This is a genomic window from Bailinhaonella thermotolerans, from assembly GCF_003594875.1.
Classification (GTDB): Bacteria; Actinomycetota; Actinomycetes; order Streptosporangiales; family Streptosporangiaceae; genus Bailinhaonella; species Bailinhaonella thermotolerans.
Genome location: NZ_QZEY01000004.1, coordinates 279,703 through 337,373 on the forward strand (window position 1 = coordinate 279,703; position 57,671 = coordinate 337,373).

General features: G+C 74.3%; 45 protein-coding genes (2 of these 45 only partly in view). 29 read left to right on the plus strand and 16 right to left on the minus strand.

Annotated features, from left to right (window positions below):
* A protein-coding gene (locus D5H75_RS13815) for an RDD family protein (RefSeq protein WP_242454221.1) crosses the window boundary here: on the minus strand, positions 1 to 328 show its 5' portion. 26 nt of this gene lie to the left of the window's left edge; 328 of the gene's 354 nt are visible here — the first part of the coding sequence; the start codon lies at positions 326 to 328; its stop codon lies beyond the left edge, outside the window.
* 224 nt (positions 329 to 552) lie between these two features.
* Here D5H75_RS13815 and glnA point away from each other — a divergent pair, with 224 nt between their 5' ends.
* On the plus strand, positions 553 to 1,977 hold the full coding sequence (glnA, locus tag D5H75_RS13820; protein ID WP_119926837.1) for a type I glutamate--ammonia ligase: 1,425 nt from the start codon (positions 553 to 555) through the stop codon (positions 1,975 to 1,977).
* Between the two features lie 108 nt (positions 1,978 to 2,085).
* Here the strand turns inward: glnA and D5H75_RS13825 are convergent, their stop codons facing one another.
* The gene (locus tag D5H75_RS13825) at positions 2,086 to 2,805 is read right to left on the minus strand and encodes a 2OG-Fe(II) oxygenase (protein ID WP_202638125.1); all 720 of its coding nucleotides are present in this window, start codon (positions 2,803 to 2,805) and stop codon (positions 2,086 to 2,088) included.
* A gap of 71 nt (positions 2,806 to 2,876) precedes the next feature.
* Entirely contained in the window at positions 2,877 to 3,722 is an 846-nt protein-coding gene (locus D5H75_RS13830; protein ID WP_202638126.1) for a MarR family winged helix-turn-helix transcriptional regulator, read from the minus strand.
* A 147-nt stretch (positions 3,723 to 3,869) separates the two neighbouring features.
* Between D5H75_RS13830 and D5H75_RS13835 the strand changes: the two genes are divergently transcribed.
* On the plus strand, positions 3,870 to 4,511 hold the full coding sequence (locus tag D5H75_RS13835) for a hemerythrin domain-containing protein (RefSeq protein ID WP_119926838.1): 642 nt from the start codon (positions 3,870 to 3,872) through the stop codon (positions 4,509 to 4,511).
* A 203-nt stretch (positions 4,512 to 4,714) separates the two neighbouring features.
* On the opposite strand, the gene D5H75_RS13840 is transcribed toward D5H75_RS13835, so the two are convergent.
* Positions 4,715 to 5,344, minus strand: coding sequence for a hypothetical protein (locus D5H75_RS13840; RefSeq protein WP_119926839.1), 630 nt, complete (start codon positions 5,342 to 5,344; stop codon positions 4,715 to 4,717).
* A 121-nt stretch (positions 5,345 to 5,465) separates the two neighbouring features.
* Here D5H75_RS13840 and D5H75_RS13845 point away from each other — a divergent pair, with 121 nt between their 5' ends.
* Positions 5,466 to 6,050: a class I SAM-dependent methyltransferase gene (locus tag D5H75_RS13845; protein ID WP_119926840.1), complete on the plus strand. Its 585-nt coding sequence runs from the start codon at positions 5,466 to 5,468 to the stop codon at positions 6,048 to 6,050.
* 622 nt (positions 6,051 to 6,672) lie between these two features.
* Here D5H75_RS13845 and D5H75_RS13850 read toward each other — a convergent pair.
* A complete protein-coding gene (locus tag D5H75_RS13850) occupies positions 6,673 to 7,530 on the minus strand; it encodes an alpha/beta fold hydrolase (RefSeq protein WP_119926841.1) in 858 nt (285 codons plus the stop codon).
* A 159-nt stretch (positions 7,531 to 7,689) separates the two neighbouring features.
* On the opposite strand from D5H75_RS13850, the gene D5H75_RS13855 reads away from it, so the two are divergent.
* Entirely contained in the window at positions 7,690 to 8,253 is a 564-nt protein-coding gene (locus D5H75_RS13855) for an NADAR family protein (protein WP_119926842.1), read from the plus strand.
* Between the two features lie 862 nt (positions 8,254 to 9,115).
* Here D5H75_RS13855 and D5H75_RS13865 read toward each other — a convergent pair.
* On the minus strand, positions 9,116 to 9,553 hold the full coding sequence (locus D5H75_RS13865; RefSeq protein WP_479688591.1) for a winged helix-turn-helix transcriptional regulator: 438 nt from the start codon (positions 9,551 to 9,553) through the stop codon (positions 9,116 to 9,118).
* A 140-nt stretch (positions 9,554 to 9,693) separates the two neighbouring features.
* On the opposite strand from D5H75_RS13865, the gene D5H75_RS13870 reads away from it, so the two are divergent.
* From D5H75_RS13870 to D5H75_RS13915, 10 genes are all read left to right on the plus strand, one after another.
* Positions 9,694 to 10,566, plus strand: coding sequence for an aldo/keto reductase family oxidoreductase (locus D5H75_RS13870; protein WP_119926844.1), 873 nt, complete (start codon positions 9,694 to 9,696; stop codon positions 10,564 to 10,566).
* Between the two features lie 563 nt (positions 10,567 to 11,129).
* Entirely contained in the window at positions 11,130 to 12,329 is a 1,200-nt protein-coding gene (locus D5H75_RS13875) for an ROK family transcriptional regulator (protein WP_119926845.1), read from the plus strand.
* A gap of 316 nt (positions 12,330 to 12,645) precedes the next feature.
* Positions 12,646 to 13,596 carry a carbohydrate ABC transporter permease gene (locus D5H75_RS13880; protein WP_242454222.1) on the plus strand — a complete coding sequence of 317 codons (951 nt, stop codon included), beginning with the start codon at positions 12,646 to 12,648 and terminating at the stop codon, positions 13,594 to 13,596.
* Positions 13,589 to 14,395, plus strand: a complete 807-nt coding sequence (locus D5H75_RS13885) for a carbohydrate ABC transporter permease (protein WP_119926846.1) — start codon at positions 13,589 to 13,591, stop codon at positions 14,393 to 14,395. The genes D5H75_RS13880 and D5H75_RS13885 overlap by 8 nt, the downstream gene beginning before the upstream one ends.
* Positions 14,396 to 14,412: 17 nt before the next feature.
* Complete coding sequence (locus tag D5H75_RS13890) at positions 14,413 to 15,690, plus strand: ABC transporter substrate-binding protein (protein WP_119926847.1); 1,278 nt, start codon at positions 14,413 to 14,415, stop codon at positions 15,688 to 15,690.
* Positions 15,687 to 16,910, plus strand: coding sequence for a glycoside hydrolase family 15 protein (locus D5H75_RS13895; RefSeq protein WP_202638128.1), 1,224 nt, complete (start codon positions 15,687 to 15,689; stop codon positions 16,908 to 16,910). Before D5H75_RS13890 ends, D5H75_RS13895 begins: the two co-directional genes overlap by 4 nt.
* Positions 16,907 to 19,117, plus strand: coding sequence for a glycoside hydrolase family 31 protein (locus D5H75_RS13900; protein ID WP_119926848.1), 2,211 nt, complete (start codon positions 16,907 to 16,909; stop codon positions 19,115 to 19,117). Before D5H75_RS13895 ends, D5H75_RS13900 begins: the two co-directional genes overlap by 4 nt.
* An 18-nt stretch (positions 19,118 to 19,135) precedes the next feature.
* Positions 19,136 to 22,348, plus strand: a complete 3,213-nt coding sequence (locus D5H75_RS13905; RefSeq protein WP_119926849.1) for a TIM-barrel domain-containing protein — start codon at positions 19,136 to 19,138, stop codon at positions 22,346 to 22,348.
* Complete coding sequence (locus D5H75_RS13910) at positions 22,349 to 24,871, plus strand: TIM-barrel domain-containing protein (RefSeq protein WP_119926850.1); 2,523 nt, start codon at positions 22,349 to 22,351, stop codon at positions 24,869 to 24,871.
* A 117-nt stretch (positions 24,872 to 24,988) separates the two neighbouring features.
* Positions 24,989 to 25,579 (plus strand): response regulator transcription factor, encoded by a 591-nt coding sequence (locus tag D5H75_RS13915; RefSeq protein WP_119926851.1) that lies wholly within the window; start codon positions 24,989 to 24,991, stop codon positions 25,577 to 25,579.
* Positions 25,580 to 25,876: 297 nt separating this feature from the next.
* Here the strand turns inward: D5H75_RS13915 and D5H75_RS13920 are convergent, their stop codons facing one another.
* Genes D5H75_RS13920 through D5H75_RS13930 form a run of 3 tightly spaced genes read right to left on the minus strand, consistent with a single transcriptional unit; the run spans position 25,877 to position 28,469 of the window.
* A complete protein-coding gene (locus D5H75_RS13920; protein WP_119926852.1) occupies positions 25,877 to 26,077 on the minus strand; it encodes a hypothetical protein in 201 nt (66 codons plus the stop codon).
* A 45-nt stretch (positions 26,078 to 26,122) separates the two neighbouring features.
* Positions 26,123 to 27,937 (minus strand): ABC transporter ATP-binding protein, encoded by a 1,815-nt coding sequence (locus tag D5H75_RS13925; RefSeq protein ID WP_119926853.1) that lies wholly within the window; start codon positions 27,935 to 27,937, stop codon positions 26,123 to 26,125.
* Complete coding sequence (locus tag D5H75_RS13930; protein WP_119926854.1) at positions 27,927 to 28,469, minus strand: TlpA family protein disulfide reductase; 543 nt, start codon at positions 28,467 to 28,469, stop codon at positions 27,927 to 27,929. The genes D5H75_RS13925 and D5H75_RS13930 overlap by 11 nt, the downstream gene beginning before the upstream one ends.
* A 226-nt stretch (positions 28,470 to 28,695) precedes the next feature.
* Here D5H75_RS13930 and D5H75_RS13935 point away from each other — a divergent pair, with 226 nt between their 5' ends.
* Positions 28,696 to 30,246: a phospholipase D family protein gene (locus D5H75_RS13935; RefSeq protein ID WP_119926855.1), complete on the plus strand. Its 1,551-nt coding sequence runs from the start codon at positions 28,696 to 28,698 to the stop codon at positions 30,244 to 30,246.
* A 3-nt stretch (positions 30,247 to 30,249) separates the two neighbouring features.
* Here the strand turns inward: D5H75_RS13935 and D5H75_RS13940 are convergent, their stop codons facing one another.
* Positions 30,250 to 30,948, minus strand: a complete 699-nt coding sequence (locus D5H75_RS13940) for a DUF2786 domain-containing protein (RefSeq protein WP_147425144.1) — start codon at positions 30,946 to 30,948, stop codon at positions 30,250 to 30,252.
* A 243-nt stretch (positions 30,949 to 31,191) separates the two neighbouring features.
* Here D5H75_RS13940 and D5H75_RS13945 point away from each other — a divergent pair, with 243 nt between their 5' ends.
* From D5H75_RS13945 to D5H75_RS13980, 8 genes are all read left to right on the plus strand, one after another.
* On the plus strand, positions 31,192 to 34,134 hold the full coding sequence (locus tag D5H75_RS13945) for a tellurite resistance TerB family protein (protein WP_119926857.1): 2,943 nt from the start codon (positions 31,192 to 31,194) through the stop codon (positions 34,132 to 34,134).
* A complete protein-coding gene (locus D5H75_RS13950) occupies positions 34,131 to 35,441 on the plus strand; it encodes an ATP-binding protein (protein ID WP_119926858.1) in 1,311 nt (436 codons plus the stop codon). The genes D5H75_RS13945 and D5H75_RS13950 overlap by 4 nt, the downstream gene beginning before the upstream one ends.
* A 244-nt stretch (positions 35,442 to 35,685) precedes the next feature.
* Positions 35,686 to 38,031 (plus strand): DEAD/DEAH box helicase, encoded by a 2,346-nt coding sequence (locus D5H75_RS44075; RefSeq protein ID WP_277949937.1) that lies wholly within the window; start codon positions 35,686 to 35,688, stop codon positions 38,029 to 38,031.
* A gap of 863 nt (positions 38,032 to 38,894) precedes the next feature.
* Positions 38,895 to 42,269, plus strand: a complete 3,375-nt coding sequence (locus D5H75_RS13960; protein WP_242454223.1) for an AfsR/SARP family transcriptional regulator — start codon at positions 38,895 to 38,897, stop codon at positions 42,267 to 42,269.
* Between the two features lie 102 nt (positions 42,270 to 42,371).
* The gene (locus D5H75_RS13965; protein ID WP_119926861.1) at positions 42,372 to 43,016 is read left to right on the plus strand and encodes a class I SAM-dependent methyltransferase; all 645 of its coding nucleotides are present in this window, start codon (positions 42,372 to 42,374) and stop codon (positions 43,014 to 43,016) included.
* A 79-nt stretch (positions 43,017 to 43,095) separates the two neighbouring features.
* Complete coding sequence (locus tag D5H75_RS13970) at positions 43,096 to 44,253, plus strand: FAD-dependent monooxygenase (protein ID WP_119926862.1); 1,158 nt, start codon at positions 43,096 to 43,098, stop codon at positions 44,251 to 44,253.
* Between the two features lie 263 nt (positions 44,254 to 44,516).
* The gene (locus tag D5H75_RS13975; protein WP_119926863.1) at positions 44,517 to 45,614 is read left to right on the plus strand and encodes an LLM class flavin-dependent oxidoreductase; all 1,098 of its coding nucleotides are present in this window, start codon (positions 44,517 to 44,519) and stop codon (positions 45,612 to 45,614) included.
* Between the two features lies 1 nt (position 45,615).
* A complete protein-coding gene (locus tag D5H75_RS13980; protein ID WP_119926864.1) occupies positions 45,616 to 46,290 on the plus strand; it encodes an FMN reductase in 675 nt (224 codons plus the stop codon).
* A 160-nt stretch (positions 46,291 to 46,450) separates the two neighbouring features.
* On the opposite strand, the gene D5H75_RS13985 is transcribed toward D5H75_RS13980, so the two are convergent.
* The 5 genes from D5H75_RS13985 to D5H75_RS14005 all read right to left on the minus strand — a co-directional run bounded on the left by D5H75_RS13985 (position 46,451) and on the right by D5H75_RS14005 (position 49,928).
* Positions 46,451 to 47,224 (minus strand): glycoside hydrolase family 25 protein, encoded by a 774-nt coding sequence (locus tag D5H75_RS13985; RefSeq protein ID WP_202638129.1) that lies wholly within the window; start codon positions 47,222 to 47,224, stop codon positions 46,451 to 46,453.
* A 214-nt stretch (positions 47,225 to 47,438) separates the two neighbouring features.
* A complete protein-coding gene (gene dusB / locus D5H75_RS13990; RefSeq protein ID WP_119926866.1) occupies positions 47,439 to 48,560 on the minus strand; it encodes a tRNA dihydrouridine synthase DusB in 1,122 nt (373 codons plus the stop codon).
* 146 nt (positions 48,561 to 48,706) lie between these two features.
* Positions 48,707 to 49,030, minus strand: a complete 324-nt coding sequence (locus tag D5H75_RS13995) for a DMT family transporter (protein WP_119926867.1) — start codon at positions 49,028 to 49,030, stop codon at positions 48,707 to 48,709.
* Positions 49,027 to 49,386, minus strand: a complete 360-nt coding sequence (locus tag D5H75_RS14000) for a DMT family transporter (protein WP_119926868.1) — start codon at positions 49,384 to 49,386, stop codon at positions 49,027 to 49,029. Before D5H75_RS14000 ends, D5H75_RS13995 begins: the two co-directional genes overlap by 4 nt.
* Positions 49,383 to 49,928, minus strand: coding sequence for a TetR/AcrR family transcriptional regulator (locus D5H75_RS14005; protein WP_119926869.1), 546 nt, complete (start codon positions 49,926 to 49,928; stop codon positions 49,383 to 49,385). The genes D5H75_RS14000 and D5H75_RS14005 overlap by 4 nt, the downstream gene beginning before the upstream one ends.
* A 205-nt stretch (positions 49,929 to 50,133) precedes the next feature.
* Here D5H75_RS14005 and D5H75_RS14010 point away from each other — a divergent pair, with 205 nt between their 5' ends.
* The 4 genes from D5H75_RS14010 (at position 50,134) to D5H75_RS14025 (ending at position 54,293) form a co-directional block, all read left to right on the plus strand.
* A complete protein-coding gene (locus D5H75_RS14010) occupies positions 50,134 to 50,892 on the plus strand; it encodes an ABC transporter ATP-binding protein (protein WP_119926870.1) in 759 nt (252 codons plus the stop codon).
* 9 nt (positions 50,893 to 50,901) lie between these two features.
* Positions 50,902 to 51,663 carry an ABC transporter permease gene (locus tag D5H75_RS14015; protein WP_119926871.1) on the plus strand — a complete coding sequence of 254 codons (762 nt, stop codon included), beginning with the start codon at positions 50,902 to 50,904 and terminating at the stop codon, positions 51,661 to 51,663.
* A gap of 429 nt (positions 51,664 to 52,092) precedes the next feature.
* Positions 52,093 to 53,463 (plus strand): hypothetical protein, encoded by a 1,371-nt coding sequence (locus D5H75_RS14020; protein WP_119926872.1) that lies wholly within the window; start codon positions 52,093 to 52,095, stop codon positions 53,461 to 53,463.
* Positions 53,460 to 54,293, plus strand: a complete 834-nt coding sequence (locus tag D5H75_RS14025) for a transporter substrate-binding domain-containing protein (protein WP_119926873.1) — start codon at positions 53,460 to 53,462, stop codon at positions 54,291 to 54,293. The genes D5H75_RS14020 and D5H75_RS14025 overlap by 4 nt, the downstream gene beginning before the upstream one ends.
* Before the next feature lie 107 nt (positions 54,294 to 54,400).
* Here D5H75_RS14025 and D5H75_RS14030 read toward each other — a convergent pair whose 3' ends face one another.
* Positions 54,401 to 54,868: an adenylyltransferase/cytidyltransferase family protein gene (locus D5H75_RS14030; RefSeq protein WP_242454253.1), complete on the minus strand. Its 468-nt coding sequence runs from the start codon at positions 54,866 to 54,868 to the stop codon at positions 54,401 to 54,403.
* 322 nt (positions 54,869 to 55,190) lie between these two features.
* Here D5H75_RS14030 and D5H75_RS14035 point away from each other — a divergent pair, with 322 nt between their 5' ends.
* Positions 55,191 to 56,183, plus strand: coding sequence for an amidohydrolase family protein (locus D5H75_RS14035; protein ID WP_119926874.1), 993 nt, complete (start codon positions 55,191 to 55,193; stop codon positions 56,181 to 56,183).
* An 80-nt stretch (positions 56,184 to 56,263) separates the two neighbouring features.
* On the plus strand, positions 56,264 to 57,671 hold the 5' portion of the coding sequence (locus D5H75_RS41520) for a serine/threonine-protein kinase (RefSeq protein WP_202638130.1). Its footprint extends 80 nt past the window's final position; only the first 1,408 of its 1,488 coding nucleotides appear in the window; its start codon is at positions 56,264 to 56,266; its stop codon lies beyond the right edge, outside the window.

Genomic DNA, 57,671 nt, shown 5'->3' on the forward strand with positions numbered 1-57,671 from the left:
CGAGGCGGTCGTGGAGGCCGCGGAAGTCGTCGTCGCTCACCACCGCGGGGATGAACAGGCACAGCAGGGCAGTGCGGATCAGGGCGGCCAGCGGGGTCACCGGGCCGCCGCCGAGACCGGTCACGCGCAGGCCGAACAGGCGGTGCCCGAGGGTGGTGCCGAGGGTGGTCAGGAGGACGAGGTTCTCCAGCGCGAAGATGCCCAGGGTCAGCACGGACGTGGACTGGAACAGGCCGACCGCGATCGCCGTGCACGCCAGCCAGTCGACCAGGAGCGCGCCGAGGCGGCGGGCCGGACGCGCGATCGAACCGGGGCCGGTTTCCGGCATACCGAGCGCTTGACCTGGGTATCCATCGCTCTCAGACGGTTCGCCCGCCAGCCAGGTCTGCGTCACACGGGGTTTCTTGCTCACCCTGACACGGTATCCGAGGGGGTGGGCGGTCGCCGTACCACAGCACTGACCCGCTTTACACGCGCGAAACACACGAGACATGGGGCGGAAACGGCCGGCGCCTAGGTTCATGACTGAAGTCCGTGCCCCTGGGAGGTTGGATGTTCAAGAACGCCGACGACGTTCTGAAGTTCATCAGGGAAGAAGACGTGGAGTTCGTCGATGTCAGGTTCGTCGACCTGCCGGGGACCTCGCACCACTTCACGTTCCCGGCGCAGAACTTCGGCGAGAGCGTCTTCACCGAGGGCCTGATGTTCGACGGGTCCTCGATCCGCGGCTTCCAGGCGATCCACGAGTCGGACATGCTGCTGCTGCCCGACCCCTCGACCGCCGTGGTGGACCCGTTCCGCCAGCACAAGACGCTCAACATCAACTTCTTCGTGCACGACCCGCTGACGGGTGAGGCCTACAGCCGGGACCCGCGTAACGTGGCGAAGAAGGCCGAGGACTACCTGCGCGGCACCGGGGTGGCGGACACCGTCTACTTCGGGCCCGAGGCCGAGTTCTACATCTTCGACGACGTGCGCTTCGAGACGAAGGCGAACGCCGGCTACTACTACCTCGACTCGGTCGAGGGCGCGTGGAACTCCGGGCGGGAGGAGGAGGGCGGCAACCTCGGGAACAAGCCCCGCTACAAGGGCGGGTACTTCCCCGTGCCGCCGGTGGACCACTACACCGACCTGCGCTCGGAGATGGTCAAGCAGCTCATCGAGTGCGGCATCGACGTGGAGATGCAGCACCACGAGGTGGGCACGGCGGGCCAGGCGGAGATCGACTTCCGGTTCGGCACGCTGCTGAAGACGGCCGACAACCTGATGCTCTACAAGTACATCATCAAGAGCGTCGCCTATGAGTACGGCAAGACCGTGACCTTCATGCCGAAGCCGCTCTTCGGCGACAACGGCTCGGGCATGCACTGCCACCAGTCGCTGTGGAAGGACGGCGAGCCGCTGTTCTTCGACGAGGTCGGTTACGCCGGGCTCTCCGACACCGCCCGCCACTACATCGGCGGCCTGCTCAAGCACGCGTCGTCGCTGCTGGCGTTCACGAACCCGACGGTCAACTCCTACCACCGCCTCGTCCCCGGCTTCGAGGCGCCGGTCAACCTGGTCTACTCGCAGCGCAACCGCTCGGCCTGCGTCCGCATCCCGATCACCGGGTCGAACCCCAAGGCCAAGCGCATCGAGTTCCGGGTGCCCGACCCGTCCTGCAACCCCTACCTGGCGTTCTCGGCGATGCTCATGGCCGGCCTGGACGGCATCAAGAACAAGATCGAGCCGCCGGAGCCCGTGGACAAGGACCTCTACGAGCTCCCGCCCGAGGAGGCCCGCCAGGTCCCGCAGGTCCCCGGCTCGCTGGAGAAGGTCCTGGACGCCCTGGAGGCGGACCACGAGTACCTCCTCGAAGGCGGCGTCTTCACCCCCGACCTCATCGAGACCTGGATCTCCTACAAGCGTGAGAACGAGGTGGACCCCATCCGCCTCCGCCCCCACCCCCACGAGTTCGAGCTCTACTACGACGTGTGACCCGTACGGCGTGAGGCCGCCCCGGCCGCGCCGTACTCCGGAAGCGCCCCGCCCGCGCGGCGGGGCGTTCCGCTGTGCGGGCTGCGGGGCGTTCCGCTGCGCGGGGGCCTACGTCGCGTTGTGGAAGATGACGCCGAGGACGTGGCGCTCGCCGCCGGTCACGGTGCTCACGCCGTGGCGCATCGCCACGCGCTTGTAGCCCCGGGCCGAGGGGACCGGGCGGTGGCGCACGGGGAAGACGACGCCCTGGCCCAGCGTGGGGCGGGCGACGATGGGGCGGGACTGGGCCCGGGGCCGCTGCTCGACGAAGACGCTCTCGCCGCCGGTGAAGTCGGCGTCGGGGGTGCTGAGCATGACGGCGACCTGGATCGGGAAGGTCACCTCGCCGTACACGTCCTGGTGGAGGCAGTTGTGGCCGCCGGGGCCGTACCTCAGCAGGAGCGGGGTCGGGCGGTGCTGGCCGGCCTCGGCGCACTCGGCCAGGAGGCCGTCCAGGTCCTCGGGCCAGGCGCGCTCGCCCAGCCGGGCCGCCCATCGGTTGGCCAGGCGGGCCAGCGGGGGATAGAGGCGTTCGCGCAGGCCCTGGACGATCGGGACCAGGGGGTCGCGGAAGTACCGGTAGGTGCCCTCGCCGAAGGCGTGCCGCGACATCACGACGGTGCTGCGGAAGAGGTCGTCCCGGCCGAACATCGCGATGACCTCGGCGCATTCCTCCGGGGTGAGGAGCGGGGGCGTGAGCGCGACGCCGACGCGCTCCAGTTCCCCGTCGAGGTCCGCCCACGCGTCCGCCGGTCCGGTCGCCGCCGGGATCTCCAGTTGCCGTTCCACCTCGTGCCCCCTCGGGTCGGAGTTCGCCTGCGTCTCCTGTAACCCCGTACGGCTCCGCGCGGTTGCGCCCGTCAGGGGAGGAGTTTGGTGAGGAGGTCGCGCAGGTCGCGGACGGCGTCCGGGCCGAGGGAGTCCTCGATCTCGCGCTCGGTCGCCTCCATGGCCCGGTGGACCTGGGGGAGCCGGTCGCGGCCGAGGCCGGTGAGCCGGAGGGCGTAGCGGCGGCGGTCGTGCGGGTCCTGGCCGCGGGCGATCATGCCCGCCTGCACGACCTCGTCCACCAGGGACGCGGTCGTCGGCTCGGTCAGGCCGAGGCTGCGCGCGAGCCGCTGCTGCGGGCAGGGCTCGAGCCGTTCCAGCGCGAGGAGCAGCCCGAAGTGGCGCGTGCGCAGGCCGTACGGCGCGAGGATGTGGTCGCCCAGGCGGCGCAGGCGGTAGTGGGCCTGGGCGATGAGGTGCTCGGTGCTCGCGATCTCGCCGTCCTCGGCGACGAGCCTGGTGAGCAGCTCGGTCAGGCGGCGGCGCTCGTCCCCGGTGAGGGGGGCGGTGATGCGGGCGTCGCGGTCGGCGATCTCCGCGCGCATGTCCTCCAGGGCGGCGCGGCCGGCGTCGGTGAGCGAGAGCACGTGGGTGCGGCGGTTCTCCGGGTTGCGCGTGCGGGTGACGTATCCGGCCTTCTGGAGGCGGTCCAGCAGCTTGACCATGATCGTGCGGTTGATGCCGAGGCGGTGCGCGAGGTCCTGCTGGGAACGGGCGTCCTCGTCGGCGAGGGCGTCGAGGACGACGAAGTCGCGGGACGTGCCGTCGCCCATGGCGTCGGCCGTGACGGCGGTGAAGACGCGGCGCAGCAGATGGCCGAGGGAGGCGTGCGGCGGCCCCGCGTGGTCCTCCGCCACGGGCTGCCGCTGATCGGTCACAGGTCACACCTCCGGCGAGAGCTTACCAGCGCTGATAGAGCGGGACATTGATGGTCGCGCTGATGATAGTTGGGATGTTGACAGTTGTGTGGGTGAGGGTTAGCGTCGGGGCGTCGATGGCGGGAAATCGCTCGGAAGGGACCGGACATGGGCTTCAAGCTGGACATGACGATGATGTTCGTGATGCACGACGCGCTGCGGCGGGAGCTGGAGCGGATCGCGCGGATCACCGAGCGGGGCGGCGACGACCCTCGCTTGATCATGAAGTCGGCCGTGGGCTGGGAGATGTTCAAGCGGTACCTCCACGCCCACCACCGCGCCGAGGACGAGGCCCTGTGGCCGGTGATGACGGAGCTGGTCGCCGGCCGGCCGGACGACCTGGCGCTGCTGGAGGCGATGGAGGCCGAGCACGCGCGCATCGACCCGCTGCTGGAGGCGATCGACGCCGCCCTCGCCGACCGCGAGACGGGCCCCGCGCGGCTCGGGGCCCTGGTGGACGAACTGCGCGCCGGGCTCACCGGCCACCTCGTCCACGAGGAGACCGACGCCCTGCCCCTGATCGACGCCGTCCTCGGCGAGGAGCACTGGAAGGGCATGGCCGAGGCCCAGCGCCGCCGCGTCGGCGACGACGGCCCGCGCTACCTCCCCTGGCTCCTGGACGACCTCGACCCCCGCCGCGCCGAACTGGTCCTCGGCCTCATGCCCGCCCCGATCCGCGCCGCGTACGAGGACGAGCTGCGCCCCGCGTACGCCGCCCTCGACCTCTGGCCGAGCCGTACCGCCGCCTGACCACCGGAGCGCGGTGACGGCCGCGCGGATCTGCGGGCGGGACTGCCACCGGGTCCGCCCGCGCCGCCGGCGGCGATGGCCGGGCGGGCCTCGGCGCTCCGCGTCCGTCGCGGGCCGGGTACGGCGGGCCGGGTACGGCGGGCCTGGTACGGCGGCGCGGCGGATGCGGGCGGCGCGGCGGGTGCGGGCGGTGCGCGGGGCGGTCAGGCTCCCGGGGCGCGGGGGTGCGGGCCGGGCGGGGTGTGGCGGGGCGGCAGGCCGCCGATCGGGGCGACGTCGTGGCCGCGGTGGCAGCGCCAGACGGGGGCGCGCTCGTCGGCCGGGTGGAGGCCGAGGCCGTGGCGGGGGCAGACGGGCCAGACCTGATGGCTCTCCTCGATCACCACCTCCTGGACGGCGTCGGCCATCGGGAGGAGGGGACGGGGACCGGGCTCGACGGGGAGCCCCTGGTAGAAGCCGCGGAACTCGACACGCGGCGCGTCCGCCTCCGGATCCCAGTCCGGCAGCGTGAGGCGCACGGGGCCGTCGACGCCGGCCGCCCGCAGGTCGCGCCTCACGACGTCGAGGGCGTGTTCGAGGGCCGCCCACGATCCGGAGCCGAAGGCGACGCCGTCGAGGAGGGCCCGCCCCAGCCGGGCCAGGTCGCCCGGGGTCAGGTCCGCCGGGAGGCGTTCGAGGATCTCGCGTACGGCGGGGCCGTCGTGGCCGCGGTCGGCGAGGGCGCAGGCCAGGTCCACCAGCGCGTCCGCGTGCGGGTGGCCGTCGCGCAGGCCGATGTGCACGAGCGCGGCGGCCCGCCGTACGGGCTGGGGCAGCCGGTCGAACGAGTCCATGCGGCCAGCCTCGGGTGCGCCGCCGGGGCGGGGCAACCGGATTGATCCCGGCCGCCGGAGATCGTGCCGCTTGGGGGAAAACGTTCAACGCCGTCCGTTCGGGTGGATATGGTCGGGCCGTATGTCCTTCAACCACAACGACCACTACCACGGACTCCTGCTGCGGCACGTGCCCGCGGGGGCGCGGCGGGCGCTGGACGTGGGGTGCGGGACGGGGCGGTTCGCGCGGCGGCTGGCGGCGCGCGGGCTGGAGGTGGACGCCGTCGACGCGTCCGCCGAGGTCGTCGCGGCGGCCCGGAAGGACCCCGCCGGCGTCACGTTCGAGCAGGCCGACATCACCCGCCACGACCTCCCCCGGGGCAGGTACGACTACGTGTCCTGCCTCGCCTCGATCCACCACGTGCCCTTCGAGACGGTGACGCGCCTGCGGGACGCCCTCGCCCCCGGCGGCGTCCTGGCCATCCTCGGCTGTTACCGCGAGAGCACGCCCGCCGACTACGCCTGGGCCCTGGCCGCCGTCCCCGCCAACGCCGTCATCCGCCTGGCCCTGGCCGCGCGCGCGGACGACGGAGTGCCCGCCCCCGTCACCGCCCCCACCATGACCCTCCCCGAGATCCGCCGCGAGGGCGCCGCCCTCCTCCCCGGCGCGAAGATCCGCCGCCTCCTCTTCTTCCGCTACCTCCTCCTCCACCAGGCTCCCGCCTGACCCTCCGAGAACCCCGAAGCCGTCGGCGCCCCGAGAAACGACTCGCCACAGGGAACGGGCCCGAGACGAAATCGCAAGATCGCGGCATGGCTGAACGCCCCCGTGCTTCAAGCCCCGCCCCGGCCCCCACAGGCACCCGCCCTCCCTGATCGCCGAATCGCGCGGAGGACGGGATGGGATCGTTCGCAAGATCACGGCATAGAGGCACGCGCCTGGGAGGCGACAGACGTCCGGGCCAGGCCCCTGGAACACAGCGAGTGGGCGGGGGAGCCTGGCGCGGTCTCGGCCCGAGGTCGCGGGGATCCGGGGAGAGTGCGGGTGGGACCGGTCCGGAGGTTCTCGGCCGGGCGCGGGGAACGGGGAGCCAGGCGAGCCGGGGCTGCTTCGGCCCGAGGCGGACTGCCCGAAGGGGTCGGCGCGGACACCAGTGATTCCTGAGCCGGCCACCGCGCCAGCCGTACGGCCAGGCAAGGCGGCAAGGAAGGGCAAGGCGTCAGCCGTACGGCAAGCCGGGGTAAGCGGATGGGGGCGTCAGCCGTACGGCAGGCCGGGGCAAGCGGATGGGGGCGTCAGCCGGTACGGCAAGCCGGGGGCGAGCGGATGGGGAGGGTAGGCGCTGGGGTCAGGAGAGGGCGCGGTTGGGGGCGGTGTGGCGGAGGAGGGCGGGGATGGCTATGGGCCAGGAGGGCTCGGGCGGGGCCTCGTGGCCGGTGTGGGGGAGGGGGAGGAGCTCGGCGGAGGGGATCTCGCGGGCCATGGCCTCGCCGTGGGCGAAGGGGAACAGGGGGTCCTCGGTGCCGTGCATGACCAGGGTGGGGGCCTTGATCTCCGGGAGGTTCGCGCGGCCGGCGCCGCCGCCGGCGATCAGGTAGTGGTTGTTCCAGGACGCGGGGCTGGAGCTGCGGTCATAGGCGCGGGCGACGGTGCGGCGGACCAGCGCCTCGTCGTAGGGCTCGCCGGCGAACAGCCGCTGCGTCCCGGCGTAGTAGTCGATCACGGCCGCGCGGTCGGACCAGTCCGGCCCCGGATCATCGGAGGAGAGCAGGGCGCTCACGCGGGGAGCGGGTGGCGGCAGGTCGGGGTCTCCCGGACCGGGACTGGCGGACATCACCGTGAGCGACGCGACGCGCTCCGGCCGGGTGAGCGCGGCGATCAGCGCGATCCACGCGCCCATCGAGATGCCCGCGAAGTGGGCGCGCTCCAGCCCGAGCGCGTCCAGCACGCCCACGGCGTCCCCCGCCAGGTCGGCCATGGTGTACGGCGGAGCGCCCGGCGGGTAGGCGACGGACCGCCCGGTGTCGCGGTTGTCGTAGCGGATGACGAAGCGCGACTCGGTGGCGAGCCGCGCGCAGAAGGCGTCGTCCCACCAGTCCATGGACCCGGCCGCGCCCATGATCAGCAGGATCGCGGGGTAGTCCGCGCGCCCGAAGGTCTCAAGGCAGATCCGCACCCCGTTGGCCCGCACGATGCGCTCGACCATCGCCCCACCCCTCATCGACGTCCCGGCACCCCCCATCCTGACCCCGGTCCCCGACAATTCCACCCCGCTCGCGGAGAGCTTTCTCCTCCGTGGCAGGCCCTTCTTCCCCCGGCGAATAACCCGTCGCCTCCCGCCCGCCGTACACGGAAAAATGCTTCCATGTCGGAAAAGCCCCTGCCCCGCTCCGTCGAAGAGGCGATCGCGGCCGAGAGCGAGGGCCGGCGGATCCGTTTCCTGTTCTTCTGGGGGCACCGCCGGCCCGCGGGCGGGGGAGTGGGCGCGGGGTGCCTGAGCCAGTGGTGGGAGGCGGAGTTCGCCGAGGACGGGCACGTCTACCGTTCGGCCGAGCACTACATGATGGCTCACAAGGCCCTGCTCTTCGGCGACGAGGAGACCGCGGGGAGGATCCTCGCCGCCGCGCATCCCGGTGAGGCCAAGCGCCTGGGCCGCGAGGTCCGGGGCTTCGACGAGGACGAGTGGGCGCGCCGGCGCTTCGGCATCGTCGTACGCGGGAACATCGCCAAGTTCGGGGCCCACCCCGAACTGGCCGCCTACCTTCTCGCCACGCGCGATCGCGTGCTCGTCGAGGCCAGCCCGCGGGATCGGATCTGGGGCATCGGGCTGGCGGCCGGCGATCCGCGCGCGGCCTCGCCCTCGGCCTGGCGCGGGCTCAACCTGCTGGGCTTCGCCCTCATGTCCGCCCGGGACGCGCTCGCCGGGTGAGCGCCGGTGGGCGCCGGCGGGCGCCGGGGTGAGCAGCGACGAGCACCCGGTGCCACTGTTGCCGGCGCGGTGAGCGCGCTCGGTACGGCGCGTGCGGGGACGGGGTGGACGGGGTGGGCCGGGTGGTTGCGGTGGGCGCGGGGCGGGGCCGCCTCGCCGCGCGCACCGCGGCTCACGGGCGGGTGAAGTCCATGGTGCAGTTGGTGAGCCAGGTGGTTCCGCCGTCGCGGGAGACCGCCTGCTCCCAGCGCGGGGAGTCGCCGGTGACGCCGCTCCAGGCGAAGCGGACGCGGACCGCCTCGCCGGCGTACTCGTCGTCGCCGTGGAACTCACCCCGGTCGCCGTCGAAGCGGCCGGCGACCGGGGGGAACAGGGTTCCCGTGCGGCGGCCCGCCCAGGAGAGGGACCACTCGCGCGCTCGGGGGAGTAGAGGCGCGGGGTGAGCCCGGCGCGGTCGAGGGTCGTGAAGTCGATCTCGTCGAGTTCGCCCCGCCGCCGAGGTGCCGCGAGGCGCGGGCGAACCCGGGGCACTCCTCCCAGCCGCTCGTCCCGTCGAGGTAGTCGATGAGGCGGCGGTCGGCCACGTCCCAGTCGCCGGTGAAGAAGTCCAACTCGTTCATGGAGCGGGCGCTGTGCCTCCTCCACTGACACCTTCCGGCGGTGAATCCGCTCCCTCTTCCGCCCCCGCCCCAAAAGCCGGAGCCACCTCCCCTCCCCGCCATCCGTCGCCCGCCATCCGTTGTCCGCTGGACGCCGTCCGCCACTGCGTCCCTGATCCCCGTGGCGGCCCTCTTTCCCGGCTCTTCGCAGTTGAGGGTGTAGGCCGAGAATGTAGAGCTGTTGGACGGTTGGATGTGAGTCGTCAGGGGGTGCCGACCTCGTGGTTCTCGCGGTTCGCGAGGACCTCGGCCATGTGTGTCTGCGCCCAGCTTCTGAGCCCGCGGGTCAGGTGGTGGAGCGAGAGGCCGAGGTCGGTCAGCTCGTAGGAGACGGTGACAGGGACGGTTGGCGTCACGGTACGGGTGAGCAGACCATCGCGCTCCAGCGACCGTAGCGTCTGGGTCAGCATCTTCTGGCTGACCCCGGCCAGAAGGCGAGAGAGCTCGGAGTAACGCATCGCCTTCGGGGCGTCTGCGTGTGCCGCAGCGGGCCGGCCAGGGCTGGTGTCGCCGCCCAGCGCACACAGGATCAGGACGACCCACTTGTCCGAGATCCGGTCGAGCAGTTGCCGGCTGGGGCACCCTGCCAGGAACGCGTTGTACTCCACCTTGGCCTGGGCCCTCTTCTGGGCCGCCTTCATCGTCGTCACTGATCGCACCTCTCACCAACGGGTGGGTTACGCACTCCCAAGTGCCTACTTCCCGACAGGAAGTTTCTCTCCAATGCTGATGCAGGGAGGCGGCAGGCGCCACCCCCAAGTGCACGACGAAAGGCAACAAGATGAGCACACCCTCCCTCCCTCTTCCCGGCGGCACCTGGACTCTGGGTGACCTGACCGTCACCCGGTTCGGCTACGGCGCCATGCAACTGGCCGGCCCGGGGGTCATGGGGCCGCCCGCCGATCGCGAGGGTGCCCTGGCCGTGCTGCGTGAAGCGGTCGCCCTCGGTATCACGCACATCGACACCAGCGACGCCTACGGGCCGCGCGTCACCAACGAGTTGATCCGCGAGGCACTGCACCCCTATCCCGAGTCGCTGCACATCGTGACCAAGGTGGGCGCGACCCGCGACGGACAGGGCGGCTGGCCTCCGGCCCGGCGGCCCGAAGATCTGCGCCGCCAGGTCCACGACAACCTCAAGTCCCTCCGCCTCGACGTGCTCGACCTGGTCAACCTCCGACTCGGCAACGCCGAAGGTCCCCAGCCCGGCTCGCTCGCCGAGGCGTTCGGGACGCTCGTCGAACTCCAGCGGCAGGGCCTGATCCGCCACCTCGGGGTCAGCAACGCCACCGAGGAGCAGGTCACCGAGGCACAGAGCATCGCGCCGATCGTGTGCGTGCAGAACATGTACAACCTCGCCCACCGTCACGACGACAAGCTCATCGACCGGCTCGCCACCGACGGCGTCGCGTACGTGCCCTTCTTCCCCCTCGGGGGCTTCACCCCGCTTCAGTCCTCGGCGCTCTCGGCGGTCGCCGCTCGACTGGAGACGACACAGATGTCCGTCGCACTGGCCTGGCTGCTGCGGCGATCACCGAACATCCTGCTCATCCCCGGCACGTCATCGACGGCACACCTGCGCCAGAACATCGCCGGCGCGGGACTCTCCCTCTCTCATGAGGACTCGACCGAGCTGGACGACATCAGCCGCTGAATGCCCCCGAGCTGACCGCCTCGCAAGCCACGACCAAAGCCACCGGTCAAGTTCCGGCCCCGGTCGCCTTCGCGCGGCCGGGGCCGGAGCAGGACGATTCGCCCTCACCTGGATGACTTCAGATCATCAACCGTCAGGAACCTGTGTCACGCCGGCGCTGGAAACTCCCGTCCCGCGCGCCTGCCCTTTTCCCATTTTCACGGCCGGAGCCCCGTCGGGCGGACGAATTTCTGGTGTCCGCGCTCACCCCTGACGGGCACTCAGGGCGGACTGGAAGCGGCCCCGGCTCGCCGGGCTCCCCGTTCCCGGCGCCAGGCGAAAACCTCGGGACCGGTGCCACCGCCGGCCACGACGCCCCGCGATCCCCGCGCCCCGGCCCTCGCGGCGACCACACGTCTCCACCCGCCGGATGTGATCGACACCGGATGATCGCCGCGAGGGGATTCGTTTCGGCCGGGAGCGAGCGGGGTTTCGGTTTTCGGAGAGGAATTCTTCTATTGACGGCTCCCGGGGGCGGGCGTACGTTCGCGGGGAAAATTTAGTTCTGAAGAAAGTACGCCGCGATGGCTGTTTCCGGCACTGAGCGCGGGGACCTCACCCGCACCGCGATCCTGGCGCTGCTCGGGACCGTGGGGCCGCTCAGCCGTACGGAGATCGCGCGGCGGCTGGAGCTCAGCCCGGCCAGCGTCACGCAGGTGACCCGGGAGCTGATCGGGCACGGGATGCTGGAGGAGCTGGACTTCGCGCCGTCGCGGGGCGGCCGGCGGGCGCAGCGGCTCGGGCTGGTGGGGAGCGCGGGCCGGGCGCTGGGGGTCAAGGTCGCGGCGGACCACCTGGTGCTGGCGGACGTGCGGCTGGACGGCGCGGTGCTCGGCTCCTGGGAGCGGAAGTTCGACGCGACCGCCGCGAACGCGCTGGACGTGCTCGCCGAGGCGGTGGCCGAGGTGGCCGCGGAGGGGGACGCCGGGGTCCCGCTGCTCGGGATCGGCATCGGGGTGCCCGGGAGCGTGGACGACCTCGCCGTGGGAACGGTCCACGCGCCCGCGCTGGGGTGGCGGGCCATGCCCGTGGGCGAGTGGGTACGGCGGCGCGCCCGGCTGCCGGTGCTCGTGGAGAACGACGTGAACGCGCTGGCCGCGGCCGAGCGGTTGTACGGCAGGGGGCGTATACACCGCGACTTCCTCGTCCTCACGATCGGATGGGGGATAGGGGCCGCGATCGTCAGCGACGGCCGGGTCTACCGGGGAGCCCGCGGGGGAGCGGGGGAGTTCGGGCACTTCCCGGTGGATCCGGCCGGCCCGGTCTGCCACTGCGGCAACACCGGCTGCCTGGAGGCGCTCGTGGGCGCGGCGGGACTGGTCGCCGCGTCCCGGGCCCGGGGCCTGCCCGCCGACGAGATCGCCGAGCTGAGCCGGGCCGCCGCCGAGGGGAGCGCGCCCGCGCGGGCCGTCTTCGCCGAGGCGGGGCGCGCGCTGGGGCGGGCCGTCGCCGGGCTGGTCAACGTGGTGGACCCGGAGGCCGTCGTGGTGCTCGGGGAGGGCACCGCCGACTGGGAATGGTGGGACGCCGGGTTCGCCCCGGCCGTCCGGTCCTGCCTGCTGCCGGGCCTGCGCGACGTCCCGATCGAGGTCGAGGCCTGGGGCGACACGAGCTGGGCCCAGGGCGCGGCCGCGCTCGTGCTCGCCACCCCCTTCGACGAGGCCGGCGCCGCCGGCGAACAGGGCCGCCTCGTCCGCGCCCGCCTGATCGGCGGCTCCCCATGACCGCCCCGGCCCACGCCCCGGCCCCGGCCCACGGCCCCGTCTCGACTCACCAGCGCGTCCCGGCTCACCGCCGCGCCCCGGAGCCGGCGGCGCGCGGCCGGGCCACAGGACCTCGGGGGAATCGGGGGTACGGCGGCTGCCTGCGACGGCGGGGGCCGCAGGCGGACGCCGTACCCCTGACTCTCAGCACCAGCACAGCCCTCGCCGCCAGGACAGCCCTCGCCGCCAGGACGACCACGCCTCCCGCGGGTCGCGCGCGCCGGTCACGTGGTGATCCCTCAGGGCGCCGCGTGGCCGGTGCGGGAGGGGGCCGGTCGTGAGCGCGCCCCCCGACACCGTCGCCCCCGTGCGGCGGGCGGGGAGCGAACGGCCGGGAAGGCCCCGGCGGAGCCGGTCCGCCCGGTTGCGGTACGCCGGGATCGTCGCGTTCTTCCTCCTGCCGAGCGCGATCCCGCTGGCGCTCTTCACGCTCGTGCCGATGGCCGGGTCGCTGTGGGTGAGCCTGCACGAGTGGGACCTGATCACCCCGATGACCTGGGCCGGTCTCGGCAACTACGCCGAGCTTCTCGCCGACCCCGCCACCCGGGCGGCGTTCCTGCACACCGTGGCGTTCATCGCCGGATACCTGCCCCTGGTGTACGCCGGGGGGCTCGGCCTCGCCGTTCTCCTGAACCGGGCCATGCCCGCCCGGGACCTGTTCCGCGCGGTCTACTTCCTCCCGGTGATCACGAGCTGGGTGGTCGTGGCGCTCATGTGGAAGTGGCTGCTGAACCCGCGCAGCGGCGTCGTCAACTGGCTGCTCGGCGTGTTCGGGATCGAGGGCCCGGGGTGGTGGACGGACCCGGCCTGGGCGATGCCGTCGGTGATCCTGGCCTCGGCCTGGAAGGACCTCGGCTTCGTGATGGTGATCATGCTGGCCGGGCTCCAGGCGATCCCCCGGGAGTATCTGGACGCGGCCCGCGTGGACGGCGCGGGCGCGCTGGCCAGGTTCCGGTACGTCACGCTGCCGCTGCTGTCGCCGTCCACGTTCTTCGTGATCGTGATCTCGCTGATCAACGGTTTCCAGGTGTTCGACCAGGTGCACGTCATGACCGGCGGCGGCCCGGGCGGGGCCACGCAGGTCGTGGTCGAGCAGGTCTACGACCTGACGTTCAGGTACGGCCGCGCGGGCGACGCCTCGGCGCTGTCGTGGCTGCTGTTCGCGGTCGTCCTGGTGGTGACCCTGGCGCAGGTCAGGGCGCAGCGCAGGTGGGTGACCTATGGCTAGGGCGCTGCGCTGGATCCTGGTCGTGGCCGGGGCGCTGGTCATGGTGTTCCCGTTCGCGTGGGCCGTCGTCACCTCGCTCACGCCCGAGGGGGCGCTGTTCGGCACCCCGCCGGACCTCACGCCCGACGACGCGGACCTGGGCGCGTACGCGCGGCTGCTGGAGGCGCTGCCGTTCTGGCGCATCCTGCTGAACAGCGCCTGGATCGGGCTCGTCTCGACCCTGCTCCAGCTCGTGACCAGCGCGATGGCGGCGTACGCGTTCGCGCGGCTGCCGTTCCCCGGGCGCGGGGCGGTGTTCGCGGTCTACCTGGCGACGCTGATGGTGCCGATGCAGGTGCTCGTCGTCCCGCTGTTCATCGAGATGCGCGCGGTGGACCTGGTGGACACGTACTTCGCCGTGCTGGCCCCGGGCATCGCCTCGGCGTTCGGCGTGTTCCTGCTGCGGCAGGCCGTCGCGCAGGTCCCGCGCGAGCTGGACGAGGCGGCGGTGCTGGACGGGGCCGGACACGTCCGCGTGTTCGTCTCGATCGTGCTGCCGCTGATCAGGCCGGCCCTCGCCACGTTCGCGATCTTCGGGTTCATGGCGAGCTGGAACGCCTACCTGTGGCCGCTGGTGATCATCCGGTCGCCGGAGTTCATGACGCTGCCGCTCGGGCTGGCCTCGCTGCACGGCCAGTTCACCACCGAGTGGAACGTCGTCATGGCCGGGTCGGTGATCAGCGTGGTCCCGATCCTCGTCCTCTACGTCCTCGCCCAGAAACACGTGATCGCCAGCGTGGCGCAGTCGGGGCTCAAGTAGCCCGGAGCGGAGGAATCATGGCCAGGAACCTGCGGGCCGCGGTGGCGCTGCTGGCGGCCGCCGCCCTGCTGGCCGCCGGGTGCGCCAAGGGCTCGGCGACCCGCGACGACGCGGGCGGCGGGGGTGGCGGCAAGGTCACCCTGCGGTACTTCACCTTCTCGGCGGCGCCGGACCACGTGAAGGACCTGGACCAGATCGTGGCCGCGTTCGAGAAGGAGAACCCGCGCGTGGACGTGAGGGTGGAGACGGCCCCGTTCGAGGAGTACTTCACCAAGCTCCAGACCAGCCTGGCCGGGGGCACCGCGCCGGACACGTTCGAGCTCAACTACGAGAACTTCGTGACGTACGCCGGGGGCAAGGCGCTCCTGGACCTGGGCCCGGTGGCCGCCGCCGACAAGGGGTACGACCCGGCGGCGTACCAGCCGAGCTCGCTGGCGGCGTTCCGGCACCAGGGCAGGCAGTTCGCGCTGCCCGCCTCGTTCTCCACGGTCGTGCTCTTCTACAACAAGGACCTGTTCGAGAAGGCCGGGGTGCCGCTCCCGACCGCGGACTGGACCTGGGAGGACGAGATGGACGCCGCCCGGCGGCTCACCGACCGGAAGAACAAGGTGTACGGGGACTTCCAGCCGGTGCAGTTCCACGAGTTCTACAAGACGCTGAGCCAGGCGGGCGGCCGGTTCCTCGCCGAGGACGGCAGGACGCCAGCGTTCAACGGGCCCGAGGGCGTGCGCGCCGCCGAGTGGCTGGTCGGCAAGGTCGGGAAGGTCATGCCGACCGAGGCCGAGATCGGCGGGACGGCCGACTACGACACGAACCTGTTCAAGTCCGGCAAGCTCGCGATGTGGCACAACGGGATCTGGCAGTTCGCCGGACTCGCGGACGCGCCGTTCGAGTGGGACGTCGTGGTCGAGCCCGGCGACCGCACCAAGGCCAGCGCCGTCTTCCACAACGCCGTCGCGGCCTCGGCCAGGACCGGGCACCCGAAGGAGGCGTGGGCCTGGGCGCGCTTCCTGACCGCGTCGAAGGTGGCCGCCGACGTGCGGATCAGGTCCTCGTGGGAGCTGCCGCCGGTCGCCGACCGGTCGCTGCTGGCCGGATACCTCAAGGAGCCCAGGCCGCCGGGGCGGCAGGCCGTGTTCGACTCGCTGAAGTCGATCGCGCTGCCGCCGGTGATCGCCAAGCAGCAGGAGATGCAGGACGCCGTCACCGAGGAACTGGGCAACGCCGCCGCGGGCCGCAAGTCGGTGAAGGCCGCGCTCGACGACGCCGCGCGGAAGGTGGCCGGTCTGCTGTGAACGCCGACGACACCGCGGTGAACACCGAGGACCACGCGCTGGGGGCGGCCGTGCGCGCGCTCGTCTCCCGCAGCCTCGACGTCATCGCCGCGAACCAGGCCGCGAGCGGGGCCTACCCGGCGGCGCCGGACTTCTCCGCCTATCGCGGCTACTGCTGGCTGCGCGACGGCGCGTTCATCGCCGAGGGCATGAGCCGGCACGGCGACGCCGCCGGGGCCTGGGCCTTCCACGCCTGGTGCGGGCGGGTGATCGGGGAGCGGGCGCCGTGGGTGGACATGCTGCTGGACCGGTCCGGCCGGACCCCGGCCCCGGCGGAGATGCTGCCGGCCAGGTTCACGCTCGACGGGCGCGACGGCGACGACGAGTGGTGGGACTTCCAGCTCGACGGCTACGGCACCTGGCTGTGGGCGCTCGCCGAGCACGCCCGCAGGCACGGGGGGAACCTGCCCGAGGAGGCGGCGCGCACGGCCGCCCGCTACCTCACGGCGTTCTGGGGCCTGCCGTGTTACGACTGGTGGGAGGAGCACCTGGCGCACCGGCACGTCTCCACGCTCGGCGCGATCCACGCGGGCCTGCGCGCCGCCGTCGCCCTCGGCGTCCTGACCCGTCCCGAGTCCGAGGCCGCCACCGAGGCCGCCGAGGCCATCGCCGCCCTCGTCGCCGCGGAAGGGGTCGCGGAGGAGGTCCCGGACGGAGTCGCGGAAGGGGTCCCGGACGGGGCCGCCCGGGGGAACGCCGCGGGGAGCACGCCGGGGAGCGCCGCGGGGCCGTACGGCGGGCACCTGGTGAAGTGGCTGGGGTCGCGGGAGGTGGACGGGAGCCTGGTCGCCTGCGTGGAGCCGTTCGGGCTGTACTCCGCGGACCATCCGGTGGGGGCGGGGACCGTGGCGGCGGTGGAGCGGGCGCTCGCGTGGGAGGGCGGGGTGCACCGGTACCTCGCCGACACGTTCTACGGCGGGGGCCGGTGGCCGCTGCTGTCGGGGTTCCTCGGCTGGAACCACGCGCGGGCGGGACGGACGGCCGAGGCGGGGCGGTACCTGGCCTGGATGGCGGCGCAGGCGGCCCCCGGCGGGCTGCTGCCGGAGCAGGTGTCGGACCGGCTCCTCGCCCCCGGCCGCCGCGCCGAGTGGGAGGAGCGCTGGGGCCCGGTGGCCACGCCGCTGCTCTGGTCGCACGGGATGTACCTCGTGCTCGCCGACGAACTGGGGGTGCGGCCGTGATCAGGCACCGGCCCGAGGGCTCGGGTCATCCGTACGCCACGACGGGGGACCAGCGGGTCCCGGTGGTCCCGTACGCGGGCGAGCCCGTGGAGCTGCGGGTGCGGGCGGCCCCGGCGGTGACGCGCGTCGTGTGCGACTGGCGGGAGGACGGCGGCCCGGCGCTGACGTTCGACCTGGCCCCGGTGGCCGCCCAGGACACCCGGGACCAGGGCGGCGGGCACCTGGCGGCGGCCCAGGCGCGGGCGCGGCGGGCCGGTGGCGCCTGGTCGGCGTGGACGCCCCCGCTGGAGCGGGGACGCCGGTACGCCTACCGGTTCCGCGCGAGCACGGACGGCGGGCGCGCGCGGACCGGCCGCTGGCACACGGTGACGGCGGCGGCCTGGGCGGAGACCGGCGGGACGCTGACGGTCAAGGGGCGCGACCGGGTGGTGCCGGGCAGCGTGCGCTGGCTGGCCGACGGGGACGCGGCGCGCCGGGTGCGCTTCGCGCTGGCGCTGGCCCCCGACGAGCACGTGGTCGGCTTCGGGGAGCGGTACGCCGCGGTGGACCAGCGCGGGCGGCGGCTGGACGCGGTGGTGTTCGAGCAGTACAAGGCGCAGGGCGACCGGACGTACCTGCCCATGCCGTACGCCCTGGTGGTCGGCGGGGAGACCGCCTGGGGGCTGCACGTCGCCACGAGCACGCGCACCTGGTACGACGTGGGCGCGACCCGGCCGGACCGGCTCGTGGTGGAGGCCGAGCTGCGGGAGCCCGCGCTGACCGTCGCGTTCCCGGAGGGGAGCCCGGCGGAGGTGCTGGACGCGTTCCTCGCCGAGGTCGGGCGGCCCGCCGAGTTGCCGGAGTGGGTGTTCCGGCTGTGGGCCAGCGGCAACGAGTGGAACACCCAGGCCCGGGTGATGGCGGAGATGGACCGGCACCGCGCCGAGGACGTCCCGGCCGGGGTGGTCGTGATCGAGGCGTGGAGCGACGAGTCCACGTTCACCGCGTTCCGGGGCGCGGAGTACGCCGTGAGCGAGGAGCCGCGCCGGCTGGCCGACTTCACGTTCCCGGCGGACGGGCCGTGGCCGGACCCCAAGGGCATGGTGGACGAGCTGCACGCGCGCGGGATCCGGGTGCTGCTGTGGCAGATCCCGCTCCAGAAGATGCGCCCTCACCCCTCCGGGCAGGCCGCCCTCGACGCCCGCCTGCTGGTCGAGCGGGGCCACGCCGTACGGCGGGGCGACGGCCGGCCGTACCGGAACCGGGGGTGGTGGTTCCCGCTGGCGCTCATGCCGGACCTGTCCTCGCCGGAGACGCGCCGGTGGTGGACCGAGCGGCGGCGCTACCTCGTCGAGGACGTCGGGATCGACGGGTTCAAGACCGACGGGGGCGAGCACGCCTGGGGCTCGGACCTGCGGTACGCCGACGGGCGGCGCGGCGTGGACGGGAACTCCCTCTTCCCGGTGCACTACGCGCGGGCCTTCGGCGACCTGCTGCGGAGCGCGGGCAGGCCCCCGGTCACCTTCAGCCGGGCCGGGTTCGCGGGCTCGCAGCCGCACGGGGCGTTCTGGGCCGGGGACGAGGACTCGACCTGGGAGGCGTTCGCGGCCTCGATCCGGGCCGGGATCACGGCGTCGGCCTGCGGGATCGTGTACTGGGGCTGGGACCTGGCGGGGTTCTCGGGCGAGGTGCCGGACGCCGAGCTGTACCTGCGCGCCGCCGGGACCTCGTGCTTCATGCCGATCATGCAGTACCACTCCGAGTTCAACCACCACCGGCTCCCGCGCCGCGACCGCACGCCCTGGAACGTGGCGGAGCGGACCGGCGACCCGCGCGTGCTGCCGGTGTTCCGGCGGTTCGCCCACCTGCGGGAACGGCTCGTGCCGTACCTCGCGGGGGAGGCGCGCGCGGCGGTCGCGGGCGGGGCGCCGCTGATGCGGGGGCTGTTCTTCGACTTCCCGCGGGACCGGGCGATCTGGCGCCACCCCCTGCAGTACCTGCTCGGGGACGCGCTGCTCGTCCTGCCCGTCGTCACGCCGGGGGTGTCCGAGGTCGCCGGGTACCTGCCCGGGGGCCCCTGGACGGACGTGTGGACGGGTGCGGAGCACGCGGGCGGCCGGGAGGTGACACTGCCCGCCCCCATCGACCGGCCGCCCGTGCTCTGCCGTACGGACCGGTGGGCCGGGCTCGCCCCGGTCTTCGCCTGCCTCCCCGAGCTCGACACGTGACACCCCGGAGGTGATCGCATGGCATCGGCCGCGCTGGGTCTCAGCGGGATCCACCACGACCCCACCGGCTTCGACGACCTGTACTCCGCCGAGCCGACGGAGCGGTCGCCCCGGGACCCGATGGCCGGCGAGGCCGTCACGATCAGGGCGACGACCTGGCCCGTCGAGCCCGGCCAGAACGTCTGGGTGAGCTGGACCAGGAACGGCGCCGACCAGCCGCCGGTGGGCGCGGCCTGGGACCACAACAGCGGGAACAACAGCTACTGGCGCGCCGAGCTGGGCACCTTCGAGCGCGGCGACACGATCGCCTACAGCGTGCACGCGCACGACGGCGGCGGCGGCCGCAAGAGCACCGGGACCCACTCCTTCACCGTCACCTCGTGGAGCACGGTCACCGACGTGGTCGACTGCACTGACAATCTGACCAGCGTGGACGTCACCACCGGCGACTCGGCCGGGGACTTCACGCCGCGCGTCCGCTTCGCGTTCCCGGCGCCCGACCGGTTCCGGGTGCAGATCGCGCCCGCCGGGGAGGGCCTGGACATCGCGGGGCGGCCCGGGCACACGGTCAAGGACGAGGGCGACGCGATCGTCATCTCGACCACCGAGCTGACGCTGCGGATCCAGAAACGGCCGTACCGGCTCTCGGTGATCAGGGACGGGCGCGTCGTCCTGCGGCAGTACGACCCCGCGCGGTTCCGCAACCTGGGCTGGGCGAGCGACGGGCGCGGCACGATCACCCGGATCGAGGACCACCTGCTCACGCCCGAGGGGGAGCGCTTCGAGGGGTTCGGCGAACGGTACGACCGGCTCGACCAGCGCGGGACCGACGTGCACCACTACGTCTACAACCAGTACCGGGACCAGGGGGCGCACCGCCGCACCTACCTGTCCGTGCCCTTCTTCCTGAACTCGGCCGGATACGGCGTGCTGCTCAACACCGACCGGTACGCCGTCTTCAACCTGTGCACGCACCTGCCGGACCTGGCGGGGTTCACGGTGAACACCTCCGGCGGGCGCGACTCCACGCTCGACTACCACGTCTTCACCGGCACGCCCGAGCGCATCCTGGACGCCTGCACGGGCGAGACCGGCCGGCCCGACCCGCCGCCCAGGTGGGCGTTCGGGCCGTGGATGTCGGCCAACGAGTGGAACACCCAGGACGAGGTGGAGAACCAGCTCGCGCTGGCCGTACGGCACCGCGTGCCGCACACCGTGCTCGTCCTGGAGCAGTGGAGCGACGAGGCCACCTTCTACCTCTGGCACGGCGCCTCCTACACCCCGCGCGACGGCGGGGAGCCGATCGGGTACGGCGACCTGACCTTCCCGCCGGGGACCGCCTGGCGCGACCCGAAGGCGATGGTCGCCGCCGCGCACGCGCAGGGCGTGCGGGTGGTGCTGTGGCAGATCCCGGTGCTCAAGGAGAACTTCGACCGCAACCCCTCCGCGCCGCCTCCGCAGCACCTCAACGACAAGGAGCACGCGCGCGCCCAGGGGTACGTCGTGCGGCGGTCGGGCGGCGAGCCGTACCGGATTCCGCGCGGCCAGTGGTTCGGGGACAGCATGGTGCCCGACTTCACGAACCCGGCGGCGGCGCGCTGGTGGATGGGCAAGCGCGCCTACCTGCTCGACGAGGTGGGGATCGACGGGTTCAAGACCGACGGCGGGGAGGCGGTCTTCGGGCGCGGACTGGAGTTCGCCGACGGGCGGCGCGGCGACGTGATGCACAACTCCTACCCGAACGCCTACACCAGGGTGTACGGCGAGCACGCCCGGGCGCGCGGCGGCGTCGTGCTCAGCCGGGCCGGCACGGCGGGGGCGCAGGCGCACTCGGTGTTCTGGGCGGGGGACCAGGACTCGGGGTTCGGCGCGTTCCGGGAGGCCGTGCGGGCGGGGCTGAGCGCGGGGATGTCCGGGGTGCCGTTCTGGACCTGGGACCTGGCCGGGTTCACCGGGGGGTTCCCGAGCGCGGAGCTGTACCTGCGGGCGGCGGCCCAGGCGGTGTTCTCGCCGATCATGCAGTACCACTCGGAGAAGGCCGACCCGGGCGCGTCGGAGGCGCGCACGCCGTGGAACGTGGCCGCGCGGACCGGGGACGACTCGGTGCTCCCGGTGTTCCGCCGGTTCGCGAACGTGCGGATGAACCTGGTGCCCTACCTGTACTCGGAGGCCGCGCGCAGCGCCCGGACCGGCATGCCGATGATGCGCGCGATGAGCCTGGCGTTCCCCGGAGACGACGCGTTCCCCGGAGACGGCGCGGGGGCCGGGCGCGACCAGCAGTACCTGCTGGGGGAGAACCTGCTGGTCGCGCCCGTCACGACCGCGGGCGCGACGGTGCGCGAGCTGCGCGTCCCGGCGGGCGAGTGGACGGACCTGTGGAACGGCGGCCGGTTCACCGGGCCCGGGACCAAGGCGTACGGCGCGGACCTGGCCACGATCCCCGTCTACGCGCGGCCGGGCGCGATCCTGCCGCTGAACCTGGACGCCGCCGGGGAGCTGGGCGGGGCGGTAGGGAACTCGGTGACCGAGCCCGTCAACCTGGTCTTCCGGGTGTACCCGGCGGTGACGCCCTCCTCCTATGAGTACGTCGAGGACGAGGGCGGCGCGAGCCGTACCGTCACGGCGGTGGCGGACTGGGCGCGGCACGAGGTGTCGGTGACGGTGCCGGACGTGACGTGCGAGGTCCAGGTGGCCTGCACCCGGCCGGACGCGGCCGGGGACCTGCGGGAGTGCGCGACGCGGGAGGAGCTGACGGCCGCGCGGGAGGGCTGGTGGTGGGACCCGGCCCAGCGGCTCACGCACGTGAAGCCGGGCGGGCGGCGCGCGCTGGTCCTGACGGGGGTCCACAAGGCCCCCTACGAGGCCGAGCACGCCGAGCTGACGGGGACCGGGACGAACTCCGATCATCCGGGGCACACCGGAAGCGGCTTCGCGGACCGGTTCGACGCCCCCGGGGACGCCGTGACGTTCGCGGTGAACGCCGACGCCGCGGGCCCGCACCGGCTGGTCTTCCGGTACGGCAACGCCGGGCCGGACGCGACGCGGTCCGTGCGCGTGGACGGGAGGCCGGCGGGGACGGTGCGGCTGCCGCGCCTGCGCGACTGGGACACGTGGGCGGACGCCGCGCTGGAGACGGAGCTGACCGCGGGCCCGCACACGGTGACGCTGGAGTACGGCCGGGGGGACGCCGGGGCCGTCAACCTCGACTCGCTGACGCTGGCCCGGCCGTAGATGAGACGGCTGCTGCTCGCCCCGCTGCTGCTGGCGCCGCTGCTGTTCGTGAACACGGCGGCCTCCGCGCCCACCGGCGTGCAGCGGGCGGAGTTCACCTCGGGGGACGCGTACCTGCTGGTCGAGTTCCTGGACGACGACCTGGTGCACTTCGAGCTGTCGGCGGCGGGCGCGAGCCCGGGGACCGAGCGGGCGCTCTTCACGACGCCGCAGGTGGCCAAGGCCGACTACGCGGGCCCCGAGGCGTTCTCGCGGGAGGGCGACACGTTCACGACGGCGGCGCTGCGCGTCGAGGTGCGGCCGGACACGCTCTGCGTGACGATCGCCGAGGAGGGCCGCACGCTGCACACCGCCTGCCCCCGCAACCTGCGGCAGGCGTGGAAGGGCCTGACGATCTCGCGGGAGGGCGCCCGCAACGCGTACGGCCTGGGCGAGCAGTTCCACCGGAGCGGCGGGGCCGACGGCGACTGGGACGGCCGGGTCCGCACGCCCGGCGGGCCGTTCGGCAACGCGATGGTGTTCGACCCCGACAACGGGCCGGTCGGCAACGCCATGATCCCGGTGCTGTTCGCCACCGGCGGGGGCGCGGGGACCGCCGGCTACGGGCTCTTCCTGGACCAGGTCTACAAGCAGGAGTGGAACCTGACCCGCGACCCGTGGACGGTGGACACCTGGGGCGACCAGCTCCGGTGGTACGTCCTGGCCGGGCCGGACCTGCGCGACCTGCGCTCGGACTACCTGGAGCTCACCGGCAGGCCCCCGGTGCCGCCGCGCAAGGCGTTCGGGCTGTGGATGTCGGAGTACGGCTACGACGACTGGGCCGAGATCGACGACCGGCTCGCGACCCTGCGCGCCGCGCGGTTCCCCCTGGACGGGTTCGTGCTGGACCTGCAGTGGTTCGGCGGCGTGCGCAAGGAGTCCGACGACACGCCCATGGGCGGCCTGACCTGGGACGAGATGAAGTTCCCCGATCCGGCGGCCCGGGTGGCGGCCTACGCCTCGCAGGGGCTCGGCCTGATGCTCATCGAGGAGTCGTACGTCGGCCGCGCCCGCCCCGAGCACGCCGACCTGGCCCGGCGCGGGTATCTCGTGCGGCGGGGGTGCGAGACGTGCGAGCCGGTCTACCTGACCGGGAACCCCTGGTGGGGGTTCGGCGGGATGATCGACTGGACCCAGGACGCGGCCGGCGACCACTGGCACGAGACCAAGCGCCGCCCGCTCGTCGAGCAGGGCGTGCTCGGCCACTGGCTGGACCTGGGCGAGCCGGAGATGTACGACCCCGGCGACTGGACCGCCGGGGTCCTGCCCGGCAAGCACGCCCACGCCGACTACCACAACCTCTACAACCTCAAGTGGGCCGAGAGCGTGGCGCGGGGGTACCGCGACGTGCCCCGGCGGCCGTTCCTGCTCGCCCGCTCCGCCGCCGCCGGGATCCAGCGGCACGGCGTGGCCATGTGGTCGGCCGACATCGGGTCCCGGCTCGGCGCGCTGGCGATGCAGTTCAACGCGCAGATGCACATGTCCATGTCGGGGATCGACTACTACGGCTCGGACGTGGGCGGGTTCCGCCGGGAGATGCTCGACTCCGACCTCGGCGAGCTGTACACCCAGTGGTTCGCGAACGCGGCCTGGTTCGAGGTCCCGGTCCGCCCGCACACCGACAACGTCTGCAACTGCCGCCAGACCGCCCCGGACCGCGTCGGCCACGCGCCGAGCAACCTGTCGAACATCCGGCGGAGGTACGCGCTCACGCCGTACTACTACTCGCTGGCGCACCGCGCCCACCGGTACGGCGAGGCGGTCGTGCCGCCCCTGGCGTACCACTACCCGCACGACCCGAACGTGCGCGAGATGGGGCACGAGAAGCTCATCGGGCGCGACCTGCTGGTGGGCGTGGTCGCCGGGCGGGGCGAGCGCGAGCGCGACGTCTACCTTCCGGCGGGGGAGTGGATCGACTACCACACGAACGAGCGGCTGCGCAGCTCCGGAGAGTGGTTCCGCCGCCGCCCCCTCTACGACGGCGACCTGTTCCGGCTGCCGGCCTTCGCCCGCTCCGGGGCGATCATCCCGAAGATGCACGTCGACGACCGCACCCTGGACGTGTACGGCCGCCGCGCCGACGGGACGGTCCGCGACGAGCTGGTCGCCCGCGTCTACCCCGACGCGGCGGAGACCTCGTTCACGCTGTACGAGGACGACGGCGCGACCACGTCGTACCGGAGCGGGGCCGTGCGCGAGACCGAGTTGACCCAGCGGCGGGACGGCGCGTCGGCCACGGTCACGATCGGCGGGGCGCGGGGCTCCTACCAGGGCGCCCCCGCCGACCGGGCGAACGTCGTGGAGCTGGTGGGCCGCGCCTCGGCGGTGACCCTCGACGGCGCGCCCCTGCCGCGCCTCCCCGGCCGCGCCGCCTTCGACGCCTCCCCCTCCGGCTGGTACGCCGGCGACGACGGCGTCACGGTGGCCAAGTCCGATCGCGCGCCGGTCACGACGGCGAAGACCTTCGCCTTCGTCCTGGAGTGATCGCCCCGTCGCGGAGGGCTGCTGGCCGATCGCGCGCTCCCGATGCATAGTGGCCCTTGGCCTCAAACCGCATATCGGTCACCCACCGTTTATCGGTCATTCCGCAGGGAGATGCGCATGATCCGTGTTCTCCTGGCCGAGGACAAGCACATGATCCGGGGCGCGCTCGTCTGTCTCCTCGCCCGGGAACCCGGGATCGAGGTGGTCGCGGACGTCGGGCGCCCGGCCGAGATCGTCCTGGAGGCGATCCGGTGCCGTCCTGACGTCGCCGTGCTGGACTCCACGGGGCTCGGCGTCGCGGCGGAGCTGAACGAACGCGTCCCCGGCTGCCAGACGCTCATCCTGAGCGGCCGGCGCCGCCGCGGGATGCTGCGGCAGGCGCTCACCGCGCGGGCCGCCGGGCTGATCCTCAAGGACGCGCCGCCGGGGCACCTGGCCGACGCCATCCGCCGGGTCGCGGCGGGGGAACGGGTGATCGACCCCTCGATCGCGGTGGCCGAGTTCGACGCCGAGGGGAATCCGCTCAAACGCCGGGAGGCGCAGGTGCTGCGGCTCGCGGCGGGAGGGTCGGACGTGCCGGAGATCGCGGCCCGCCTGCACCTGTCGGACGGGACCGTCCGGAACTACCTGTCCGCCGCCGTCAGCCGCCTGGGCGCCAGGAACCGCCTCGACGCGGTGCGCATCGCCACCGAGGCCGGCTGGCTCTAGCCCCGGGAAACAACCTCCGGGCCGGGTACGGCGTGAGCCGGGTGCGCCCTGGGCCGGTGCGGCGTGGGCCGGGGCGGCGTGGGCGGGGTGCGGCGTGGGCGGGGTGCGGCGTGGGCCGGGTGCGGCGTGGCGCGCCCTGGGGCCGGTACGGGCCGGGCGCGCGTGGGGCCGGTACGGGCCGGGCGCGCGTGGGGCCGGTACGGGCCGGAGTGCGTCGTGGGGCCGGCGGCGCCTTCGGGCCGGGAGCGGTGGAGCGGGGCCCGCGGCGTGCGGGCCCCGCTCCCGGTCAGCCGCCGATCAGGCGCAGCCGCCGATCTGCTCCCACGGGCCGCAGAAGGTGCTGCAGCCGCAGTTCTGCGAGCAGCGGCGGCGGTAGGCGATCCCGCCGGTGCAGCGGTACTGGTAGAAGGGGTCGGGCGGGCAGCAGGCCCCGGCGCGGACCTGCGGGACGAGCTTGCTCGCGACGCGGTCGGCGAGCGAGCGGATGGCGTTGGACATTTCCCTCTCCTTAGGGTGGGCCCGCCGGGTTCTCCGGCGGGGGGCCTATCGGGCCGCCTCCTGGTAGCCGGCCGACTGGAGGCGGAACAGGCGGGCGTAGTCGCCGTCCGCGGCCATGAGGTCGTCATGGCGGCCGCGCTCGGCGACGACGCCGTCGCGGAGCACCACGATCAGGTCGGCGTCGCGCACGGTGTTGAGCCGGTGGGAGATGAGCAGGCTGGTCGCGCCTTCGCGCTGCGCGCGGGTCCGGGCGTGCACCTCGGCCTCGGCCTCGGGGTCCAGGCCGGAGCTGGGCTCGTCCAGGATCATCAGGTCGCGCCCGCGCCGCAGGAACGCCCTGGCCAGCGCCACCCGCTGCCACTGGCCGCCCGACAGCACCACGCCGGTCTCGGGGTCCTCGCGGTCCTCCTCGCTGAAGAACGTGCGGGTGAGCAGCGTCTCGTAGCCGCGGGGGAGGGCGGCCAGCGTCTCGTGCACCCCGGCCAGGCCGGCGGCCTCCCGGATCCGGTCCTCCGCCCCCAGGGCGGACAGGTCGCCGATGGCGACGTTGTCGGCGGCGGACAGGTCGTAGTGCATGTGGTCCTGGAAGACGGCGCTGATGCGCTCGCGCAGCGCGGCGGGGTCCATCTCACGCAGGTCCACGCCGTCCCACAGGATGCTCCCGCGCGTCGGGTCGTAGAACCGGCACAGCAGCTTGACCAGCGTGGACTTGCCGGCCCCGTTGAGCCCGACCAGCGCGACCGACGCCCCGCGCGGGATGCGCAGGCTCACGCCGCGCAGGATCCAGGGGTGCTCGTCGCTGTACCTGAACCACACGTCGCGCAGCTCGACGCCGTGCTCCAGCGGGCCGGTGGCGACGGGCTCGGCCGGGACCGGGAGGTCGGGCTCGGCCGTCAGCACGGCCGCGTGGTGGCCGAACATCAGCAGGTTCTGGTGGGTGGAGCCGAACGACCCGACGAGCGCGTTCAGCGCGCCCTGCACCGACGCGACTCCGACCACGAACAGCGACACGTCGCCCACGGTGAGCGCGCCCGCGCCGGCCGAGAGGATCGCCCAGACCAGGCCGCCGCCCGCGACGGCCGCCCCGAGCAGGGACAGGCCGCCCTCGCTCGCCAGTTCGCGCAGGTCCATCCGCCGCTCGGCCGCGTTGACCTGGCCCAGCTCGCCCAGCAGCCGGCCGCGCAGGAAGCCGCCGCTGCCGAACAGCCGGACCTCCTTGGCCGCCGCGACGCTGCTGAGCAGGTTGCCGTAGAAGAACTGGCGCCGCTCGGCCGGGCCCATCTCCATCGCCAGCTCGGCGCGGCGCCGCGACAGCCGTACCTGGACCGCCAGGGAGGGCGCGCCGGCCGCGAGCACGATCAGGGTCATGACCGGGCTGAGCACCAGCAGCGAGCCGACGAAGCCGACCAGCGTGATCGCCGCCTGCGCCAGCGTGAAGAAGCCGCTGACCAGGCCCTCGCCGGCGCCGGCCGACTGCTGGGCGAGCCGCATCCGGTCCAGGAAGCGGGGGTCCTCGAAGCGGGCCAGGCCCAGGAACCGCTCGGTGGTCGCCGCGAACAGCCGCTCGGTCGCCCGCACCGTGAACCGGCGGCCGAGTTCGCGCCCGGTGTAGGAGGCGAGCTGGGGCAGCGCGGCGGTCGCGAGCCCGGCCACCGCCAGGCCGGCGGCCAGCGGCGCGAGCCGCGCGGTCGCGCCGGATCCGGCCAGGTCGTCGATGACCAGCTTGGTCAGCCACGCGACGCTGACCGGGGCGAGTCCCTGGGCGGCCATCACCACCAGGTAGCCGATGAGCAGCCGGGGCGAGGCGTCCCAGGCGGCGCGGGCCGCGGCTCGCGCCGAGGTGAGCAGGTCAGGCGCCATACACGGATTCCGGCAGGGTGCGGATGCGGCGCAGGTCGCGGTCGGCCGCGACGACCAGGCCGCCGTCCTCCACGACGTACAGCGCGGGGAAGCCCTCGGGCTTGAAGGCGCGCTGCATCGGCCCGTCCGGATCCTCGACCACGACGCGGGCGACGGGCGACAGCCGGTCGGTGTACTCGCGGGCGCCGAGGTCGTCGATGGCGTCCACGACGGCGAGCACCTGGGAGCGCGGCAGGCGGGCGGCGTACTCCTCGAACTCGGGCATGAGCTCCTTGCAGGGGGCGCACCCGGGCGAGAGGAAGGCCACGAGGGTATGGCCGGCGAGCAGCCCCCGCCCGACGGGTTCGCCCTCGGTGGTCGTCGCCGCGAAGTCCCCCACGACGTCGCCCGCGCGCAGCGACTGGTCGGGCGCCCCCTGCTTCGAGAGCAGATCGGCGTGCTGCCGCAACCGGCGCGCGAGCCCGAGCGAGATCAGCAGGTTGAACAGGCACAGAAGGGTGAGCAGGACGAGGGCCGCGACGACGAAGGCCATGTGCACTCCCGAATCCCGGCAGAGGCTTTAGGGATATCCGCAATTCCTCAGGGAGATTGTCATTAGTCAGATATATCGGTCAATAGTGCACAATTATGAATAATTCACGTTTAGCTCATGAATCGCTCATCGCCGTGCCGTGCATCCGTGGCGGGGCCCGCTCCGTGCGCCGATCGCCCCTTCGGGCGGACCGCATGAAACACCCGATTCGGGGTACATCGGGCGGGTGGATCTCTCGGATTGGTTCCTGACGGAGGAGGAGCGGGGCAATCCGGAGACGCGCCTCGGCGCCTGGACGACCGGCAACCTCGTGCGCCCGCTCATCCACGGGGCCGCCTACTTCGCCGAGCTGCGGCGACGCGTGGAGCGGCTGGGCAAGGACGACCTGCTGCTCTTCGCCGACTGGCGCGGCGACCCCGACGAACTCCTCGCCGACGACGGGCCCCCGGTGGCGGCGGCGATGGCCGGGGCCGCCGAGCGCGGCGCCCTGGTGCGCGGCCTCATCTGGCGCTCCCACCTGGACCGGCTGCGGTTCAGCGCGGCCGAGAACCGGCACCTGGGGGAGGACATCGAGGCCGCGGGCGGGCAGTGCCTGCTCGACACCCGGGTCCCGCCGGGCGGGTCGCACCACCAGAAGTTCGTGGTGCTGCGGCACGACCGGGAGCCCGACCACGACGTGGCCTTCGTCGGCGGCATCGACCTGTGCCACAGCCGCCGCGACGACGCCGCCCACCTCGGCGACCCGCAGGCCGCGCCCATGCCCGCGGTGTACGGCGAGCGCCCGCCCTGGCACGACGCGCAGGTGATGATCCAGGGACCCGCGGTGGCCGAGGTGGAGACGGTGTTCTGCGAACGCTGGGAGGACCCCGCGCCCGAGACCCGCCAGCCGCTGCGGCGGCTGCGCGACCACTTCGAGCGCATGGACGACGTGCCCGAACTGCCCCGGCCCGGCCCGCCGCCCCGGCCCGTGGGCACGCACGCCGTGCAACTCCTGCGGACGTACGCCTACCGGCGCTCGGCCTACCCGTTCGCGCCGCGCGGCGAGCGCAGCGTCGCCCGGGCCTACCGCAAGGTGCTGCGGCGGGCGCGGTCGCTGATCTACCTGGAGGACCAGTACCTGTGGTCCACCGAGGTGATCGAGCCGTTCGCCGAGGCGCTGGCGCGGGAGCCGGAGCTGCGCATGATCATCGTGGTGCCGCGCCACCCCGACCAGGACGGGTGGCTCGCGGGCCCGGCCAGCCTCATCGGCCGGGCGGCCGCGCTCGCCCGGCTGCGCGAGGCCGGCGGCGACCGGGTCGCGGTCTACGACCTGGAGAACCACGAGGGCACGCCCGTCTACGTGCACGCCAAGGTGTGCGTCGTGGACGACGTGTGGGCGACCGTCGGCTCGGACAACGTCAACCTGCGCTCCTGGACCTTCGACTCCGAGCTGAGCTGCGCCGTCGTGGACGAGACACCCGACCCGCGCCCGCCGCGCGGGGCCCGGAAGTACGCCAGGGACCTGCGGCTCACCCTCGCGGCCGAGCACCTGGACCGGGACGACGTGGACGAGCTGGCCGATCCGGCGACGGCGTTCGCCGCGTTCGCCGACTCGGCCGCGCGGCTCGACGCCTGGCACCGGTCGGGCCGGCGGGGACCGCGCCCGCCCGGGCGGCTGCGGCCGCACCCGCAGCCCGGGCTGGGCCGGGTGCGGCGCGCCCTGGCCACGCCGCTCTACCGGATCGCCGTGGACCCCGACGGCCGCCCGCCGGGGCTCCGCCGCACCGGCGGGTTCTGAGCCTCAGGAGCCCGGCAGCCCCGCGTGCGTGTCGATGACGGCGCGGTCGGCGGCGGCGATGCCCGCGTGCCAGCCCTCGGCGTTCACCACCCTGCGGGCGGAGCGCCTGGCCAGGCCGGGGAACCGGCGGGCGATCTCCTCCTCCACGGCCCGCTCCCGGCCGGACAGGAGCGGGACCAGGTCCGCGCCTGTGTCGGCGGACGCCTGCCGTACGGCCTCGCCCGACGCCTCCCGCAGGCGCTCGCCGATCCGCGCGGCGTACGCGCCGAGGAAGGCGTGGCGGAAGGAGCGCGTGCGGGAGCGGCCGGACGCGTCCCTGCGGGCGCCCGCGCGGGTCATCGCGGCCGCCGCCTGGAGCAGGAGCGAGGTGAACAGCACCTCGACCGCCTCCAGGTCCGCCGGGAACCCGAACACCGTGCTGTGCCCGAGCGGCCGGTTCCACACCGTCCGGCAGCGGTTCGCGCGCGCCACGGCCTCCAGGAGGGACGCCTTCGGCGTCTCGTACGGCCTGCGCACGTCCAGCCTGCGGCTCCGCACGCCCGCGTCGTCCCCCGCCAGGGCGGCCCGCGTCAGGTTGTGCCGGGTCATGAGGGCCTGCGCCGCCGCCGTGAACGTCTCGGCCTCGGCCTCGAACTCCGTCGCCTCCGCCTTGGCCAGCAGCGCGCGGACCCGCGCCAGCACCTTCTCGTCCGCCGTCTCCACGCCCCGTCCCCGCTCGGTCGCCCTGCCGTGCCGCCCGCCCCCGTTTCCGGCGCCCGTGCCCGGGGTTCCCGCGCCGGAACTCCGGGGGCGGCACGGCAAAAGTACTCGGGCCGCGGAAATGAGGGGGATCCGGCGTCGCCGAAACACCGTATTCGGGGGTGGATTCGTGGGCTGCCCGGGGTGAATGAGGGTGGTGTGAGCTATGGTTCATGATCATGGGGACGTTCCGGGCAAGGTGGGCGGATGGGTGGATTTAGCGGCTCCCACGGCGTACCTGCCCGGCGGGGGAGGCACGCCGCCCCGTCGCCCGTGGACCCCGGGCGAGCGGGGGCGGAAGGCCCCTGGCAGGCGCCCGGAGCCGGGATCAACCTCTTCGGCTGGAACATCATCGGGGGCCTGCTCTACGTGGGACAGGGCCTCCCCTCGGCGGCCCGGAACATGGTGGAGCCCGCGCTGATCGACCCCCGGCTGCCGGTGGACACCAGCGCGCCGGACTGGGCCGGGGAGGGCCTGGGCTACTACCCGTCCTACGACACGATCCCGCCCGCGACCCGGGCCGCCTACCTCGCCTGGCTGTCGGACGGCAGGCGGTATCCGCGGGCGCCGCTCGGCTACGTGTTCCTCTATTTCTACGGTCTTGAGCGGCGCGTCCTGCACGACCTCCTCCAGGACCCGGCGGCGGCGACGTACGAACTGCCGATCATTCACGAGGAGATTCAGCGGCTGCTGTCCGTTTACGGCGGGCACGCGGCCTTCCGGGAGTACGCGGGACGGTTCGAGCGGGTCCTGCACCTGCTGTCGGGCAATCCGCCCGAACCCGCCGCGGGGACGCCCCCGCCGCTCGGGCTGCGGGCCGGGCTGGGCATGTTCGCCGCGCGCGAGACGCCGGTCCCGGCGGACTGGGCGCTGGCCTGGATCCGCTCGCACCCCGACTACCGGCCGCGCACGCCCATGACGCGCTGCGCCGCGGAGTTCGCCGCGCTCTTCCGCGTCCGGTACGGCGAACGCCACGGCGACGGGCTGGTCGTGCGGCCCGGGCGGGGGGAGGTCCCGCTCGGATACCGGCCCGCGAGCGCCGGGTTCCACGGGCTGGCCGAGATCACGCTGCCCGGGGTGCCCGACGTGTTCACCTCCCCGGCGGCGACGCGGAGGCTGGCCACCCTCGCGGACGAGTGCACGGCCGAGCTGGAGGCCTACAGCCGCTACCTGGGGAAGGCCCCGGGGGCGCGGGAGAGCGTGCAGGCGCGGGCGCTGCTCCCGGCCGAGCTGCTGGACGAGGAGTCGGGCGCGGCGGGCCGGGCACTGCGGTGGGCGCGCGAGCGCCTCGGCGACCGGGAGATGGCGCTGGCGCCGGCGGAGGAGTTCGCCGCCCTGCTCACGGACACCCCGCCCTCGCCGCCCTCGCCGCCCTCGCCGTACGGCCGGGAGGGCGCGGGCTCACCGGGCGGCGCGGCCGGGGCCGAGCCCGGGGACGGCGGTGAGCCCGGAGGCGGCGGGGCCGGCGGGGCCGCGGCGTCCGGCGGTCGGGCCAAGCCGGCGAAGAAGGACGTGATCGCGCTCGCGCACCTGTTCAGCCGGGTGGGGATCGGGATGGAGCCCGACCCTCGCCTGGGCGGTCCGGTGCAGGCCGGCGGGGTGATGGTGCTGTTCGCCGACGCGGGCGGGCCCACCGCCGCGCCGTCGGACGCGTACCGGGCGGCGGCGCTGCTGCTGCACCTGGCGGCGGCGGTGAGCGCGGCGGACGGGGAGACCTCGCAGGCCGAGCAGCGCCACCTGAGCGAGCACCTGGAGCGGGCGCTGCACCTCACCCAGGGGGAGCGCCGCCGCCTCCAGGCCCACCTGCGCTGGCTGATCGCCACCGACGTCAAGCTCTCCGGGCTGTCCAAGCGCGTCGCGGCCGTGGACCGGGAGCAGCGGGCGCTGCTGGGTGAGTTCCTCGCGGGGGTCGCGGCGGCGGACGGCCGCATCGCGCCCGAGGAGGTCGCGAGCCTCACCCGCATCTACCGCCTCCTGGGCCTGGACCCGGCGGAGGTCGAGGCCGCCCTGGGCGCCGTGGCCCCCAAGCCCCGCCGCTCCCGTTCGCGCCGCCGCGACGCCGCCGGACCCGCGGCTCCCGGATCCCCGGCTCCCGGCTCGGCTGCTCCCGGTTCCGAGGGGCCCGGTTCCGAGGGGCCCGGTCCTGAGGGGTCCGTCCCTGCCGGCGGGCCCGTCGTCGTCCGCCGGGCCTCGCCCGAGCCCGGCTTCGCCCTGCCCCGCCCGCCCGCCGGGGACCCCCCTCTCGCGGGCGACGGGTCGCGGGGGCTTCAGTCCGAGGGGGCCTCCGCGCCCGGGCACGAGGAATCCGATCCGGCCGGGCCGGGCGCAGCCGCACCTGAGCTTGCCGCACCTGGGCCTGCCGTACCCGGGCCTGCCGTACCCGGGGCCGCCGGGCCTGGGCTTTCGCCGGGCGCGGGCGCCGATCCCGGGTTCGGGTCGGGCGGGCCCGGGTCGCCCGGCGCCGCCGTACGGCACCGGCGGGGCGACAGCGCCGCCGTACCGGAGGGAGCCGGGGCCCCGGGAGACGCGGCCGGGGCGCCGGTGAACGGGGCTTTCGCCGTACGGCGTTCGCGGGACCTCGCGGACGCGGTGGCGGGGGCGCTCGACCCGGCGCGGCCCGATCCGGCGGAACCGGGCGCGGAGGGACGGACCTCCCCGGACCGTTCCTCCCCGGCACGGACGTCCCATGAACGGACCTCCCAGGGACGGGTGGGCGCCGAGGACGCCGCGGCGGAGGACGCCGCCGCGCCGGGCGGGCGGGGGCCCGAGGCCGGAGGGCTGCCGGCCGTACGGCTGGACCCCGCGGTCATCGCGGCGAAGCTGGCCGAGACCGCCCGGGTGGGGAACCTGCTGCTGGAGATCTTCGAGGAGGACGCGCGGCCGGCGAGCCCCGCGCCCCCGCCTCCGGCCGCCGCCGCGCCGGTCGCCGGGCTCGACGGCGGGCACTCGGGGCTCGTGCGGGAGCTGGCCCGGTTCGGCGAGGTGTCGCGGGGGGAGTTCGAGGAGCTCGCGGCGCGGTGGGGGCTGCTGCCCGAGGGGGCCATCGACCGGGTCAACCAGGCGGCGCTGGACCTCCGGGACGAGCCGTTGCTGGAAGGTGACGACCCGATCCGGGTCAATACGGAACTGCTGGGAGAGATGCTGAGGTGAGCACCACCACTCCGATCCGCGCCCGCGAGCGCGACGCGCTGATCCAGTCGCTGCGCGCGGGCGTCGTGCCGCGGCTCGGGCAGCGGCACGTGCAGGTGGGCCGGGCGGCCGAGGTGGAGGCGCTGGTCGCCGACATCGTGCGGATCGGGGCGGGCGGCTCGGCCGTGCGCTTCGTGATCGGGGAGTTCGGCGCGGGGAAGACGTTCTTCCTGCACCTCGTGCGCTCGGTCGCGCTGGAGAAGCGGCTGGTCACGGTCCACGCGGACCTGAACCCGGACCGGCGGCTGCACTCCAGCGGCGGCCAGGCCCGCAGCCTGTACGCCGAGCTGATGCGCAACATGGCCACCCGGTCCAAGCCGGACGGGGGCGCGCTGCCCGCCGTGGTCGAGCGGTTCGTGTCCAGCGCGCTCGGGGAGGCGCAGCTCACCGGCTCCGACCCCGCGCAGGTCATCCGGGTACGGCTGGCGCACCTGGCCGAGCTGACCGGCGGATACGACTTCGCGGAGGTCGTCGGCGCGTACTGGCGCGGGCACGACACGGGCGACGAGCGGCTCAAGGCCGCCGCCGTACGGTGGCTGCGGGCGGAGTACTCCACCAAGACCGAGGCGCGGTCCGAGCTGGGCGTGCGGACGATCATCGACGACTCGACGTTCCACGACCACCTGAAGCTGATGAGCCGGTTCGTGTGCCTGGCCGGGTACGACGGGCTGCTCGTGGGCCTGGACGAGATGGTCAACCTCTACAAGCTGTCCTCGACGCAGGCGCGCAACTCCAACTACGAGCAGATCCTGCGCATCCTCAACGACACGCTCCAGGGCACCGCCGCGCACCTGGGCTTCGTGTTCGGGGGGACGCCGGAGTTCCTGACGGACACGCGGCGGGGCCTGTTCAGCTACCCGGCGCTGGCGTCGCGGCTGGCGGAGAACTCGTTCGCCGTCGGCGGGCTGCGCGACTACTCCGGGCCGGTGCTGCGGCTGGACGCGCTCACGCCGGAGGACCTGTACGTCCTGCTGACCAAGATCAGGCACGTGTACGCCTACGGGGACCCGGCGCGGTACCTGGTGGAGGACGAGGCGCTGCCGGCGTTCATGCACCACTGCGCGAACCGCGTGGGCGAGGCGTACTTCCGCACGCCGCGCACCACGATCAAGGCGTTCTGCGACCTGCTGGCCGTGCTGGAGCAGAACCCGGAGGTGGACTGGCGGCAGATCCTCCCGGCGGTGGAACTGGGCCACGAGGAGAACCCGGACCTGGCGCCGCTGGAGGACGAGGAGGGCGATGGAGAGCTCGCCGCCTTCCGCCTCTGAACCACCCGCCCCAGACCCGGCGGCCCCCGAACCCCCCGCCACCGGAACGTCGAGCGCCGGGACGCCGAGCGCCGGGACGCCGAGCGCCGGGACGCCGAGCGCTGAGCGGCCGGCCGTCGAGCCGTCGGTTTCCGAGCCTCCCGCCTCCGAGGCGGCGAGCGCCGGGCGGCCGGTCGCCGAGTCGTCCGTACGGGAGGCGCCCGGCGGACTCGCGGGGGTGCGGCGGGCGGGGGCGGCGGCGCCCGTGACGGTGCCCGCGGGGCTGCCCGCGCCACGGGCGGAGTCCGCCGCCTTCGAGCTGTTGCATCCCCGCGTGCGGCGGTGGCTCTGGGAGCAGGGGTGGCGGGAGCTGCGGCAGGCGCAGGAGGCCGCGGTCGCCCCGGTGCTCGCCGGGGACCGGGACGTGCTGATCGCGGCGGCGACGGCCACGGGCAAGACGGAGGCGGCCTTCCTGCCGATCTGCTCCTCGCTGGCCGCCGACCCGCCGTCCGTCCCGGGGTTCTGGGCGGTGTACGTCAGCCCGCTCAAGGCCCTGATCAACGATCAGCACGGCAGGCTCGACGCGCTCTGCGAGAACCTGGAGATCCCGGTGGCGCGGTGGCACGGCGACGTGGCGGCCGCCACCAAGGGCCGGCTGGCGGCGCGCCCGCGCGGGATCCTGCTGATCACGCCGGAGTCGCTGGAGGCGCTGTTCGTGCTCAGGGGCCCGCGGATGGGGCTGTTCGCGGGCGCGCTGCGGTACGTCGTCGTGGACGAGCTCCACTCCTTCATCGGCACCGAGCGGGGCGCGCAGCTCCGCTCGCTGCTGCACCGGCTGGACCTGGCGGCGCGGCGTCGCGTGCCCCGGATCGGGCTGTCGGCCACGCTCGGCGACCTGGGCGCGGCGGCGGAGTTCCTGCGCCCGGGCGGCGGCGACCGGGTCGAGCGGGTCGTCTCCACCGCCGACGGCCAGGAGGTGCGGCTCCAACTGCGCGGATACGTGAGCCGGGACCCGCGCGAGAACCCCGGGGACTCCGCCGACCCCGCGGCCGGCCCGCCGTGCGCCGGGCCCGAAGCCGCCGCCGAGGACGGGGATGCCGCGCCGTACGGCGGGCACGGGGGCGGCGCGGAGCCGTACGGCGAGGCGGGGGCGGGCGGTGGCGAGGAGGCGTCGCGGGACGTCCGGGACATCGCGCGGCACCTCTTCCAGACGCTCAGGGGCGGTCACCACCTCGTCTTCGCGAACTCGCGGAGCGCCGTCGAGCAGTACACCGACCTGCTGACGCGCGAGTCGGAGGCCGCGCGGGTGCCGAACGAGTTCGTCCCGCACCACGGCAACCTGTCCAAGGACATTCGCGAGCACACCGAGGCCAGGCTGAAGGACCGATCGCTCCCGGCGACCGCGATCTGCACCTCGACGCTGGAGATGGGGATCGACATCGGCTCGGTCTCGTCCGTCGCCCAGATCGGCGCGCCGCCGGGCGTGGCCGCGCTGCGCCAGCGCCTGGGCCGCTCCGGCCGGAGGGACGCCCCCGCGGTGCTCCGCCTGTACGTCTCCGAGCCCGCGCCGTACGGCGGCATGAACCCGGCCGACGAACTGCGCGACCAGCTCGTGCAGACGATCGCGACCGTGGACCTGCTGCTGGAGCGGTGGTACGAACCGCCTCCGCCGGGCATGCCGCACCTGTCCACCCTCACGCAGCAGGTGTTGTCGCTGATCGCCCAGCACGGCGGCGTCACCCCGGCCGCCGCCCACCGCACGCTCTGCGCCCAGGGGCCGTTCCGCGAGGTCGGCCCGGACACGTTCGCCGCCCTCCTGCGCGACCTGGCGGCCGCCCGGCTGATCCGCCAGGAGCCCGACGGCCTCCTCCTCCACGGCGAGGTGGGCGAGAGGATCGTCAACCACCACACGTTCTACGCGGCGTTCGCGACCCCGGTGGAGTACCGCGTGACCGCGGGCTCGCGCGCCCTGGGCACGCTGCCGGTGGACCAGCCGGTCGCGGAGGGGTCCCTGCTGCTGTTCGCCGGCCGCCGCTGGCGGGTCCTCACGGTGGACCCCGAGGCCCGGCTGATCGACGTCGCCCCCGCCTCGGGCGGCCGCCCGCCCACGTTCACCGGCGCGGGTCCGGAGGTCCACGACCGCGTCCGCGTGAGGATGCGCGAGGTCTACGAGTCCCCGCGGGTCCCCGCCTACCTGGACGCCGCCGCCCGGCTCCTCCTGGACCAGGGCCGCGCGGCGTACCGCCGCCTGGGTCTCGGTGAGACCCCGCTCCTGCCGTACGGGAAGGACACCCTGCTCTTCCCCTTCCGCGGCGACAGGATCATGACCACCCTGACCCTGGCCCTGGCGGCCCGCGGGGTGGACGCGGCGCGCCAGGGCCTCTCCCTGCTCCTCGCCGGCACCTCCCCGGAGCAGGCGAAGGACCACCTGACGAGCCTGGCCGAGGAGGGCCTCCCGTCCTCCGCCGACCTCGCCCGCCACATCCCCGACAAACGCCACGACAAATACGACTTCGCCCTGAGTGTCCCCCTCCTGACCCTCTCCTGGACCACCCGCCACCTGGACCTCCCCGCCACCGAATCCTTCCTCGCCACCACCTTCCCCACCTGAACCCCCAGGGGCCGAGCCCCCTCCGAAGGCCACCCCCGAAGCGCGCCCCTCGCCGTGACCTCGCGGCCCAGCGCACAGGTGATCACAACGAGGCGAGGACCCTGGGGTGTGCCGTACGGCCGGCGCGGGCCTCGGGTGAGGAGTCACCGGTGTCCACGTGGACCCCTTCGGGCAATCCAGTGCGGCGAGGAGCGGCCCCGGCTCGCCGAGCTCTCCGGTTCCGGCGGAGGGACGAAAACCTCGGGACCGGTGCGGCCTCCACGTCCCTCCGGCCGTTGCCTCCCGCATCCCGTGGTCCCCGGCGCGCTTGCGCCTGCGCTCTCCCTCATCGTGATCATGCGGTCCTGCGCACACCCCCTGATTCAAAGCGCGTGATCACCGCGAGGAATCGGGGCGAGGGGAGAGAGGGGTGGTGTCAAGGCGGGGCCGCATTGTCCGGATGTGGCGTACCGGTGGCAAGGCGAGGGCACCGCCGACGGGACACCTCTCCCGGAAGCCGGGCCGGGATGGCCCCGTGCCGGTGTGGCGTCATGCGCGGTACGCATCCGCGGGCATCGAAGAGCTCAGCGTCGAGGCCGGCAGCGCGCGCGTCCCTCGTCGTGATCTTGCGGTTTCGCGCACACCCTGTGATCGAAAGTGCATGATCACGGCGAGGGCGGGGGCCGGGGGCTGGGGTCGCGGGGCGGGCGGGCGGTTCGGGTCGCGGCCGGGGTGGGACGTTGTGGCGGGGTCGGCCGGGCTACCTGCCTGGCGGGCTTGGCTGGTTGGTCGGGGGGGCGGGGGGGCGGGGTCGGCCAGGTGGTCGCCGGGTGTGGGGGTGGGGGCGGGAGAATTGGGGGATGTGGTGCGGGATTCTGGGGGCGTTGGAGGTTCGGGGGGATGACGGCGGGCTGATCTCGGTCGGGGGGTCGCGGGCGCGGGGGCTGTTGGTGATGCTCGCGGCGGAGGCGGGGCGGGTCGTCAGTCTGGAGCGGCTGGGGGAGGGGCAGTACGGCGGGCTCGACGACGTGCCCGCCGATGTGGCCAACGCGGTGCAGGCGCAGGTGTCGCGGTTGCGGCGGAGGCTGCCGGCCGGAGTGATCTCGTTCGAGGGGGGCGGATACCGGCTCGCGATCGATCCGGACCGCGTGGACGCGCACCGGTTCGAGCGGCTCGCGGGGGAGGGGCGGCGGGCGCTCTCGGCCGGCCGGCATGCCGAGGCGCGGGCGCTGCTGGGGGAGGCGCTGGCGCTGTGGCGCGGGGAGGCGCTGGCCGACCTCGGCGACGCGCCGTACGCCAGGAACCGGCGCGTGCGGCTGGAGGAGCTGCGGCTCGGCGCGATCGAGGACCGGGCGGAGGCGGCGCTCGCGGCCGGGGAGACCGGGGCCGCGGGGGAGTTGCGGGAGCTGGTGGCGGCGCATCCGCTGCGGGAGCGGGCGCGCGGGCTGCTCATGCGGGCGCTGCACGCCGAAGGGCGGGCCGGGGAGGCCCTGGCGGAGTACGAGCACGCGCGGCGGCTGCTGGCCGAGGAGCTGGGGGCCGACCCCTCGCCGGAGCTGGCCGGCGTGCACCTGGAGATCCTGCGCGGCGAGGCGCGGCCCCGCCCGGCGGCGGTGCCGGCGCCGTTGACGCGGCTGGTGGGGCGGGACCGCGAGCTGGCGCACGTCCTGGGGCTGGAGGGGGCGCGGCTCGTCACGATCACCGGGCCCGGGGGGATCGGGAAGACCCGGCTCGCCGTGGAGGCCGCCCGGCGGTACGGCGACGCCTGCTTCGTGGACCTGTCGCCCGTCGAGGAGGTTCCGGCGGCCGGGCCCGCGGACGCCAACGCGGTGGCGCACGCGGCGCTGGTCGCGCTCGGCGTGCGCGAGGGCGGGCTGCGCGGGCCGGGGGCGGCCGTGCCCGACCCGGTGGAGCGGGTGACGCGGGCCCTGGCCGAGCGGGAGCTGACGCTCGTGCTGGACAACTGCGAGCACGTCATCGGCGCGGCGGCGGCGCTGGTACGGCGGGTGCTCGCGGCCTGCCCCGCCGTACGCGTGCTCGCGACCAGCCGCGAACCCCTCGGGATCACCGGCGAGGTGCTCGTGCCGCTGCCGCCGCTGGAGGTGCCGCCCCCGGACGCCGAGCCCGCGCGCGCGCTCGCCTCGCCCGCGGTGCGGCTGTTCCTGGAACGCGCCGCCGCGTCGGGCCTCACCATCGACCCGGCCGCCGTGGACTCGGGCACCGCCGACCCCGGCACCGTGGACGCGGTCGCCCGGATCTGCGCCGCGCTGGAGGGGGTGCCGCTGGCCATCGAGCTGGCCGCGGTGCGGCTGCGCGCGTTCACCCCCCAGGAGCTGGCGCGGCGGCTCGCCGAGCACGACCTGTTCCGGGTGCTGTCACGCGGCGACCGTACGGCGGCCGCCCGGCACCGCACGCTGCGCGCGGCGATCGCGTGGAGCTGGGACCTGCTCGGCGAGCGGGAACGCGCGGTCGCCCGGCGGTTCACGGTGTTCGCCGGCGGCGCGACCCTGGAGGCCGCCGAACACGTCTGCGCCCTCAGGGACGAGCCCGCCGCCGGCCCCGAGGCCGCGTCCCCGGCCCCCGCGATGCCGGACCCGGCGCCTGCGGGCCACGGGCCGGTGGAGTCGCTGGATCCCGAGGATGTCGCGGACCTGCTCGCCGACCTGGTGGACAAGTCCCTCATCGAGGTCGAGGGCGGGGGTTACCGGATGCTCAGCACGATCCGCCTCTTCTGCGCCGAACGGCTCGCCGAGGCCGGTGAGGAGGACCGGGCGCGGCGTGTCCACGCCGGGTGGTTCCTCGCGCTGGCCCAGCGCACGGACCCGTCGCTGCGCCGGGCCGGGCAGGTGGCGGCGCTGGACCTGCTGCGCGCCGACCATGCCAACCTCCAGGCCGCGCTGCGCTGGGCCGTACGCGCCGATCCCGCCCTCGCCCTGCGCCTGACCGCGGCCCTGGCGGCGTACTGGTGGCTGAGCGGCCGCGCCGCCGAGGCCGCCTCCCAGGCCCCGGCCCTGCTGGCGGCCGTGGACACCCGCGGCCCCCGCGCCCTCGCCCAGGGGCCGGGGGACGCGGCCGGGCCCCGCCCGCAGGCCGAGCCCGGTATACCGGGCGAACCGGGCATGCCGTACGCGGGCTCGGGCACGCCAGGCCCAGACCCCGGCCCCGGCCCGGGCGCCGCCCCGCTGACGGCGGACGAGTGGGCGCGGACGCGGGAGGGGTATGTCGCCGCGGCCGCGTTCGCGATCACGAAGGCGTCCCCCGGGCAGCACGCGCGGGCCGAGGAGATCATGCGGTCCCTGGAGGGCCCCCTCCGGCACCCCTTCGTGGCGGCGCTGTGGGGGATGAACGCCGGGCCGATGGGGCCGGAGGAACTGCGGCGCCAGCTCACCCTGTTCGCCGACGACACGTGGAACCTGGCCCTCATGCGGCTCGGCGACGGGCTCCTCGCCCTGCTCAACGGCGAGCCGGAGACCGGGGAGCGGGCCCTGTCGGAGGCGCTGGGCGGGTTCCGGGAGCTGGAGGAACGCTGGGGCGTCGCGCAGGCGCTGGACGGGCTCGCCGTGCTCGCCACCCTGCGCGGCGAGTGGGCGCGGGCGAGCGGGCTGCGCGAGGAGGCGCTGCGGCTGCTGGACCGCCTCGGGGCCCTCGACGAGATGGTGGACGTGGCCTGGCGCTGGGGCGACGCGCTGGTGCGGGAGGGCGACCTCGACGCCGCCGCCGACCGGTACGGCAGGGCCGCCGGCCTCGCCCGCCGCGCCGGGATGCCGGGTGTCCCGGCGCCCGTCCACCTCGGCCTGGGCCGGATCGCCCGGATCCGGGGCGACCTCGCCGAGGCCCGGGAGCGGTACGAGGCGGCGCTGCGCACCTCGGTGAAGGGGGCGTTCGCCGCCGGGGGCGCGCTGGTGGCCGCGCACGTGGCGCTGGGCAGGCTCGCCGAGGCGGAGGGGGACCCGGACGAGGCGCGCCTGCGATACCGCGACGCGCTGGCGGCCGCGCGGGAGACACCCCTGCCCAGCGACATCGCCGACGCCGCCGAGGGGCTGGCCGCCGCGGCGCTCCTGGACGGCGACCCCGCGCGCGCGGCCGTACTCCTGGGCGCGGCGGTGGCCCTGCGCGGGATGCGGGCGGCCGGGGACCGCGACGTGGAGGCGACGGAGGCCGGGGCCCGGCGGCTGCTCGGGGAGGCCGCCTTCGCCGAGACCTTCGCGCGCGCCGCCGCCCTGCCCAGGGACCGGGCGGTCGCCGCCGTCCTGTCGTGATTTGCCGTTTCGGCAAGGATCCTTTGCCGCCGGGGCCCTCACGAGGCATCGTGCGGCGTCGGCCCGGATGAGAGGGGCCGCCCGCGTGAGAGGAGAACGCACATGACCGACGCTTCACCGGCCGGCTCCGCCGAGGAGTTCTGGGAGGACTTCTACCGGTCCGAGGACCGGCGCTGGAGCGGCGAGGCCAACCCGCTGCTGGTGCGCGAGGCCGCGTCGCTCACCCCCGGCACGGCCCTGGACCTCGGCTGCGGGGAGGGCGCCGACGCGATCTGGCTCGCCCGCCGGGGGTGGCGCGTGACCGCGACCGACGTGTCGCGGACGGCCCTGCGCCGGGCGGCCGCCCACGCGGCCGAGGCCGGGGTGGGCGACCGGATCGAGTGGGAGGCGCATGATCTGTCCCGGTCGTTCCCCGGCGGGTCCTTCGACCTGGTGTCCGCGCAGTTCCTGCACTCCCCGGTCGCGGCGGAGGGCGAGCGGGAGGCCATCTTGCGCCGGGCCGCCGCGGCGGTGGCGCCGGGCGGGTCCCTCCTGATCGCCGGGCACGCCGGCTGGCCGTCCTGGATGGACGAGCCTCCCTTCCCCCACCACTTCCCGACCATCCCCGAGGTCCTGGAGAGCCTGGACCTGGCCCCCGGCGGCTGGCACGTGGACGTCGCGGACGTCGTCGAGCGCGAGCTGACCGGCCCGGAGGGGCAGCGCGGGCACCGCGAGGACCACGTCCTGCGCGTCCGCCGCCTCGGCTAGCGCCCGGCGCTGACGGGCGGGGCGGCGGGCGTCAGCGGGACGTCGGCGGACTGTCAACGGGGGTCGCGACGCTCTGGGCATGACGAAGAAGATCCTCATCTCCGGCGCCGGCATCGGCGGCCTCGCCCTCGCGCACTGGCTGGCCCGGTACGGCCACGCCGTCACCGTCGTGGAGAAGGCGCCGGCGATGCGCCCCGGCGGGCAGGCGGTGGACTTCAAGGGGGCGGCGCACCTGACCGTGCTGGAGCGCATGGGCATCCTGGAGGACGTGCGCCGGCACGCCACCGGAGGCGCCGACCTGTATTTCGTGGACGCCGACGGGCGGCGGCTGGGGGTCATGCCCGGGGAGTTCACCGGGGGCGACCTGGAGATCCTCCGGGGAGACCTGGCGCGGCTGCTCCACGACCGGGTGCGCGACCGGGCGGACGTCGTCTTCGGCGACTCGATCACCTCGCTGGCCGAGACCCCGGACGGCGTCCGCGCCACCTTCGAGCGTGCGGCCCCTGGGGCGTACGACCTGGTGGTGGGGGCCGACGGGATCCACTCCAACGTGCGGCGGCTGGTCTTCGGCCCCGAGCGGGACTACGTGCGCCACCAGGGGCACTACTACGCGCTGGCCGGGCTCGACCGGGACTTCGGGCCCGACGGGCTGATGTACAACGAGCCGGGGCGGCTGGTGTCCGTCGGCGGGAACAAGGCCCCGGCCTTCTTCGTGTTCGCCTCTCCGGAGCTGGAGTACGACCGCTACGACCCGGAGGCGCAGATCGCGATCCTCACCCGGGCGTACGCCGGGATGGGCTGGCGGACCGCCGAGGTCGTCGAGGCGCTCCAGGGCACCCGCGACGTGTACCTCGACTCGATCAGCCGCGTCCACATGGAGGAGTACACACGCGGCCGGGTCGCGCTGCTGGGCGACGCCGGCTACGGCAACACCCTGGGCGGCTTCGGCAGCGGGCTCGCGCTGGTCGGGGCGTACGTCCTGGCGGGCGAGCTGGCGGCGGCGGGCGGCGACCACCGCGCGGCGTTCCGGCGGTACCAGGAGATCCTCCTCCGCTACTCCAAGGTCGCCCGGAAGGGCAACGCGGGGCCGTTCCTCGCGCCGCCGACCTGGCGCAGGATCCGGAGCCGCAACCGGCTCTTCCGCTACCGGCCCATGCTCAAGCTGATGATCGCGATGGGCGAGAGGTTCGCCACCGGCATCGACCTGCGCGACTACCCCGTCCCGGCGCACCGCTGACCCCCGCCCCACCCCGCCTCCGCCCCGCCCGGCCCCTGTCCCGTCCCGCCCGCGTCGCGTCCTGCCCGTGTTCCGTCCCGTCCGCCCGCCGTACGGCCTGGCCCGCGTGCCGTACGGCGGGGCGTCCTCCGGCCGGGCGCGGCTGGGCGCCGGCGCGAGCCGTACCGGAACGGGTGGAAAGAAGGGGGCGCGGGCGGGAATGAAACAGGGGTGGGTTTACGCTTGCGACGTTGAACTTTCAACAGTCGCGGATGGTGATTAAAGTGCAGTTCGGGATCTTCACCGTGGGTGACGTGACCACCGACCCCACCACGGGGCGCACCCCCACCGAGCACGAGCGGGTCAAGGCGATGGTGGCGATCGCGCTCAAGGCCGAGGAGGTCGGCCTCGACGTGTTCGCGACGGGTGAGCACCACAACCCGCCGTTCGTGCCGTCGTCGCCGACGACCATGCTCGGCTACATCGCCGCGCGGACCGAGCGGCTCATCCTCTCCACCTCGACCACGCTGATCACCACGAACGACCCGGTGAAGATCGCCGAGGACTTCGCGATGCTCCAGCACCTGGCCGACGGGCGGGTGGACCTGATGATGGGACGCGGCAACACCGGCCCCGTCTACCCGTGGTTCGGGCAGGACATCCGCAACGGCATCCCGCTGGCCATCGAGAACTACGCGCTGCTGCACCGGCTCTGGCGTGAGGACGTCGTGGACTGGGAGGGGCGGTTCCGCACGCCGCTCCAGGGGTTCACCTCGACTCCGCGCCCGCTGGACGGCGTGCCGCCGTTCGTCTGGCACGGCTCGATCCGCTCGCCGGAGATCGCCGAGCAGGCCGCGTACTACGGCGACGGGTTCTTCGCGAACAACATCTTCTGGCCCAAGGAGCACTACCAGCGCCTGATCGGCCTCTACCGGCAGCGGTACGCCCACTACGGGCACGGCGCGCCGGAGCAGGCCATCGTCGGGCTCGGCGGCCAGGTGTTCATGCGCAAGAACTCCCAGGACGCGATCCGCGAGTTCCGCCCCTACTTCGACGTCGCCCCGGTGTACGGCCACGGGCCCTCGCTGGAGGAGTTCATGCGGGAGACCCCGCTCACGGTCGGCAGCCCGGAGCAGGTGGTCGAGCGCACCCTGAAGTTCCGCGAGTACTTCGGCGACTACCAGCGGCAACTGTTCCTCGTGGACCACGCGGGGCTGCCGCTGAAGACCGTGCTGGAGCAGATCGACATGCTCGGCGAGGAGGTCGTGCCCGTGCTCCGGAAGGAGTTCGCGATCGGCCGCCCGGCGAACGTGCCCGACGCCCCCACCCACTCCTCGCTCCTCGCCGCCCGTACGGCGGAGCCGGCTCCCGCGGAGGCCTGACATGACGAACGTGCGACTGGTCGCGGTCTCGGCCGGGCTCGGCAAGCCGTCCGCGACGCGGCTGCTGGCCGACCGGCTCGTGACGGCGGCCAGGGAACGGCTGGAGCGGCAGGGCGAGGAGGTCGAGGTCCGCGTGATCGAACTGCGCGACCTCGCCTCCGACATCGCCAACAACCTGGTCACCGGGTTCCCCGGGGCCAGGCTGCGCGAGGCCGTGGAGGCGGTGACCGGGGCGGACGCGCTGATCGCCGTCACCCCCGTCTTCACGGCCTCCTACAGCGGCCTGTTCAAGTCGTTCTTCGACGTGATCGAGCCGGACGCGCTCACCGGCAAGCCCGTGCTCGTCGCGGCGACCGGCGGCACGGCGCGGCACTCGCTGGTGCTGGACCACGCGATGCGGCCGCTGTTCGGCTACCTGCGGGCGCTCGTGGTGCCCACCGGGGTCTACGCCGCCGCCGAGGACTGGGGCGGCGCGGGCGACGGGCTGACCGCCACGCTGCCCGACCGCATCACCCGCGCGGCCGGGGAGCTGGCCGCGTTCACCGCCGCGGCGCGGCAGGCGCGCCCCGCCGGGCCCGCGCAGACCCCGGCGGGCGACGGCGCGAAGGAGAAGGAGGAGGCCGAGGTGGTGCCGTTCGAGCAGCTCCTCGCCTCGCTGCGCCCCGGTCGCGGCTGAGCGGCCGGAAGGGGCGCGCGCACCGGCGCCGGTCATCGCTGATCGGCCCCGGTCCGCGGCGCGGCTCCCGCCCGCCGGCCCGGGCTGCGCGGTCCGGGGTGCGCGGTCCGGGGTGCGCGGTCCGGGGTGCGCGGTCCGGGGTGCGCGGTCCGGGTACGGCTCAGCGCAGGTTGGCCAGGCGGCGGAGCGAGGACAGCGTGCCGTGGTAGACGTTGTGGTCGGTCGGGAAGCCGATGCCGGGCACGTACGACCGCCGGGTGTACTGCCAGAACGACCAGGCGCGGCCGCCCGCGACCGGCTCCGGGGACGCCTTGCCGTACCGCGCGAGGTGGAGGCGGTACCGCCCGAGCGAGGTCGTCCCGCCCAGGCACTCGTCGATGAACGACTTGCGCGTGTAGAGGGTGGCGTGCCGCCCGGTGACCTCGCGGATCCGGTTCAGGAACGCCGTCACCTCGCTCAGCCGCAGCCGGCGCCCGTTCGCGTAGCACTGCTCGACGTCCACCTCCGCCGGGAGCTGGTGGGCGCGGGTGCCGGTGAAGCCGTTGCGGCGCAGGACCCGCAGGAAGTGGTCGGCCTGCGCGCGCCCGGGGGCGTCGGCGGTGAAGTAGTGGTAGGCGCCGTGGATCAGGCCGACCCGGCGCGCCCCGGCGATGTCGCGGGCGAACCAGGGGTCCACGTAACGCGTGCCCTGGGTGGCCTTCATGATCGCGAAGGACTGGCCGCTGCGCACGACCTCCTCCCAGTCGAACGGCAGCCCGTTGCGGTGGTTGTGGCGGGAGGTGTCCGGGCCGAAGACGGTGTAGTCCCCCGGCGACCGCGCCGGGAACGGGCGGGCCTCGGCCGGGGCGGCCGGGGCGAGGACGGCCGGGGTGAGGACCGGGATCGCGGCGAGGGCTAGTGTGGCCGCGACCCGCCGTCTATCGCCAATGGGCATGTCTGCCTCCGTTGTGCACCATCCGTGATCGGGGGATCGCACCCCGTTCCATGTCGCCCCCATCGTGCACACGAGAGCGGCCCGCGACCGCGCGCCTCCGGTCTCGATTCCCTCCGTGTTCTGCCTGGATTCGGCAGATTGACTCGGCGGCCCGGTCCGGCCGGATACGGTCCGGTCCGGCCCGACCGCGGCGGGTCCGGCCGGGTCCGGCGGATCACCCGCCCGAGATGTCCGACTCCGCGTCCGCGCCGGGCGCGACCCCGTCGTACGGATCGTCGAGCCACCCCTCGGGCAGGTGCACCCGGTCGCGCTCGTTGCTCTTGCCGCGCGGCCCCTCGGCGGCGGCCGGCCAGGGCTGGTCCGCGTCGAGCGCGGACAGCCTCTCGCGCAGCTCGTCCAGGGACTCGGCCAGCGCGAGCGCCCGCCGCTGCTCGGCCCCCAGCGTGAAGCCCTTGGTGTACCAGCCGACGTGCTTGCGGAAGTCGATGATCCCGTGCCGCTCGTCCTCGGCGTGCTCGACCAGCAGCTCCGCGTGCCTGGCCATGGTCGCGGCCACCTCGCCCAGGCGCGGCCGGGCCCGCTCGGCCGACCCCTCGAAGGCCGCCGTCAGGTCCCGGAACAACCAGGGCCGCCCGAGGCAGCCGCGCCCCACGACCACCCCGTCGCACCCGGTCTCGCGCATCATCCGCAGCGCGTCATCGGCGCTCCAGATGTCCCCGTTGCCCAGCACCGGGATCTCGGTGACGGCCTCCTTCAGCCGCGCGATCGCGTCCCAGTCGGCCTGCCCGCCGTAGTGCTGCACGGCGGTGCGGCCGTGCAGCGCGACCGCGGCCACCCCCTCCCCGGCCGCGATCCGGCCCGCGTCCAGGTAGGTCAGGTGGTCGTCGTCGATGCCCTTGCGCATCTTCATCGTGACCGGCAGGGAGCCGGCGTTCGCGACGGCCTCGCGCAGGATCGCCCGCAGCAGGTTCCGCTTGTACGGCAGCGCCGAGCCGCCCCCCTTGCGCGTCACCTTGGGCACCGGGCATCCGAAGTTCAGGTCGACGTGGTCGGCGAGGTCCTCCTCGGCGATCATCCGTACGGCCCGGCCCACGACGGCCGGGTCCACCCCGTAGAGCTGGATGCTGCGGGGCCGCTCCTCATCGTGGAACCGGATCATCCGCAGCGTCTTCGCGTTCCGCTCCACGAGCGCCCGCGAGGTGATCATCTCCGAGACGTACAGCCCGCCGCCCTGCTCCCGGCACAGTCTCCGGAACGCCGTGTTGGTGATCCCCGCCATGGGCGCCAGCACCACCGGCGGCCACACCTCCAGCGTCCCCACCTTCAACGCGCCCATCGCACCCCCCGAAGCCACACCGACCCGCCCAAGGATAGGCACTCCCTCCCGGTCCCTTCACGGCCCCGCCCCGCGGCCCGGCCATGGTCCCAGGATGGCGGCCGCCAGGCGCGGGCCGCGTGTGACGGGGCGGCGCCGGGAGCCGGTCAGTGGGCGGCGCCCAGTTCGATGAACAGGACGCCGACGATGATCAGGCCGATCCCCAAGGCCATGACCTTGGTGAGCGGCTCGTGAAACAGGAGGCGGGAGGTGATCGCGGTCAGGGCCACGCCGGCCGCGGCCCAGATGCCGTAGGCCACGCCCAGCGGCATGCCGCCGTCCAGGGCGAGGGTGAGGAAGGCGAAGGCGGCCACGAACCCCGCGGCCACCGCGAGCAACCACGCCCTGCCGCCGCCCTTGGAGGCCATCCGCAGCGACAGGGTGCCCCCGGTCTCGGAAAGGATGGCGCCGATCAGAAAGACCCAGGTCACGCGTCAACGCCTTCCTTGCGGACCCTGCGGGCGCGGGCGGCCTGCGAGCCGATCTCCACGCACAGCACACCCGCGATCACCAGGGCGATGCCGACGCCCATCAGGGCGGTCAGCGGGTCGCCGAAGATGACGGTGGCCAGGAGGGCGGTCAAGGTGACACCGGCCGCGCCCCAGATGCCGTAGGCGACGCCGAGGCCCATGCCGGCGCGCAGCACCAGGCCCAGAACGGCGAACGAACCGACGTAGCCGGCGGCGACGACCGCGTACAGCGCCGCGTGGTCCAAAGCCCCGCGCAGCGCGAGCGTGGCGGTGACCTCCAGCAGGATCGCCGCGAGGAGCAGTGACCACTTCTTCATGGCCTGCTCTGCTCTTTGAGCAGTTCGTCAGCGACCGCCAACAGTTCCGCGCGGTCGCGCTCCTCGACGGGGAAGACGCCCGTGGTGGCGACCGTCCAGTAGCCGTCGGCCATCAGCCGGGCGGCCGTCAGCCGGCCGCGGTCCTGTACCGGCAGATCGTCGGGCAGGGCGAGCCAGGGGCCCAGGCGCCGCGTCCAGGTCTCGGTAAGGGCGCCGCGGTACAGCGCGTCGGAGAAGATCGCGAAATCCGCGCGGTCGAACCGCTCCGTCAGCGCGACCTCGACATAGGCGCGGATGCGCTGGTACGGCGAGGCCGTCTCGAACGGCTGCCCCAGACGCTGCCGCAGCAGGGCCTCCCACCGTTCGGCGACGTGGTCGACGACGCCGAGCATCAGGGCTTCCTTGGTCGGAAAGTGGTACATCAGCCCCGGCTTGGTCAGCCCGACCTGCTTGGCCGTGGCGTCCAGGGTGATCGACCCGCCCCCGTCGGCCCGCAGTAGCTCCAACGCCCCGTCCAGGATTCGGTGCCTTGCGTTTGTCATGCGCCTTACTATACCTTCCGGAAGGTAAAGTTCAACGCCGATGGGACGCTCACGACGCGTCGAAGAGCGCTGCCCCAGAAGGTCCCGTCGCAGATGCCGGCCGTGCTCTCCGGCCGCGTACGGCGGCGGGGCCGAGCGGGCATCCGGCGACAAGAGCGAAGAGCGTGCCGGCCAGGGCCACCGACCTCAAGGACAGGACAACCTGATGACGACACAGCAAGTCCCGGCGATCCAGGTGCGAGGCCTGGAGAAGTCGTACGAAGACCTGCGGGTGCTGCGCGGCGTGGACTTCGAGGTGGCGCGGGGCAGCGTCTTCGCCCTGCTCGGCTCGAACGGCGCGGGCAAGACCACGACCATGAGAATCCTGGCCACGCTGCTCAAAGCCGACGCCGGCACAGCCGCCGTCAACGGTTTCGATGTCGCCACGCACCCGGCGAACGTCCGGGAGTCCCTCAGCCTCACCGGGCAGTTCGCGGCCGTCGATGAGATCCTCAGCGGGCGGGAGAACCTGGTGCTGGTCGCCCGGCTACGGCATCTCGATCGACCGGGCGAGATCGCCGATGAGCTGCTCGAACGCTTCTCGCTGACCGACGCGGCGGCGCGGAAGGTGTCGACGTATTCCGGCGGCATGCGCCGCCGCCTGGACATCGCGATGAGCCTGGTGGGCGATCCACCGGTCATCTTCCTGGACGAACCGACGACCGGGCTGGATCCCCAGGGGCGCATCGAGGTGTGGCAGGCCGTCAGGCAACTCGCCGACCAGGGGACCACGGTGCTGCTCACCACGCAGTACCTGGACGAGGCCGAACATCTCGCCGATCGGATCGCGATCCTGCACGAGGGCCGGATCATCGTCAACGGCACCCTGGCCGAGCTCAAGCGACTGCTGCCGCCCGCCAGGATCGAACGCGTCGAGAAGCAGCCGACTCTCGAGGACGTCTTCCTCTCCCTCGTAGGCAGGTAGGGAACCCCGATGACCATGCGTTTCCTCGGCGACACCGCCGTACTGACAGGACGATCCCTGCGCCACATCACGCGCAGCCTGGACACCATCTTCACCACCACGATCACGCCGATCGCCATGATGCTGCTGTTCGTCTACGTGCTCGGCGGCGCGATCAGAACGGGGTCGGACTCGTATGTGACCTACCTGCTGCCCGGCATCCTGCTCATCACGATCGCCTCTGGCATCGCCTACACCTCCTTCCGGCTCTTCATGGACATGAAGAGCGGGATCTTCGAGCGCTTGCGGTCCATGCCGATCGCCCGCTCCTCGGTGCTGTGGGCACACGTGCTGACCTCGCTGGTGGCCAATCTGCTCTCGGTGGTGGTCGTCGTGCTGGTGGCCCTGCTCATCGGGTTCCGCTCCAGCGCGGGCCTGCCGGCCTGGCTCGCGGTCACCGGCATCCTGCTCCTGTTCACCCTGGCCCTGACGTGGCTGGCCGTCATCCCCGGCCTGTCCGCCAAGTCCATCGACGGCGCCAGCGCGTTCTCCTACCCGCTCATCTTCCTGCCGGTGATCAGCTCGGCCTTCGTGCCCACCGACACCATGCCCGGCCCGGTGCGCGCCTTCGCCGAGCACCAGCCGGTGACCTCCATCGTCAACGCCATCCGCGCCCTGCTCACCCAGCAGCCGGTCGGCACCGACATCTGGATCGCCCTGGCCTGGTGCGTCGGCATCCTCGTCGTCACCTTCGGTTTGGCCATGAACGTCTACCGCCGCAAGATCACCTAAGGGAGTGATCATGGAACACGCCATCAAGAGGCTTCCGGCGGCGCGTCAGCCCGGCCGCCCCTTCGACCGAAGACGTCGAGCTGGGCGGCCACGGTCTCGGCCGGGGAGATGCTCATCTTTGGCCCTCGCCATCTCCGCATCCTTCTCCACATCCTTCGTCGCGTGACCGGCACCCTCTGTCCGAAGCCGCTCCGGCCTGTGAACGCCACCCCTGCGCCAGGGCGGTGGGCGGCGCCGGCGACCAGGACGCGCGGGATCAGCGCCGGGCCGCGCGTCCTGCCGCCGGGTGGCGCGGGTCCGGAGAGCCGGCCGGGGCGGGGGATCGGGGCCTGAGGACGGCTCCTTGACACCGCCGCGAATGGGTTGATTAATGCAGGGACGAAGGCGGGCTCCGGATCTCGCCGCGTGGAGCGACGGGGGAGGCGGGCGATGGCGCGGGCGGCCGTCCAGGTGGGGCCTTCGCCGGTCGGGGGGCGGCGGGCCGCCGACGTGCCCCGGCGGATCCGGGTGCTGGCCGGGGCCGCCGCGGCGGCGCTGGCGGTGTTCTTCGGGGCCGTCTGGATGGTGGCGGGGGAGGCGCGGGACGGGCTCCGGGTGATCGGGCACGACGCCGGGCCGCAGGTCGTGGCGACCGCGGGCCTCTACCTCGCGTTGAGCGACATGGACGGGCAGGTGGCCCTGGCGCTGCTCGCGGGAGAGGAGCGGGGGGAACGGCGGCGGGCGGCGCTGGCCAGGTACGAACGGCGGCGCGGGGAAGCGGGGCAGGCGCTGCTGCGGGCCTCGGCGCTGGCGGGCGGGGACGCGGCGGAGCGGCGGACCGTGCAGGCCGTGCTGGACGGGCTGGGCCGCTACGAACGGCTCGCGGCGCGGGCGCTGCTGCTGGACGAGCAGGCCCCGCCCGGGGACGCCCCCGCCGCGGCGCTCGCCGTCTACCGGGACGCCGCCGACCTGATGCGCGAGGAACTGCTGCCCCAGGCGTACAACCTGACACTGGAGAGCGGCACGATCGTGCGGCGCACCCACGACGAGACGCGGGTCGCGCTGTTCCTGGGGCGGTGGGGGATGGCGGCGGCGGCCGTGGCCGCCCTGGGGTGCCTGGTGGCGCTGCAGGTGTTCCTGGCGCGGCGGTTCCGGCGGCTGATCGGCCCCGCGCTGCTGCTGGCCACGGTGGTGACGGCCGTCTACGCCTGCGCGGGGATCGCCGCGCTGGGGGGCGCGGCCGAGACGCTGACCCGGGCCAAGCGGGACGGGTTCGACGCGGTGCTGTCGCTGGCCAGGGCGCGGGCGATGAGCAACGACATGCACGGCGACCAGACGAGGTACCTGCTCGACCGGGAGCGGGCGGACACCTACGAGCACACCTACCTGAACGCCGCCCAGTCGGTCTACTACGTCGAGGCGGGCAACCTGCGGCAGTACCACCAGGGGGTCGCGCGGGCGACCCCGGCGGAGAGGCGCCCGGGCTTCCTCGGGGACGTGCTCGCGCGCCGCCCGTCCGGGGCGGAGCCGCTGGCGGCGTACGGAGGATTCCAGCGGGCGGACGCGCGGATGCGCGCGCTGGCGGAGGAACGGCGGGGCGAGGCGGTGGCGTTGCGGCTGGGCGCGCTGGAGAAGGCGTACGACGACTACGACGCGCGGCTCGCGGACGCGGCGCGGAGGTACGTCGCGGTGTTCGAGGGGGCGGTGCGCGAGGGGGAGGACGCGCTGCGGGACGTGACGTTCCCGCTGCCGATCGCGGTGATCGCGGCCGCGGCGCTGCTCGTGGGCGGGGTCGGCCCGCGGCTCGGGGAGTACCGGTGAGGGCGCGCCTGGCGGCGGTCCTCGCCGCGGCGCTGCTGGCCGCGGCGGCCTGCTCGGGCGGCGGCGAGCCGGAGGACGGGCCCACGGCGGGCGGCGGATCGATCCTGGGCAAGGAGACGCTGGTCGTCGGCGTGCGGCCGGACCTGCCCGGGATCGGGTTCCGGCGGCCCGACGGCACGTTCGAGGGGTACGACGTGGAGGTCGCCCGCTACCTGGCCGCCAAGCTCGGCGCGAAGCCCCGGTACGTCCCGGCGCTCGCCGCCGACCGGGAGACGCTGCTGCTCCAGGGGCGGGCCGACCTGATCCTGGCGACGTTCTCGGTCACCCAGGAGCGGAAGAAGCGCGTGGCGTTCGCGGGGCCGTACCACATCTCCTACCAGGACATCCTGGTCAGGTCGGACGAGAAGCGCATCCGGGGCGTACGCGACCTGGCCGGGCGCGGGATCTGCGCGGTGACCGGGTCGAACGCGGCCGAGCGCGTGGTCGAGGAGCGCGGCGTGGCGGCCCGGCTCGTGCCGGCCCGCGACTACGCCGGATGCCTGGACCTGCTCAAGGAGCGCAGGATCGACGCGATCACCACGAACGACGTGATCCTGGCCGGGCTAGCCCGGCGGGAGGGCGGGCTGCGCCTGCTCAACGCGCGGTTCAACGAGCAGCGCACGGGTGTCGGCATGCGCAAGGGCGACCTCGCGGGCTGCGAGGCGCTCAACCGCGCCATCACCGAGATGTACCAGGACGGGACGGCCGCCCGCCTCCTGCGCAGGTGGTTCGGCGGCAGCGGCCTGGACCTCCGCTCCGTCCACGTGCCCAGGTTCGAGGGGTGCGGCTGAGACCGGGCCGCGCGAGGTGCGGCTGAGCCCGGCCGCGGAGATTCGGCTGAGCCTCCTGGCCGCGCGCGAGGCCCGGTGCCCGGCGAGCCCTCCGGCGGCCGGGCCGCTCAGTGGCTCAGGGCCTCCAGGAACGCGGTCGTCGAACGCCCCTGGGTGAGCGTGAGCTGCCAGGACTCCGCCCCCAGGGCCTCGGCGCCGCGCCGCTTCTCCGCGGCGTACGGGTCGCCCTCGGTGTACGCCAGGGCGGCGGGGCGCAGCGGGCGCAGCAGCTCCACGTAGTGCTCCCACGTCTCGGAGGAGACGGGCCCGGAGATGATGAAGACGCCGTCCACCGCGCGCAGGGCGGCCAGCACCTCGGCGCGTTCCTCCGCCGGGTTGATCGGCCGGGTCGGGCCCTTCCAGGACCGGACGCGCGCGTCGTCCTCCACCCCGACCAGCAGCGGCCGCCCCCGCTCCCGCACCTGGGTGAGGAACCGCACGTGCCCCACGTGCAGCAGGTCGAAGGCGCCGGTCACCACGGCGGGGCCGCTGACCCGGGGCCTGCGGCCGTACCACTCGATGCTGAGATCCTCCACGGTCCCCCCGCTCACGCCGTACGTCCGTCTGACAAGACCATCATGCCGACCACCTTCGCCACGCCTATCCCCAATGATCGAGCATGCGCTGTCGCGGCGCCGCGAGGGGTCGCCCATCCGCATGGCGCCCCTCCACCGTACGGCGTCCCGCCGCGGGCTCCGCACGGCGTGCCGCAGGTGTTCCCCGTCACCCCGGACCCGGAGAGCCGGGGCGGGCCCGCCGCGCCGGACGGGGACACCGGCCCGGTCATCACCAAGCGGTTATATCCGGCGACAGGTCGAGTATTGGGAATCGCCGGGGCGCCGCCGCCAGGATTGACGCATGGTCATCGACGTCCACGCCCACGTGTTCCCCCCGATCACGCGCGCCGAGTCCCGCGTCCTCGACGACGAGGACGGCCCCTGGCTGCGCGCCGGTGACGACGGCGCGGGCATGATGATGAGCGGTTCGGAGGAGTACCGCCCGGTCACGGCCGGGCTGTGGGACCCGGCCGCCCGGCTCGCCGCGATGGACGCCGCGGGCGTGGACGCTCAGGCCGTCTCCTCCACCCCGCTCATGTTCGGGTACGGCGCCGAGCCCGGCCGCGCGGCCGCGTGGTGCGACCTGGTGAACGCGCGGATCCTGGAGCACTGCGCGGCCGACCCCGCGCGGCTGCTGCCGCTGTGCCAGGTGCCGCTGCAGGACGTCGCGCGCGCGTGCGAGACGGTGACGCGGGCGAAGGCGGCCGGGCACCGCGGCGTCCACATCGGCAACCACGCGGGCGACCGCTACCCCGACGACGGCGAGATCGTCGAGTTCCTGGCCCACTGCGCGCACGAGGGCATGCCCGTCCTGGTCCACCCCTGGGACATGCTGGCCCCCGAGCGCATGCGCGGCCACATGCTGCCCTGGCTGGTCGGCATGGCCGCCGAGACCCAGCTCTCGATCATGCGCATGATCCTGTCCGGCGCGTTCGACCGGCTCCCGCGCTCCCTGCGCCTGTGCTTCTGCCACGGCGGCGGCAGCTTCGCCTACCTCCTCGGCCGCGCCGACAACGCCTGGCACAACCGCGACATCGTCCGCGCCGACTCGTCCGCCCCGCCCTCGGCGTACACCGACAGGTTCTTCGTGGACTCGGCCGTCTTCGACCCCCGGGCGCTCCGCCTCCTCGTCGAGGTCATGGGCCCGGAGCGGGTCATGCTCGGCACCGACTACCCGTTCCCGCTCGGCGAGAGGAAGCCGGGCGAGGTCGTGCGCTCCTGCGACGCCCTGACGGAGGAGACCCGGGACCTGATCCTCGGCGGCAACGCGACCGCGTTCTTCGCCCGATCGTGATGGGGGCCGTCCCCGGCGGCTGATGACTCGCGCGGGCGCCGGTGTTACGTTCGCGCCATCGGTCGAACTGGGGGCGTCCCATGCAGCGGCTTCGTCCGGGGGATCCCGCCGCCGTGAGCGGCTACAAGCTCATCGGCCGGCTCGGCGCGGGCGGGATGGGCCAGGTGTTCCTGGGCCGGTCGCCGGGCGGGCTGCCCGTCGCCATCAAGGTCGTCCATCCGCACCTCGCGGAGGACCCGGAGTTCCTGGCGCGGTTCCGCCGGGAGGTCGCCGCCGCCCGCGCGGTCAGCGGCCCCTACACGGCGCCCGTGGTGGACGCCGATCCGGACGCCGACCCGCCCTGGCTGGCCACCGCGTTCCTGCCGGGGCTCTCCCTGCACGACACGGTCGCCGCGCACGGGCCCCTGCCGGAGCGCACCGTGCGCACGCTCGGCGCGGGGCTGGCGGAGGCGCTCGTGTCCATCCACCGGGCGGGCGTGGTCCACCGCGACCTGAAGCCCTCCAACGTCATCCTCACCCCGCAGGGCCCGCGCGTGATCGACTTCGGCATCGCCAGGGCCGCCGACGCCACCGCCGCGACCCAGAGCGGGATGGTGGTGGGCTCTCCCGGATACATCACGCCCGAGCAGGTGACGGCCGGGACGGCGAGCCCGGCGGGGGACGTCTTCTCGCTCGGGGCGGTGCTGGTGTACGCCGCCACGGGGGCCACCCCGTTCGGGGAGGGGCCCGCGCACGTGGTGGTCTACCGCGTGGTGCACGAGCCGCCCCGGCTGGACGGGGTGCCGGGTCCCCTGCGCGACCTCGTCGCCGCCTGTCTCGCGAAGGACCCGGACCGGCGCCCCACCCCGGCCCAGGTGCTGGACCGCCTCGCCGAGCCCACCGGGGAGCCCGGCCCCGGATGGCTGCCGGACCCCGTGGCCGAGCACGTCACGGCCCGCGTCCGGCTCCTCCCGCCGACCCGGGTCCTCCCCGAGCCCGGGGAGTCCCCCGGCGCGGGGCCCGCGACGCACGGGACGCCGGGAGCGGTGGGAACGCCGGTCCAGGGCCCGGCCGGAGCGCCGCCCGGTCCACAGCCACCCGCGCCGCCGGTCGAGGAGGGCCCCGACGAGCCGCGCACCCCGCCGCGCCGCGTCCTCGGCGCCGTCCTGGCCGTGGCCGCGGCCGCCACCGTGCTGACCACCGGGCTCACCCATCCGGCGGTGTGGCCGGACGGGCGCGTCTGCGCCGACCTCGCGGCGGGGCTGGAGCGGCTGCCCGCGCCGGCGCCGGTCCCGCCCCGGACGCCGACGTTCCAGGAGTACCAGGCCGACCCGCAGGCGTTCGAGCGGCGCAGGCGGGACGCGGAACTGGAGACCGCGCGGCGCGAAGACCGGCACGGGCGCGACATGGCCTCCATGCTCACCGGCCTGAGCCGGCGGGCGTCCGGGCCCACCCTGAAGCGGGCGCTGGAGGCGCTGGCGGCCGTCGAGCTCCGGGCGGAGCCGAAGG

Excerpts from the sequence above, each read along its gene's own strand:
- glnA (WP_119926837.1), top strand. The coding sequence starts at position 553 with ATGTTCAAGAACGCCGACGACGTTCTGAAGTTCATCAGGGAAGAAGAC.
- D5H75_RS13835 (WP_119926838.1), top strand. The coding sequence starts at position 3,870 with ATGGGCTTCAAGCTGGACATGACGATGATGTTCGTGATGCACGACGCG.
- D5H75_RS13840 (WP_119926839.1), bottom strand. The coding sequence starts at position 5,344 with ATGGACTCGTTCGACCGGCTGCCCCAGCCCGTACGGCGGGCCGCCGCG.
- D5H75_RS13845 (WP_119926840.1), top strand. The coding sequence starts at position 5,466 with ATGTCCTTCAACCACAACGACCACTACCACGGACTCCTGCTGCGGCAC.
- D5H75_RS13850 (WP_119926841.1), bottom strand. The coding sequence starts at position 7,530 with ATGGTCGAGCGCATCGTGCGGGCCAACGGGGTGCGGATCTGCCTTGAG.
- D5H75_RS13855 (WP_119926842.1), top strand. The coding sequence starts at position 7,690 with ATGTCGGAAAAGCCCCTGCCCCGCTCCGTCGAAGAGGCGATCGCGGCC.
- D5H75_RS13865 (WP_479688591.1), bottom strand. The coding sequence starts at position 9,553 with ATGAAGGCGGCCCAGAAGAGGGCCCAGGCCAAGGTGGAGTACAACGCG.
- D5H75_RS13870 (WP_119926844.1), top strand. The coding sequence starts at position 9,694 with ATGAGCACACCCTCCCTCCCTCTTCCCGGCGGCACCTGGACTCTGGGT.
- D5H75_RS13875 (WP_119926845.1), top strand. The coding sequence starts at position 11,130 with ATGGCTGTTTCCGGCACTGAGCGCGGGGACCTCACCCGCACCGCGATC.
- D5H75_RS13885 (WP_119926846.1), top strand. The coding sequence starts at position 13,589 with ATGGCTAGGGCGCTGCGCTGGATCCTGGTCGTGGCCGGGGCGCTGGTC.
- D5H75_RS13890 (WP_119926847.1), top strand. The coding sequence starts at position 14,413 with ATGGCCAGGAACCTGCGGGCCGCGGTGGCGCTGCTGGCGGCCGCCGCC.
- D5H75_RS13905 (WP_119926849.1), top strand. The coding sequence starts at position 19,136 with ATGGCATCGGCCGCGCTGGGTCTCAGCGGGATCCACCACGACCCCACC.
- D5H75_RS13910 (WP_119926850.1), top strand. The coding sequence starts at position 22,349 with ATGAGACGGCTGCTGCTCGCCCCGCTGCTGCTGGCGCCGCTGCTGTTC.
- D5H75_RS13915 (WP_119926851.1), top strand. The coding sequence starts at position 24,989 with ATGATCCGTGTTCTCCTGGCCGAGGACAAGCACATGATCCGGGGCGCG.
- D5H75_RS13920 (WP_119926852.1), bottom strand. The coding sequence starts at position 26,077 with ATGTCCAACGCCATCCGCTCGCTCGCCGACCGCGTCGCGAGCAAGCTC.
- D5H75_RS13925 (WP_119926853.1), bottom strand. The coding sequence starts at position 27,937 with ATGGCGCCTGACCTGCTCACCTCGGCGCGAGCCGCGGCCCGCGCCGCC.
- D5H75_RS13930 (WP_119926854.1), bottom strand. The coding sequence starts at position 28,469 with ATGGCCTTCGTCGTCGCGGCCCTCGTCCTGCTCACCCTTCTGTGCCTG.
- D5H75_RS13945 (WP_119926857.1), top strand. The coding sequence starts at position 31,192 with ATGGGTGGATTTAGCGGCTCCCACGGCGTACCTGCCCGGCGGGGGAGG.
- D5H75_RS13965 (WP_119926861.1), top strand. The coding sequence starts at position 42,372 with ATGACCGACGCTTCACCGGCCGGCTCCGCCGAGGAGTTCTGGGAGGAC.
- D5H75_RS13970 (WP_119926862.1), top strand. The coding sequence starts at position 43,096 with ATGACGAAGAAGATCCTCATCTCCGGCGCCGGCATCGGCGGCCTCGCC.
- D5H75_RS13980 (WP_119926864.1), top strand. The coding sequence starts at position 45,616 with ATGACGAACGTGCGACTGGTCGCGGTCTCGGCCGGGCTCGGCAAGCCG.
- D5H75_RS13985 (WP_202638129.1), bottom strand. The coding sequence starts at position 47,224 with ATGCCCATTGGCGATAGACGGCGGGTCGCGGCCACACTAGCCCTCGCC.
- dusB (WP_119926866.1), bottom strand. The coding sequence starts at position 48,560 with ATGGGCGCGTTGAAGGTGGGGACGCTGGAGGTGTGGCCGCCGGTGGTG.
- D5H75_RS14000 (WP_119926868.1), bottom strand. The coding sequence starts at position 49,386 with ATGAAGAAGTGGTCACTGCTCCTCGCGGCGATCCTGCTGGAGGTCACC.
- D5H75_RS14005 (WP_119926869.1), bottom strand. The coding sequence starts at position 49,928 with ATGACAAACGCAAGGCACCGAATCCTGGACGGGGCGTTGGAGCTACTG.
- D5H75_RS14010 (WP_119926870.1), top strand. The coding sequence starts at position 50,134 with ATGACGACACAGCAAGTCCCGGCGATCCAGGTGCGAGGCCTGGAGAAG.
- D5H75_RS14015 (WP_119926871.1), top strand. The coding sequence starts at position 50,902 with ATGACCATGCGTTTCCTCGGCGACACCGCCGTACTGACAGGACGATCC.
- D5H75_RS14020 (WP_119926872.1), top strand. The coding sequence starts at position 52,093 with ATGGCGCGGGCGGCCGTCCAGGTGGGGCCTTCGCCGGTCGGGGGGCGG.
- D5H75_RS14035 (WP_119926874.1), top strand. The coding sequence starts at position 55,191 with ATGGTCATCGACGTCCACGCCCACGTGTTCCCCCCGATCACGCGCGCC.